Source organism: Xanthomonas sp. LMG 12460 (genome assembly GCF_009192895.1).
GTDB lineage: Bacteria > Pseudomonadota > Gammaproteobacteria > Xanthomonadales > Xanthomonadaceae > Xanthomonas_A > Xanthomonas_A sontii.
Window position 1 is genome coordinate 55,561 of the sequence record NZ_NKUH01000073.1, and the last position, 43,987, is coordinate 99,547.

Consider the following 43,987-nt stretch of genomic DNA (forward strand, 5'->3'; position numbering starts at 1 on the left):
GATTCGTTGTCCAGCGCCGCGGTGGCTTCGTCGAGGATCAGGATCGGTGCGTCCTTGAGCATGGCGCGGGCGATCGCCAGGCGCTGGCGCTGACCGCCGGACAGGCGTCCGCCCTTGGCCCCGACCTGCGATTGCAGTCCGTCCGGCAGGTGCTCGACGAACTCCATCGCGTTGGCATCGGCGATCGCCTGCTGCAATTGCGCAGGGCTGGCCTCTCGCATCTCGCCGTAGGCGACGTTCTCGGCGATGCTGCCGTCGAACAGCATCACCTGCTGGCCAACCAGGGCGATCTGTCGGCGCAGATCCTCCAGCCGATAGTCCTGCAGCGGGTGGCCATCGAGCAGGATCTGCCCGGACTGCGGGTCGTAGAAGCGCGGGATCAGCTTGACCAGGCTCGACTTGCCGCTGCCGGAGCGGCCGACGATGGCGGTGACGGTGCCGGGCTCGGCGACGAAGCTGACCTCGGCCAGCGCCGGCCGCGCCTGCCCCGGATAGGCGGCGGTCACCTCGCGGAACTCGATCCGGCCCTGCGCGCGCTCGATGTGGCGGGTACCGCTGTCCTGTTCCTCCGGCGCATCCAGCACCACGAACAGCCGCTGCGCCGAGGCGACGCCCCGCTGCAGCATGTTCTGCACGTTGGTGAGGTTCTTCAGCGCCGGGATGATCGCCATCATCGCGGTCATCAGCGAGACGAACTCGCCGGCGGTCAGGCGCCCGGCCAGCGCCTCGTGGCCGGCGATCAGCAGCAGCGCGGCCAGGCCGATCGCACCCAGCAACTGCACCGCGGCCGAGGAGATGCCGCGGGTGGACTCGACCTTCATCGCCAGGTGCAGGTTGGTGTCGGCCAGGTGCTGGTAGCGCTCCATCTCGCTGGCGCGCGCGCCGTAGACCTTGACCTCCTGGTTGCCGGACAGGGCCTGCTCGGCGGACTGCATCAGCTCGGCGTTGCTCTCCTGGATGCGATGACTGACCCGCCGGTAGCGCTTGGCCACGCGGTCCATCACCCAGGCCAGCGGCGGCGCCACCAGCAGGATGGTCACGGTCACCGTCCAGCTGTACCACAGCATCACCGCCAGCGCGCCGACGATCTGCAGGGTCTGCTGCACCATCACCTTCATCGCGTCGACCGCGGCCTGCGCCACCTGCTCGCTGTCCGAACCCAGCCGTACCAGCATCGACGCCACCGGCTCGGCATCGAAGCGGCTGCCCGGCAGGCGCAGGTACTTGTCCAGCACGTTGACCCGGAAATCGCGGGAAATGCTCCGCGCCGCGCGCCCCATCGACATGTCGGTGACGTAGCCGGCGATACCGCGCAGCACGAACAGGCCGACGATCTGCAACGGCAGCCACATCGCCACCTCGCGGTTGCGGGCGATGAAGGTCTCGTCGGTGATCGGCTTCATCAGCGCCAGGAAGCCCGAGCCGGCCAGCGCCTCCAGCAGCGCGCCGACGGCGGCGATCAGCAGCAGACCGCGGTAGCCGCCGGCATAGGACAACAGGCGGCGATAGGTCCGCCAGGGGGAATCCTGGACGGGCACGTCGGTGGGTACATTCACTTGGAGCTTCCGTCCCTGTTGACTTCGGGGGCAGTGGCGATGGCGATGCGGCGGAATCCGAGCTGGCCCAGCGCGTCCTGCGCGGTGACCACCGCCTGGTACGGCGTGCGCGCGTCGGCGCGCAGCAGCACCGGCTGCTCGCGGTCGTCGCCGGCGACCTGGGCGATGCTGCGCTTGACCGACTCCACGTCGGTGCGCAGCACTTCCTGGTCGTTGATGAAGTAATGCCCGTCGGCGTTGATCAGCACACTCAGCGCGCGCGCCGGCGGCGGCGCGTTGCGGTCGCTGGCGTTGGGCAACTGCAGTTGCAGCGTCGAACGTGCATCGAAGGTGGTGGTCACGACGAAGAAGATGATCAGCACCAGGATGACGTCGATCAACGGCACCAGGTCGATGTGCGGCTCGTCCTGGCCACGGTCGTCGCGGATCCGCACCGGCTCAGCCCTTGGCCGACGCGGCGTTCGACGCGGCGCCGCGTGCCGGCGCAACCGCACGGCCATGGCCGTCGAGCGCGTCGGTCAGGGCGGTGGCTTCCTGCTCCATCTCGATCACGTAACCGGCGATGCGGCCCTTGAAATGGCGATGGAAGATCAGCGCCGGCACCGCGATGATCATGCCGGTGGCGGTGCACACCAGCGCCTTGCCGATGCCGCCGGCGAGCTGGTTCACGTCGCCCAGGCCATGGTCGAGGATGCCGAGGAACATCTGGATCATGCCGACCACGGTGCCGAGCAGGCCGAGCAGCGGCCCGGCCGAGGCGATCGTGCCCAACGCGTTCAGGTAACGCTCCATGCGGTGCACGACGTGCCGGCCGGTGTCCTCGATGCGCTCGCGCACGATCTCGCGCGGACGGTTGCGCACATCCAGGCCGGCCGCGAGCAGCGCGCCCAGCGGCGAATTGCGCCGCAGCGATTCGATGTGGGTGGGGTCGAGCTTGCCGCGCGTGGCCCAGTTGCGCACTTCCTGGCCCAGTCCCGGCGGCAACACCTCGCTACGGCGCAGGCTCCAGAACCGCTCCAGGACGATCGCCAGCGCGACCACGCCCAACAGCAGCAATGGCACCATCGGCCAGCCACCGGCCTTGACCAGTTCCCACACGTCGCAACCCTCCGGCACGCTCGGCCGTTCGTTCACTGGCCGATAGGATAGCAGCCGCCCGCGCCCGCTCCGCCGCATCCCACAGCCGCGCCCGCCAGGGCCGCCGCTCACGCAATTGCAGGCCCGTGCGCCCCAGCCACACGCGCAGCGCACCGCCCTGCGGCGTGCCGGCGACCTCGGCGCCGGCCGCCTGCCAGCGCGCCACCACGCCCGGATGCGGATGACCGAAGCGGTTGCCGTAGGCCGCCGACACCAGCACCAGCCGCGCGCCGGTGGCGGCGACGAAGGCCGGCTGCGAGGAATGCGCGCTGCCATGGTGCGGCGCCACCACGACGTCGGCGCGCAGCGCCTGCGGCGCCTCGCGCAGCAGCGTGCGCTCGACCACGTCGCCGATATCGCCGGCCAGCAACAGCGCGCCATGCACGGTTTCCACCCGCAACACGCAGCTGGATTCGTTGCGCAGATAGGGAAAGTGCGGCGCCGGATGCAGGAACCGGAACCGCACGCCATCCCATTCCCAGGCATCGCCGGTCACGCAGGCCCGGTCCACCGGCAACGGCGCACCAGCCGGGGCCTGGACCAGGCCGATCGGCAGCGCCGCGCGCACCGCGCCCAGGCCGCCGGCGTGGTCGTTGTCGCCATGACTGATCACCGCGCGATCCAGCCGCGCCACGCCAAGCGCATGCAGCGCCGGGACCACCACCCGTTCGCCGGCGTCGTAGCCGTCCTCGACCGCCGGCCCGGTGTCGTACAGCAACTGGTGATGCGCGGTGCGCACCAGCAACGACAGGCCCTGCCCCACGTCGAACATCACCAGATCGACCTCGCCCGGTCGCGGTCGCTCCAGCGGCGGCCACAGCAAGGGCAACCACAGCAGCGCCGCCAGCGGTTTGCCCGGCACCGCGCGCGGCAGCAGCAGCCAGAACGCGCCCAGCAGGGCCAGCGGCAACGCCCAATCGCGCGCCTCCGGCAGCCAGCGCAGGGCGAAGCGGCTCTCGCCCAAGGCGACGAACAACGGCCAGGTCAGGTCGAAGCAGGCCGCGGCCAGGCGCCACAGCCAGGCGCCGGCACCGGCGTGCAACGCCTCCAGCGCGGTGCCGAGCAAGGCCAGCGGGACCACCACCAGGCTCCACCAGGGGATCGCCAGCAGGTTGGCCAGCGGCCCGACCACGGAGGCCTGCCCGAACAGCATCGTGCTCACCGGCAGCAGGCCGACCGTGGCCACGCCCTGCGCGGTCAGGAAGCTGCGCAGCGTCTCGCGCCAGCCGCGGCCGGCGTCGGGCATGCACCAGGCCAGCCAGGCGACGCCGAGGAAGCTCAGCCAGAAGCCGGCCGAGAGCACTGCCAGCGGGTCGCAGAGCAGCATGGCGATCGCCGCCAGCGCCAATGCGTCGACCACCCGCACCGGCCGCCGCCACAGCCGTGCCGCCACCACCACCGCGATCATCAGCGCGGTGCGCACGGTCGGCAGGGCCATGCCCGACACCAGGGTGTAGCCGCCGGCGCCGAGCAGCGCCAGCGCCGCCGCGGCCTGGCGGCGCGGCCAGTAGCGGCCCAGCTGCGGCCACAGCCGCCACAGGCCGCCGCCGAGCAGTGCGAAGGCGCCGGCGACCAGGCCGACATGGAAGCCGGAAATGGCGATGAGATGGGTCAGGCCGGCGGCACGCAGGATGCGCCAGTCGCGATCGTCCAGGCGCCGCGTGTCGCCCAGCGCCAGTGCCTGCACGTAGCGCGCCGAGGCCTGCGGCACGGCCGCGGCGATGCGTGCGGACATATCCGCACGCCACGCGTCGATGCCCTGCCCCGGCGTCAGTTGCGCTGCCGCATGCGGCGCCACCACGTAGCCGCTGGCGCTGATCCGCTGCGCCAGCGCATAGGCCTCGGCATCGAAGCCGCCCGGATTGCTCAAGCCGCGCGGCGCGCGCAGGCGCACCTGCAACTGCCAACGCGCGCCGGCGCGCAGGACGCTGCGCGGCCCGGCCTGGTGCGTGCCGAAGTCGTCGTACCACGCCAATTGCAGCAGGCGCCCGCGCAACGGCGCCGGCTGCGCCGCGTCGCTGTCCACCCGGAACAGGAAGCGGGTGCGGCGGGTCTCCGCCTGCGGCAGTTCCACCACCTGGCCGCGGACGTCGACCACGCGTTTTTCCCAGTCGGCCGGCAACTGCCGCGCCAGCACCATGCCGGCGATCAGCGCCAGCCAGCCGGCGCCGATCGCGAACGCGCCCAGCCAGCGCCAGCGCGGCGCCGCCACGTACAGCGACGCCCCGGCGAGCAGGATCGCCACGGCCAGCGGCCAGGGCAGCAGGCGCGGCAGCCACAGCGCGGCCAGCACGCCGGCGGCGAGGCTGGCCGCGACCGCAGCGCCGAACGGCACCGGTGCCGGCCAGCGGGCAGCGCGAGTCGCGACGGGGCCCTGGCACGGCACGGCGTCTGCCGACGGTTGCATGTGCTTGCCCTCCTTGGCATCGATGGATCGGAAGCAGCGAGACGAAGCGGCGCGACGTGCGCATCGCGCGACACCGTCTTTATCGCGATGCCAGCGTCGCATCCCGCCTGGACGCGAGCCATCGGTCCATGCCGCGACACCGCGTCAGAATTCGCCTAACGCGCGAGCGCGCGCCGCGTCACAGTCCCGACGCAGTTCTCCGCAGCTTCATTGCCCCGCGCCTAAGGTGCGATACCCCACGTCGTAAGGAGTTCGCGCATGCGCAAGGGCATCGCATTGATCGTCGGAGTCACTGGCATCTCCGGCTACAACCTCGCCAACGTGCTGGTCGCCGAGGGCTGGACCGTCTATGGGCTGGCACGCCGTCCGGTGCCGCAGGAAGGCGTGATTCCGGTGGCGGTCGATCTGCTCGACCGCGACGCCACCATCGCGGCGCTGCGCGGGCTGCCGATCACCCACGTGTTCTTCTGCACCTGGACGCGGCGCGACACCGAGAAGGAGAACGTCGCCGCCAACGGCGCGATGTTGCAGCACCTGTGCGAGGGCCTGGACGGCGCGACGCTGCAGCACATGGCGCTGGTCACCGGCACCAAGCATTACCTCGGCTCGTTCGAGCACTACGGCAGCGGCAAGGCGGAGACGCCGTTCCGCGAGAGCGAACCGCGGCAGCCGGGCGAGAATTTCTACTACACGCTGGAAGACCTGTTGTTCGACGCCGCCGCGCGCCATGGCTTCGGCTGGAGCGTGCACCGCTCGCACACCATGATCGGTCAGGCCAACGGCAGCAATGCGATGAACATGGGCGTGACCCTGGCGGTGTATGCGACGCTGTGCAAGCACACCGGGCAGCCCTTCGTGTTCCCTGGCTCGCGCGCGCAGTGGGACAGCCTCACCGACCTCACCGACGCCGGCCTGCTCGGCCGCCAACTGGCCTGGGCCGCGACCAATCCGGCCGCACGCAACCAGGCCTTCAACACGGTCAATGGCGACGTGTTCCGCTGGCGCTGGATGTGGGGCGAGATCGCCGCGTTCTTCGGCCTGGAGCCTGCCCCTTATCCGGAGGCGCCGATGCCGCTGCAGCCGCGCCTGCAGGACACTGCGCCTGCGCTGTGGCGCGAGATCGCCGAGCAGCATGGGCTGGTGCAGGCGGATGTGAACCAACTGGCGTCGTGGTGGCATACCGATGCCGATCTGGGCCGCGAGATCGAGTGCGTCAACGACATGACCAAGAGCCGCGATCTCGGCTTCCTCGGCTACTACGACAGCCGCGCCTCGTTCCTGGAGCTGTTCACGCGACTGCGCGCGCAGCGGGTGATTCCCTGAGGGACGAGGCTGGGTGAAGAGTCGCCGATGCAATGGGAAAGCGGCAATCCGGAAGGTTGCCGCCTATGGGGCACGCGGTGCGCTCCAGGACGGTCGCCGTTGTAGGGAGTTGTCTGGACATGCGAGGCATCGCCGCGGCGACGCGTTTGCTGGGCATGCTGTACGAAGTTTTTCGGCGCCGACAGCAACCAACACCGGCGACATGCCCGGCTTCGTTGGTCGCGGCTGAAGCCGCTTCTACGGCGCGCTTGCGCTAGAAGTGCTTTCGCCTGTCCGAGGATCTCCGGCGTCGGCAGATGCACTGAAGCCACTGCGGCTCGCTGCCTCGTTCGTCGCGCGTGACGTCGCTCCAACGCGCGGCGAAGCGGCGATGTGCACTGTGGGAGGGACTTCAGTCCCGACGCGCACTGCATCAGTGAGCAGGACACTGCTTTTGTCGTGACCGCGGGCGCTGCACAGCAAGCGAGGCTGTCACGCCCGACCCCGCACGCAACAGGCTTCAGCGGCGCACGCCCCTCAGACCGCGACCATGTCCCCTCACCGTGCAATGCGGCGGCACATCGCGCCCGCCACCACGCTCGTTCAAACGTCCGCAGGCGCCAGTTCGCGCAGCTTGCCCTGGTGCAGTTCCAGCACCCGGTCCAACTTGCGCGCCAGGCTGCGGTCGTGGGTGACCAGGGCCAGGCTGGTGCCCTGCGCGCGGTTGAGTTCGAGCATCAGCGCGAACACGTTGGCCGCGGTCTTGTCGTCGAGGTTGCCGGTCGGCTCGTCGCCGAGCACGCAGGCCGGGCGATTGACCAGCGCACGCGCCACCGCGGCGCGCTGGCGCTCGCCGCCGGACAGTTCGCCCGGCTTGTGCTCCAGGCGATGGCCCAGGCCCACCGATTCCAGCAGCGCCCGCGCGCGCGCATCGGCGTCCTGGATCGGCGCGCCGCCCAGCAGCACCGGCATCATCACGTTCTCCAGCGCGGTGAACTCTGGCAGCAGGTGATGGAACTGGTAGACGAAGCCCAGCGAACGGTTGCGCAACTGCCCGCGCGCCGCGTCGGTCAGCGCCGACATGCGCTGGCCGGCCACGTAGACCTCGCCGGAGGTCGGCACGTCGAGGCCGCCGAGCAGGTGCAGCAAGGTGCTCTTGCCGGCACCGGAGGCGCCGACGATGGCCACGGTCTCGCCCGCCGCCACGCTCAGCTCCAGGCCGTCGAACACCGGCGTGCGCATCTTGCCTTCGGCATAGGTCTTGGCCAGGCCTTCGGCGCGGATCGCCGCGTCCGCGTGTCGCTTCTGCATTCCCGATTCCCGATTCCCCATTCCCGATTCCCGGCTCTCATTCATAGCGCAGCGCCTCCGCCGGCTGCGTGCGCGCCGCGCGCCAGGCCGGGTACAGCGTGGCCAGGAAGCTCATCAGCAAGGCGACGATGGTGATCACCATGACGTCGTGCGGCTGCATGTCGGTAGGCAGGCCGGTGATGTAGTAGACGTCCTCCGGCAGCAGCTTGATGTTGAACACCGCCTCGATGCCGGCCAGGATCCGCTCCAGGTTGAGCGTCAGCACGATGCCGCCGATCACGCCGGCGACGGTGCCGATCACGCCGATCAGCGTGCCCTGCACCATGAACACCTGCATCACCCCGCCCGGGCTCAGTCCCAGCGTGCGCAGGATCGCGATGTCGGCCTGCTTGTCGGTCACCAGCATCACCTGCGAGGACACCAGGTTGAACGCACCCATCGCGATGATCAGCGACAGCAGGATGCCCATCACCGTCTTTTCCATCTTCAGCGACTGGTAGAGGTTGGCGTTCTCGCGGGTCCAGTCGCTGACCATGTACGGGCCGTGCAGGTTCAGCGCCAGGTCGCGCGCCACGTTCCAGGCCTGGTCCATGTCGTACAGCTTCAGGCGCACGCCGGTGACGCCGTCGCCCATGCGCAGCACCCGCTGCAGGTCGGGCATGCTGGTCACCGCCAGGCCGCGGTCGATCTCGTTGTAGCCGGCCTCGAAAATGCCGCTGACGGTGAAGCGCTTGTAGCGCGGCACCATGCCCATCGGGCTGGCCTGCGGCTCGCCCAGCATCACCACCACCTTGTCGCCGACGCCCACGCCCAGCCACAGCGCCAGCTCCTGGCCGAGCAGGATGTTGTACGAACCCGGGGTCAGGCTGTCGACCGAGCCCTGCTTCATCTTCTGCGCCAGCACCGAGACCTTGGCCTCTTCCTTGGGCAGGATGCCGCGGACGATCGCCGGCTGGTTGCGCTGGCCGGTGAGCAGCGCCTCTTCCTCGACGTAGGGCGCGGCGCCGGCGACGCGCTTGTCGCGCATGGCCACGTCCACCGCGTGCTGCCAGTCCTCCATCGGCGCGCCCTGCGCGCTGACCGTGGCATGCGCGGCCATCTGCAGCAGGCGGTCGCGGATCTCCTTCTGGAAGCCGCTCATCACCGCCAGGGTGGTGATCAGCACGGTCACGCCCAAGGCGATGCCGAGGATCGAGGCCATGGAGATGAAGGAGATGAAATTGTTGCGGCGCTTGGCGCGCAGATAGCGCAGGCCGATGGCCACGGGTAAGGGTTTGAACATGCGCAGCCACCATCCAGGGAGCGCTATGGTGCCATTTGCGGCGGCGCAGACGAAGCGGCATGGGCGGCAGCGGCCAGACGCAGTTCACGTCGTGCCGCCGGTGGCAGCGTGTCCGGCCACCACGCCAGGCGCTGGGTGCGCCCCTGCGCATCGCGCCAGCGCACGAACGCCAGCGGTCCGCGCCAGGCGACCTGCAGCGCGCTCACCGCCACGCCATCGATGCTGGGCGTACCGGCACCGGCGGGAACCAACAGCATGCGCGGCGCCCGCCTGGCCTCACGGCGCAGCAGCCACGCCGCGTACAGCAGCGCCAGCACGGCCGCCGGCCAGGCCAGGCGTGGCGGCAGGTCGGAACCGAGCAGCGACAGCGGCGCCAGCGCGCCGAGCAGGGTCAGCGCGGCCAGCAGCCAGCGCGAGGGGCGCCAGTCAAGCCGGCATGGCGCGGATGGAAGCGATGAGATCGGCGGCGCGTGCATCGGGACAGGCCTCGTAGCCCATGAACCAGCGCCACAACTTATCGTCCTCGCAATCGAGCAGGTATAGGAAAACCCCGCGCTCGTCCTCGGAAGCCTCCCCCCAGCGCCGGTCCAGGTAGCGGCCGAACAGCTGGTCCAGTTCGCGCATGCCGCGCCGGCAGCGCCAGCGCAGCTTCTTCAGTTCGGTGCTCTCGTCCATCGCATGCGCCCTTGCCTGGAGGCGGCGCCGCACGGCAGCCGCCGAAAACGAACGCGGCACCGAACCCGAAAGCCGGTGCCGCGCGGTCGGCGGGCAGGCCCGCCGCATGGAACGTGTGCCGCTGCGATCAGGCGCGGCGCGCCATCATCAACTTCTTGATCTCGGCGATCGCCAGCGCCGGGTTCAGCCCCTTCGGGCAGGTCCGCGCGCAGTTCATGATGGTGTGGCAGCGGTACAGCTTGAACGGATCTTCCAGATCGTCCAGGCGCGCACCGGTGTCCTCGTCGCGCGAGTCGATGATCCAGCGGTAGGCCTGCAGCAGGATCGCCGGGCCCAGGTAACGCTCGCCGTTCCACCAGTAGCTCGGGCAGCTGGTCGAGCAGCACGCGCACAGGATGCACTCGTACAGGCCGTCGAGCTTCTTGCGGTCCTCCGGCGACTGCAGCCGCTCGCGGTCCGGCGGCGGCGGGGTCTGGGTACGGATCCACGGCTTGATCGAGGCGTACTGCGCGTAGAAGTGGGTCAGGTCCGGCACCAGATCCTTGACCACGCTCATGTGCGGCAGCGGGTAGATCGGCACTTCCTTCTTGCCGCAGTCGGCGATCGCCTTGGTGCAGGCCAGCGTGTTGGTGCCGTCGATGTTCATCGCGCACGATCCGCAGATGCCCTCGCGGCACGAGCGGCGGAAGGTCAGGGTCGGGTCGATCTCGTTCTTGATCTTGATCAGCGCGTCCAGCACCATCGGGCCGCACGCATCCAGATCCACCTCGTAGGTGTCGGTCCGCGGGTTGCTGTCGTCGTCCGGATTCCACCGGTAGACCTTGAAGGTCCGCACGTTCTTCGCGCCCTTGGCGGGAAAGTGCTTGCCCTTGCCGATCTTGGAATTCTTGGGGAGGGTGAACTCTGCCATGGCTTTAAAATCCGGGAATGGGGATTGGGGAATGGGGAATGGGAAGCGGGAGCGAAGAGCGCATGCGCTGTTCTCGATTCCCGATTCCCTACTCCCGTTTCCCGGCTGTGGTCAGTAAACGCGCGGCTTCGGCGGCACCACGTCCACGTCCTTGCTGAGCGTGTACATGTGCACCGGGCGGTAGTCGAAGCTGCACTGGCCCTTGTCGTCGACGGTGACCAGCGTGTGCTTCTGCCAGTTGACGTCGTCGCGGTCGGGGAAATCCTCGTGGGCGTGCGCGCCGCGGCTTTCCTTGCGCTGTTCGGCCGAGTTGATCGTCGCCACCGCGTTGAGCAGCAGGTTGTTCAGCTCGTAGGTCTCGATCAGGTCGGAATTCCAGACCAGCGAGCGGTCGGACACCTTGACGTCCTCGAAGCTGGCGAAGATGTCGGCCATCTTGTCCACGCCTTCCTTCAGCGTCTTGCTGGTGCGGAACACCGCCGCGTCGGACTGCATGGTGCGCTGCATCTTGTCGCGGATCACCGAGGTCGGGGTGCTGCCGTTGGCGTTGCGCAGCTTGTCCAGCAGGCCCAGCGCCTTGTCGCAGGCGTCGCCCGGCAGGCCCTTGTGCGGGGCGCCGGTCTTGATCGTCTCGGCGCAGCGGTTGGCCACCGCGCGGCCGAACACCACCAAGTCCAGCAGCGAGTTGGAGCCCAGGCGGTTGGCGCCGTGTACCGACACGCAGGCGGCCTCGCCGATGGCGTACAGGCCCGGCACCACCGCATCGGGGTTGTCGCCGTCCTTGCGCACCACTTCGCCGTGGTAGTTGGTCGGGATGCCGCCCATGTTGTAGTGGACGGTCGGGATCACCGGGATCGGCTGCTTGTGCACGTCGACGCCGGCGAAGATGCGCGCGCTCTCGGCGATGCCGGGCAGCTTCTCGTCGATCACGCCCGGGCCGAGGTGGGTCAGGTCGAGCAGGATGTGGTCCTTGTGCTCGCCGACGCCGCGGCCTTCGCGGATCTCGATGGTCATCGAACGCGACACCACGTCGCGCGAGGCCAGATCCTTGTAGTGCGGCGCGTAGCGCTCCATGAAGCGCTCGCCGCTGCTGTTGCGCAGGATGCCGCCTTCGCCGCGCACGCCTTCGGTGATCAGGCAGCCGGCGCCGTAGATGCCGGTCGGGTGGAACTGCACGAACTCCATGTCCTGCATCGGCAGGCCGGCGCGCATCACCAGGCCACCGCCGTCGCCGGTGCAGGTGTGCGCCGAGGTGGCGCTGAAGTAGGCGCGGCCGTAGCCGCCGGTGGCCAGCACCACGCCGTGGGCGCGGAACAGGTGCAGCGAGCCTTCGGCCATGTCCAGGGCGAGCACGCCGCGGCAGGCGCCTTCCTCGTCGAAGATCAGGTCGAGCGCGAAGTACTCGATCATGAAGCGCGCGTTGTGCGCCAGCGACTGCTGGTACAGCGTGTGCAGCATGGCGTGGCCGGTGCGGTCGGCGGCGGCGCATGTGCGCTGCGCGGACGGGCCTTCGCCGTACTTGGTGGTCATGCCGCCGAACGGACGCTGGTAGATCTTGCCGTCCTCGGTGCGGCTGAACGGCACGCCGTAGTGCTCCAGCTCGATGATCGCCGGGATCGCCTCGCGGCACATGTACTCGATCGCGTCCTGGTCGCCCAGCCAGTCCGAGCCCTTGATGGTGTCGTAGAAGTGATAGCGCCAGTCGTCCTCGCCCATGTTGCCGAGCGCGGCGGAGATGCCGCCCTGCGCGGCCACGGTGTGCGAACGGGTCGGGAAGACCTTGGTCAGGCAGACGGTCTGCAGGCCCTTCTGAGCCAGGCCGAAGGTGGCGCGCAGGCCGGCGCCGCCGGCGCCGACCACGACCATGTCGTACTTGTGTTCGGTGATCTTGTAAGCGGACATCGAATCTGAATTCCTGTTCCGGGCGCCGATCAGGCGCTGCCCAGCGCGATGCGGGCGACCGCGAATACACCGACGATCGCGCCGAGCACGGCGACGAACTTCACCGTGGTCTGCAGCGCCAGGGCCAGCAGCGAGTTATGCACGTAATCTTCGAGAATGACCTGCAGGCCGATCTGCGCATGCCAGAACATCGCGATCAGGAAACCGACCAGCAGCACCGCGTTCCACGGCTTGGCGACCGCTTCGGTGGCGGTGACGTAGTCGGCGCCGAGCAGGCTCAATACGAACACCAGGAACCACACGGTCAGGCCGACCAGCGCGGTGGCGGTCAGCCGCTGCAACACGAAATGCTCGGTGCCGGACTTGGCCGCGCCCAGGCCGCGGACGTTCTTCAGAGGGGTGCGATAGCGGCTCATGCGGCGGCTCCGTGGAGGACGTAGGCCCAGATCAGCGCCACGATCACCAGGCTGCCGACCACCGACATCCAGCTGCTGCGCACGAACGCGGGGATGCTGAAGCCATGGCCGAAGTCCTGCACGATGTGGCGCAGGCCGTTGCACAGGTGGTAGGCGAAGGCCCAGCTCCAGGCGAACAGGAATACCTGGCCGTACCAGGCGCCGGCCATGCCGCGGAAGCAGTTCCAGGACGCCGGGCCGAGCATCAGCACCAGCAGCGCGGCGGCGATGATCAGGGCACCGACCGACAGCACGATGCCGGTGGCACGGTGCAGGATGGAGGTGACCATCTGGATCTGCCAGCGATAGACCTGCAGATGCGGGGAAAGGGGACGTTCGCGCGTAGCCATTCGCTGGGCTCGTTGTCTCGGCTGGGCGGCGTGCTTAAGGCCGCGTTGGCTCAAAGCTGCTCAAAAATCGATGCAGCGTCCGTTTTTCTCCCAGTCGCCGTAGCGCGTCGGCTCGAGGCCGCCGCGCCCGCCGATCTCCCGCGGCGCAGGCTCGGTCTGCGGAGGGGTGTCCTCGGCAGGCCGCTGCGTTTCGGGATCGGACTCGGGTGTGGGGGTTGGTTGGCCTATCATGCGGGTCTCACAACTCGTCAATTTTAGTCCTCCCCTCTCGTGCCTGACAACCTGAATCTGGAATCCGGCGGTTTTTCCGCCTTGCCACACCTGCAATACGTCGCATTGCGCGGTCCGGATGCAGCGGCCTTCGCCCATGCGCAATTCGCCAACGACGTGCAGGCGCTGGCGGTGGGCCAGTGGCAGTGGAACGCCTGGCTCACCGCCAAGGGCCGGGTGATCGCGGTGTTCGCGCTGCTGCGCCAGGCCGACGACGCCTTGCTGATGCTGCTGGCCGACGGCGGCGCCGAGGAACTGGCAACGGCACTGGGCCGCTTCGTGTTCCGGCGCAAACTGCGCGTGTCGGTCGAGGACACGCTTGTTGCTTTCGGTCGCCTGAGCCTACCCGAGCAGGCCCGCGGCGCGACGTCAGCGCACGATGAGGCTGGCGTGATCGAACTGGACATGGGCGGCGACGGCCTGCCGCGCACCCTGCGCCTGGTGCCGGCGCCGGCCGCGGATGCGCCGGCCGCCGACCCGGCGCTGGCCGAGGCCTGGCGCGCGGCCGACCTGCGCCTGGGCCTGGCCCGGCTTGCGCCGAGCCAGCGCGAACAATGGACGCCGCAGCAGTTGGGCCTGGACCGGCTGCACGCCTTCAGCGTCAAGAAAGGCTGCTACCCCGGCCAGGAAATCGTCGCCCGCACCCACTTCCTGGGCAAGGCCAAGCGCGCCGCGCAGTTGCTGGAAGTGGATGCGCCCGTCGCGATCGACGCAGAGGTGCTGCGCGACGGTCAGCCGTTCGGCAGCGTGGTCAGCGTCGCCAGCACCCTGGCCTTGGCGGTGCTGCCGCTCGAGGAGGCGCCGCCGGCGGGACTGGACGTCGACGGACACCCCGCACGGTGGCAGCCACTGGTAGACGGCCTGGCGCGCTGAGCGCGCCGGCGCTTTCGCTGTCGCTTTTGCTATTCCCGATTCCCGATTCCCGATTCCCGCGCCTCCAGGCGCCCCCCACTCTCGGCATCGAAGAAGTGCAGCGCGTCGCCGCGCACCGCCACCCGCAGGCGTTCGCCCAGGCCCGGCAGCGCGCGCGGCGCCACCCGCATCACCAGCGGCTGCGCGCCGTGGCTGAGATTGACGAAGATCTCGTTGCCGACCGGCTCGATCACCTCGATGGTGACCTCGAAGCCGCCCTGCGCGTCGTCGCTGGGCTGCAGGTGCTCCGGCCGCACGCCGATCGCCAGTTCCCGGCCCAGCCATTGCGGCGCGACCTGCGCACCCGGCAGCGGCACCCGCCCGCCGTCCTGCAACTGCAGCTGCAGACCGCCCTCTTCCACCAGCAGCCCGCGCAGCACGTTCATCGCCGGGCTGCCGAGGAAACCGGCCACGAACAGGTTGGCCGGGCGGTCGTACAGCGCCATCGGCGTGTCGATCTGCTGGATCAGCCCGTCCTTGAGCACGACGATGCGCTGGCCCAGGGTCATCGCCTCGACCTGGTCGTGGGTGACGTAGATCATGGTGGTGCCGAGCTTGCGGTGCAGTTGCGCGATCTCGGTGCGCACCGAGTGGCGCAGCTTGGCGTCCAGGTTGGACAGCGGCTCGTCGAGCAGAAACACCGCCGGCTCGCGCACCAGTGCGCGACCCAGCGCCACGCGCTGGCGCTGGCCGCCGGACATGGCGCGCGGCAGCTTGTCCAGCATCGGGGTCAGGCCCAGGGTGTCGGCGGCGGCGGCCACGCGCTGGCGGATGACCTCCTTGCTCTCGCCGCGCAGCTTGAGCCCGAACGCCAGGTTCTCGGCCACGGTCATGTGCGGGTACAGCGCATAGCTCTGGAACACCATGGCGATGTCGCGGTCCTTCGGCGCCACCTCGTTGACCACGCGCTCGCCGATGCGCAGCTCGCCGCCGCTGATCTCTTCCAGGCCGGCGATCATGCGCAGCAGCGTGGACTTGCCGCAGCCCGAGGGCCCGACCAGCACCATCAGTTCGCCGTCGGCCACTTCGAAGCTGGCCCCGTGCACGGCGACCTGGCCGTTGTCGTAGACCTTGCGGATGTTGTCCAGTTGTACTTTCGCCATGTATCCGGTTTCCGGCAGTGAGGAACGGGCTGCCGCCGGTCCCTCCCGAGGGCAGTGCATACGAATTCGGGTCGCATCATGCCCGCGCGCAGGCAACAATGGATCGCGATGCGGTATTCTGCCATGTAACCGTTTTCACGGGGCAACATCGAGCCTGGGAGGGCATGCAATGCGATCCGCCAGCCGCCGATCCGGCGCGCGCCCGTCATCCTGCGGGATGACAGCCGACCTGCAGCATGAGGCATTGGAGAGGTATGCTCAGAGGTCTGGCAGTCGTATTCATCTCCTGGATCGTGCGTTCCCGCCTGGCGGCCCTCCCGCGTCACGCCCTCGCCCGAACCGGCCGGATACAGGCCGTCGCCGCCGTTCGCTTTCCCACGCCACGTCACTCCTAGCCCCCAGGTGATCGACACCATGTCACCCGAAACCGAAACCCGGTCGATGCACGATACCTTCCTGTTGTTCGGCGCCACCGGCGATCTGGCCCAGCGCTACCTGTTCCCCTCGCTGCTGCGCATGCTCGACGACGGCTTCCTGCCGGAAGACTTCCGCATCCGCGCACTGGCGCTGTCGCCGCACGACACCGCCAAGTTCCACGAGATCCTCAAGCCGCGCCTGCAGGCGGCGATGCCGCAGATCGGCGAATCGATCGTGCAGGCGCTGCTGGCGCGCATCGACTACCGCTCGGTGGACCTGCGCGATGCCGAATCGGTGGCCGCCGCGGTGCGCGACCTGACCGCGCGCCGCTGCGTGAGCTACCTGGCGATCCCGCCGGGGCTGTACATCAGCACCTGCCAGGGCCTGGCCCTGGGCGGCGCCCTGGCCGCACCGCACCGGCTGATGCTGGAGAAGCCGATCGGCCACGATTCGGACAGCGCCCGCGAGATCGTGCAGGCGATCGGCGCGCTGATCGACGAGGACCGCGTGTTCCGCCTGGACCACTACCTGGGCAAGGCCGCGGTGCAGAACCTGATCGCGCTGCGCTTCGGCAACACCCTGCTGGAAGCGGTGTGGAACCGCAACTACATCGAATCGGTGGACATCCTGGTCGCCGAGAGCGAGGGCGTGGACGGCCGCGACGCCTACTACGCGCGCTCCGGCGCGCTGCGCGACATGGTGCAGAGCCATATCCTGCAGTTGCTGTGCCTGGTGGCGATGGAGCCGCCGGCGTCGCTGGAAGCCGACCGCATCCGCGACGAGAAGGTCAAGGTGCTGCGCGCGCTGCGTCCGCTCAGCGCAGAGCATGCCGCCCGCGACAGCGTGCGCGGGCGCTACACCGCCGGCACCATAAACGGCCAGCCGGCGCAGGCCTACCAGCCGCCGGAAGGCAGCGACGTGGAGACCTTCGCCGCGGTCACCGCCTACATCGACAACTGGCGCTGGGCCGGGGTGCCGTTCCGGCTGTGCACCGGCAAGCGCCTGGCCGAGCGCTCCACCCGTGTGGTGGTCACGCTCAAGCCGGTCACCCACTGGCTGTTCGAGCGCCCGGCCGCGCAGCAGGTGGCGCCGAACCGGCTGACCTTCCAGCTGCAGCCGCAGGAGAACATCGAACTGGGGCTGATGAGCAGCCTGGCCGGCCCGGAATGGGGCGCGCTGGAACTGCAGCCGCTGGAACTGGAACTGTCGGTGCCCACCGGCCTGCACCGGCGCATCGCCTACGAGCGGCTGATGCTCGACGCGCTCAACGGCAACCACGCGCTGTTCGTGCGCGACGACGAAGTGCGCGCCGCCTGGGCCTGGATCGACAGCGTCAGCGCCGCCTGGGCGCAGGCGCACCTGCCGCTGCTGCCCTACCCGGCCGGCAGCTGGGGCCCGCAGGAAGCGCAGGCCTACGTGTCCTGCGACCAGTCCGGCGCCGCGCCGAAGGCCGCGCAATGAGCGCGCCGCAGCGCCCGGTGCTGGTCGCCGACATCGGCGGCACCAATGCCCGTTTCGCCCTCGCCGATCTCGACGCCTCGGTGCCGCTGCTCGACGACAGCACCCAGACCTACTCGGTGGTGGAATTCCCGTCGCTGGGCGACGCCGCCCGCCACTACCTAGAACAGACCGGGGTGGATGCGCGCAGCGGCACCTTCGCCGTCGCCGGCCGCGTCGACGGCGACGAGGCGCGCATCACCAACCATCCGTGGGTGATCTCGCGGGCGCGCACCCGCGCCATGCTCGGCTTCGACGAACTGCACCTGATCAACGACTTCGCCGCGCAGGCGATGGCGATCAGCCTGCTGCGGCCGCAGGACGTGGTCCAGGTCGGCGGCGCCAGCTGGACGCCGTCGCCGATCGAGGTGCCGCGCAACTACGGGGTGATCGGCCCCGGCACCGGCCTGGGCGTGGGCGGCCTGCTGATGCGCGGCGGGCGCTGCTTCCCGCTGGAAACCGAGGGCGGCCATGTCAGCTTCCCGCCGGGCACGCCGGAGGAGATCCGCATCCTGGAACTGCTCTCGCAGCAGTTCGGCCGCGTCTCCAACGAGCGCCTGATCTGCGGCCCCGGCCTGGTCAACATCCATCGCGCGCTCAGCGAGATCGCCGGCGACGATCCCGGCCCGCTGCAGCCGGAGGACATCACCGCGCGCGCCGCGCAGGGCGACTACCGGGCGATGCGCACGGTGGACGTGTTCTGCGCCGTGTTCGGCGCCATCGCCGGCGACCTGGTGCTGATGCAGGGCGCCTGGGACGGCGTGTTCCTGACCGGCGGGCTGGTGCCGAAGATGCTCGACGCGATCCAGCATTCCGGATTCCGCCAGCGCTTCGAGCACAAGGGCCGGTTTTCGTCGATCATGGCGCGGGTGCCGTCGCTGGCGGTGATCCACCCCCGTCCCGGCCTGCTCGGCGCCGCCGCCTACGCGGTGGACGCCGCGCGGCAACCCCCAGGAGCCATCGCATGAGCCCCACGCTGTCCGACCGCATCACGCTGATCCGCTACGACGATCCGGACGAATGGATCGACGCGGCGGCGGCCGAGATCGGCACCGCGCTGCGCGAGGAGATCCAGCGCCGCGGCGGCGCGCGCCTGCTGCTGTCCGGCGGCACCACCCCGGCGCCGGTGTACCAGGCGCTGGCCGAGCTGCCGCTGGACTGGTCGAAGCTGGAGGTCGGCCTGGTCGACGAGCGCTGGCTGTCGCCGCAGGACAGCGACAGCAATGCCTACCTGGTCCGGCACAGTCTGCTGGACCGCGCCGAAGAGGCGCGCTTCGAACCGCTGGTGCGGGTCGGCAAGCCGCTGCAGGACTGCGTGCACGCGGCCAACCTGCACGCGCAGCACGCCCCGGCCCCGTGCATGGCGGTGCTGGGCATGGGCGGCGACGGCCACACCGCCTCGCTGTTCCCGGGCGCCACCGACCTGAACAAGGCCCTGGCCAACCCGCTGCCCTACGCCACGCTCGACGCCACCGGCTGCCCCGGCGCCAACACCTGGCCGCTGCGCATCACCCTGACCCCGGCCGGCCTGGCGCCGATCGGCCAGCGCATGCTGCTGTTGCGCGGCAAGCAGAAGCTGGAAGTGCTGGAGCGCGCGCTGGCCGGCACCGATCCGCACGAGTACCCGATCCGCGTCGCCTTCGATACGCCGGGTGCGCGCCTGCGCGTGCATTGGTGCGAGTGAGGCCGGGATTGGGGATTGGGGATTGGGGATTCGCAACGGCTGCGCGCTGACGCTTTTCCGCTCTTCCGATTCCCGCTTCCCGCTCTTCCGATTCCCGATTCCCGTTTCCCGACTCCCCCTTCATAGCCACTTCCGCCAATGAGCCTGCATCCGACCCTCCACGCGATCACCGAACGCATCCGCCAGCGCAGTGCGCCGTCGCGGCGCGCCTACCTGGCCGGCATCGACGCCGCGCTGCGCGACGGTCCGTTCCGCAGCCGCCTGAGCTGCGGCAACCTCGCCCACGGCTTCGCCGCCTGCGGCCCCACCGACAAGAGCCGGCTGGAAGGCGGGATCACCCCCAACCTCGGCATCATCACCGCCTACAACGACATGCTCTCGGCGCACCAGCCGTTCGAGCACTACCCGGAGATCATCCGCAGCACCGCGCGCGCGCTCGGCGCCACCGCGCAGGTCGCCGGCGGCGTGCCGGCGATGTGCGACGGCGTGACCCAGGGCCGGCCGGGCATGGAGCTGTCGCTGTTCTCGCGCGACGTGATCGCCCAGGCCACCGCGATCGGCCTCAGCCACGACATGTTCGACACCAGCCTGTACCTGGGCGTGTGCGACAAGATCGTGCCGGGCCTGCTGATCGGCGCGCTGGCCTTCGGCCACCTGCCGGCAGTGTTCGTGCCGGCCGGGCCGATGACCCCGGGCATCCCCAACAAGCAGAAGGCCGAGGTGCGCGAACGCTACGCCGCCGGCCAGGCCACCCGCGAGGAGCTGCTGGCCGCCGAATCGGCGTCCTACCACGCCCCCGGCACCTGCACCTTCTACGGCACCGCCAACTCCAACCAGGTGCTGCTGGAAGCGATGGGCGTGCAGTTGCCCGGCGCCTCCTTCGTCAATCCCGGCACCCCGCTGCGCGAGGCGCTGACCCAGCAGGCGACCGAGCGCGCGCTGCGCATCACCGCCCTGGGCAACGACTTCCGCCCGCTGGGCCGCTTGATCGACGAGCGCGCCATCGTCAACGCGGTGGTCGCGCTGATGGCCACCGGCGGTTCCACCAACCACACCATCCACTGGCTGGCGGTGGCGCGCGCGGCCGGCATCGTGCTGACCTGGGACGACCTGGACGCGCTGTCGCAGCTGGTGCCGCTGCTGGCGCGGGTGTACCCGAACGGCGAGGCCGACGTGAACCACTTCGCCGCTGCCGGCGGCATCGGCTTCGTGTTCCGCGAGCTGATGGACGCCGGGCTGATGCACGACGACCTGGCCACCATCGTGCCCGGCGGCATGCGCGCCTACGGCGACGAGCCCTGCGTGCAGGACGGCAAGCTGGCCTACGTGCCGAGCCCGGCCAAGAGCGCCGACGAGGCCGTGGTACGCCCGGCGTCCAACCCGTTCGAGGCGCAGGGCGGCCTGCGCCTGCTGCGCGGCAACCTCGGCCGCTCGCTGATCAAGCTGTCGGCAGTGAAGCCGCAGTTCCGCACCATCGAAGCGCCGGCCGTGGTGATCGACGCGCCGCAGGCGCTGAACAAGCTGCACGCCGCCGGCGCGCTGCCGCACGACTTCGTGGTGGTGCTGCGCTACCAGGGCCCGCAGGCCAACGGCATGCCGGAACTGCATTCGCTGGCGCCGCTGCTGGGCCTGCTGCAGAACCAGGGCCGGCGCGTGGCGCTAGTCACCGACGGACGCCTGTCCGGCGCCTCCGGCAAGTTCCCCGCGGCCATCCACGTGACCCCGGAAGCGGCGCGCGGCGGCCCCCTGGCACGCGTGCGCGAAGGCGACATCGTGCGCCTGGACGGCGAGGCCGGCACCCTGGAAGTGCTGGTGGACGCCGCCGAGTGGGCCGCACGCCCGCTGGCGCCGAACACCGCGCCGGCCGCGCACGACCTGGGTCGCAACCTGTTCGGGCTCAACCGCCGCATGGTCGGTCCGGCCGACCAGGGTGCGCTGTCGATCTCCTGCGGCCCGCCGGCCGCCGACGGCGACCTGTGGAACTACGACGCCGAGTACGACCTGGGCCGCGATGCCGAGGCCGCCGCCGCGCCGCACGAAGCCAAGGACGCCTGACCGGCGCCGCCGTTCGCCCTACCCCGCCCTGGCCGTGCGCGGCCAGGGCCTCGCCCCCATCGCAACCGAGACGCCCATGACCATCGCCGAACACCAGACCAAGGCCGAACAGCTGCTGCGCGCGGCCGGCATCCTGCCCGTCGTCACCGTCCACACCCTGGAAGAAGCGCGCCGCGTGTCGGCTGCGCTGCTCGAAGGCGGCCTGCCGGCGATCGAACTGACCCTGCGCACGCCGGTGGCGATGGACGCCCTGGCGATGCTCAAGCGCGAACTGCCGGACATCGTGATCGGCGCCGGCACCGTGCTCAACGCCACCCAGCTGCAGCAATCGATCGACGCCGGTGCCGATTTCATCGTCACTCCGGGCACCACCCCGACCCTGGCCGACGCGCTGGCGCAGGCGCCGCTGCCGGTGGTGCCGGGCGCGGCCACCCCGAGCGAACTGCTGGCGCTGATGGAGCGCGGCTTCCGCGTGTGCAAGCTGTTCCCCGCCTCCGCCGTCGGCGGCCTGGCGATGCTCAAGGGCCTGGCCGGCCCCCTGGCCGAGCTCAAGCTGTGCCCCACCGGCGGCATCGGCGAAAGCACCGCCGCCGAGTACCTGGCCCAGCCCAACGTGGTCTGCATCGGCGGCTCGTGGATGGTGCCCAAGGACTGGCTGGCCGACGGCGCCTGGGACAAGGTGCGCGAGAGCTCGGCGAAGGCGGCGGCGATCGTGCGTGAAGCCGGGAATCGGGATTCGGGAATCGGGAATCGGTAAAAACCCGAACCTCGGCTCTCACAACTCCATACTCCAGAAAGCAAAAGCGCCGGCATGCCGGCGCTTTTGCTTTTGCGATTCCCGATTCCCCACTCCCCATTCCCGGCCTCACCGCACCTCGATCTGCACATCCGCCGGCAACGCGTGGATGCGCAGTTCACCGTGCTCCCACTGCGCAGCCTCGCCGTTGACCAGGGTGCGGCCCGGTTCGCCCGGGTACGGCCACGGCAGCACCAGGCCGCCGCTGGGCATGCGCAGGCCCTCGGGGATGTTCAGTAGCAGCCGGTTCTTCTGCCGGCGCAGCTGGTAGCTCAGCGGGCCCTGCGGGGTGCGCAGCTGTTCGATCGCCACGCCCTTGCCGTCGAGCCAGTCGGCGGGGATGCCGGCGGCCAGCACCAGGCTGTCGTCGACGTCGCGGGCGTAGGCGAACATGTCCAGCACCGAGCGCACGAAGTCCGAGGCCACCCAGGCATGCGGCAGGTCGCCGAGGAAGAACGGCTTGCGCGGCGTGCGCGAGACCACTTCGGCCCACTGGTTCCACGCCTGCGGCGTGCGGTCCTTGAAGAAGAACTGCGTGGCCTCCCACGCGCGCTCGCGCCAGCCCAGGCGCACGAACGCGGACACGTTGCGCCACTCGTAGGGGGTGTAGTCCTTCCACTCGCGGGTGCCGTCGCGGCGGCCGACGAACTCGCTCCAGTAACGCTCGAAGGTGTTGTCGAGCAGCGCCTGCGGCAACCGGCCCTGCTCGCCGCCCGGCGCCAGCGCGATGGTGGTCGAGGTCGGGTCGAAATCGCCCAGCTCCGCCGAGCCCGGCAGGAAGTCGATGTGGTGCTGCCGGGTGGCCGCGTCCAGCGAGGCGTACAGGTCCTGGCGGAACTGGTCGCGCGAGGCCGCGAAGCGCGCGGCATCGTCGATGCGGCCGAGTTCGGCGGCGATGCTCACCGCATCCTTGTAGCCGCGCAGCGCCCAGAAGTTGTCCCAGTACGAGTGCATCGGCTTGGCCGAATAGCCCTCGTGGCTGATCGACACCGGCATCATCCCGTAGAAGGCCGCGTTGCGCGCGCGGTTCTCGTCGGTGCGCTCGCTCAGCCGCAGCTGTTCCATGTAGGTGTACGCGCCGAGCACGTGCGGCCACATCTGTTCCAGGAAGGCGCGGTCGCCGCTGTAGCGGTAGTAGTCGGCGACGCTGTAGATCAGTTCGCCGTGGCTGTCGTTCTCCGGCACCGGATCGCTGCCGCGGTCGTCCACGCAGCACGGCACCATGCCGTTGGCGAACTGGTACGGCGCATACCACTCCACGTACTCGCGCACCACGTCGGCGCGGCCCAGCCGCAGCAGGCCTTCGGAGATCATCGCGCCGTCGCGGATCCAGCTGCGCGAATACGAACGCGTGCCCGGCTGCAGGCGCGGCCCGATCCGCGAGATCAGCATGTGCGCCAGCGCGGTGCGCAGCGTGTCGGTCACCGCCTTGCCCTGCGCAGGCACGTGCAATTGCACGCGGTCCAGCTTCTCGTGCCACTGCGCGGCGACCTGCTGCTGCGCGCGCGCCGCGTCGAAGCCTGCCGGCACGCCGGCGTTGCCGGTCTGCGGGATCACCAACGCCACCTCGCGCACCTCGCCCGGGGCCAGGCGCCCGCGGTACAGCAAGGCGCCGGAGGCCAGTCCGTCCGGATCCTGCGCCTGCTGCGGCAGGCCGCTGGCGTCGGTGCTCAGCCGTTCGACGTCCATGCCGGCGTCGAACGCGCTTGCGTAGGCGGCGTCCGGCTTCTGCACCGCGAACACCCGCGGCTGGCCGTTGACCTGCACCTGCGTCCCGGCGAAGGCCAGCGAGCGGATCGGGCTGACCCCGCCGACCGTGTTGAGGAACTGGCTGGGCGGATTGACCTGGAACGGACGCACCGCCAGCGCCAGGGTGTAGTCGTGCGGCTGCTTGCCCGGGTTGCTGAGCCGGTAGCGCGCCACCAGTTGCGCCTGCTCCGGCTCGCCCTGCACGAACGCGGTCACGCGCAGCGCGGCGTTGTCGTGGCTCCAGTCCACGCTGGGAATCGGCAGGTAGTCGTCCTGCAGGCTCTGCGCGGTCTTGACGTCGGCCCAGCTCAGACGCTTGCCGTCCAGCAGCAGGAACGGCTCGATGCTGAAGCCGCCCTTGCCCACCTCGATCGCGCCATCCTCGCCGACCAGGCCCTGCTCGCGGCCGCCATCCAGGCCGACGATGGTCCAGTACGGCTGCTCGCCGCTGAAGCCGCGCGGGAACCAGCCGCGGGTCGATTGCGCCGCCACCGACTTGATGAAGTCGTTCTGGGTGGCGGCGAAGGCCAGCGGCTGCAGCGTGATGTCGGCGATGCCGTAACGGAAGCTGGGGCCGTCCTGCAGGTCGAAGCGCACGTAGCGCGCCTCGGTTTCCGGCAGCGCCAGCCAGTCGGTGCCGCCGTTGCCGGCGGTCACGCTGCGCAACTCGCGCCAGCTGCGCCCGTCGGCCGAGCCTTGCACGGTGTAGCGCGAGGCATAGACGCCCGGCGCCCACTGCACCTTGGCGCCGCCGAACTCGCGCACCTTGCCCAGGTCCAGCATCACCGTCTGGGTCTTGGCGTTGCCGCTGTACCAGACGGTGTCGGGCTTGCCGTCGGCGATGCGCTGCTCCAGCGCCGGCGCGGTATCGGTGTTGACCTTGACCGTCAGCGGCGAGGTGTCCTGCGGCGGCAACGGGGTCAGGGTCAGCTGATCGAAGCACACCGTGCCGGCGCCGCCGACCTGGTTGTAGATGGTGAACTCGATCTGTGCGCTGCGGGTCAGTTCCTTCTCCGGGCTCGGTCCCCAGGCCTTGTCGATCTGCCGCTTCTTGTAGGTGACCGTGCTCCACTGCGTGGGGAAGTCGTAGCGCGGCCGGTTGACCCACCACACGTTGTCGCCGCTGGCGTCGACCAGCTTGAACTGCAGGTCGTTGCTCGGCGACTCGCCGCGCAGCTGGAACGAAAACTGGTAGTTGTCCGGGTACTCGATCGGCACGCTGCGGCGGATCCCGGCATAGCCGGACACGCCGTTGAAGTCGTAGTCCAGGCACAGCGCCTTGGCGCGGCCGCCGCTGGGCGCCTGCACCAGCCGGGTCGAGGCGGTGACCTGGTTGGAGACGACGATCTGCCACTTGTCCAGATCGTTGAAGCTGTCCAGCGTCACCGTGGAGGTCGGCGGCGCGGCGACGGCATGGGTGGCCGCCAGTCCCAGCATCGCCAGCATCGCGCGTGCGCACGTCATCGCCATCCCGTCCCTCATCGCCTTCCCCGTCGCTGTCGTTTCGTTGCGTGTCTGCTTGTATGTGTCTGTGCATCCCAGCGGGCATCGCACCCATCGGCGCGCCACGGCATCGCCTTGCATGTTGTCGCGGCTGAAGCCGCTCCTACACGTCAGGCCTGGCCATCCATGGCCGGGCGTTCGGCGCAACGCGCGCCAGTGGCGCTCGATGTTCCGCTTCACCGCTGCCATCCATGGCGTGACAATCCCACACCAGATCGTCCGGCCTGGCCATCCATGGCCAGGCGTTCACGAACGCGCGAGCCAATGGCTCGCAAGCGCGTTCGCTCACCCCTTCACGCTGCCGAGCAGCAGGCCCTGGATGTAGTAGCGCTGCAGCGCCAGGAACAGCGCCAGCACCGGGACCACCGTGACCACCGCGCCGGCCATCATCATCTCCACGTCCATGATGTGCTCGCGCGACAGCGCCGCCAGCGCCACCGGCAAGGTGTAGTGCTCCTGGTCGGTCAGCACGATCAGCGGCCACATGAAGTCGTTCCACGCGGCCATGAAGGTGAAGATGGTCAGCGTCACCAGCACCGGCTTGAGCATCGGCAGCACGATCTGGAAGAAGATCCGCAGCTCGCCGGCACCGTCGATACGGGCGGCCTCCAGCAGCTCGTCCGGGATCGAGCGCGCGTACTGGCGCACCAGGAAGATGCCGAACACCGTCGCCAGCGCCGGCACGACCACGCCGCCGAAGTTGTTGACCAGGTGCAGCTGCTTCATCAGCAGGAACAGCGGCAGCATCGCCACCTGCGCCGGGATCACCAGCGCCGCCAGCAGGATCTGGAAGATCCGCTCCTTGCCGACGAAGCGCAGCTTGGCGAAGGCATAGCCGGCCATGGTGTTGATCAGCAGCGAACCGAAGGTGATGGCGCACGACACCAGCAGGCTGTTGGCGAAGTTGCGGGCCATGCCGGTGCGCGAGAACAGCTCGCCGTAGTTGGCCAGGGTGGCGCCGGTGGGCAGCATCGGCGGCGGGAAGCGACTCGCTTGCCCGGCCGGCATGAACGACACCGACACCATCCACAACAGCGGCGCCAGGCTGATCACGGCGAGCAGCAGCAGCCCGCCGTTGACCAGCAGCGTGTTCCAGCGCGAGGCGCCGATCTCCCGGCTCATACCAGGTCCCTCTTGCGGCCGAAGCGCAGCATCACCGTCGTCACTCCCAGGATGATCAGGAACAGCAGGAACGCCACCGCCGAGGCACGGCCGAGGTTCCACCACTTGAAGCCTTCCTCGAACATGTAATACAGCACGCTGACCGTGCTCTGCAGGGGATCGCCGCGGGTCATCACGTAGGGTTCGGCGAACAGTTGGAAGTAGCCGGACACGGTAATCACCCCGACCACCAGCAGCACCGGCCCCAGCATCGGCAGGGTGATGTGCAGGAACTGCCGCCACTTGGAGGCGCCGTCGATGCGCGCGGCCTCGTACAGGTCCTGCGGGATCGCCTGCAGGCCGGCGAGGAAGATCACCATGTTGTAGCCGAAGTTCTTCCACACCGCGAACAGCATGATCGTCGGCATCGCCCAGTGCGGATCGCCGAGCCAGTCGATCGGGCCGATGCCCAGGTGCGCCAGGCCGTAGTTGACCAGGCCGTAGCTGGTGTGGAACAGGTAGCGCCAGATCACCGCCACCGCCACCAGCGTGGTCACCACCGGCGCGAACAGCGCGGTGCGGAACAGCGCCTTGAAGCGCGCCACCGGCGCGTTCAGCAGCAGCGCCGCGCCCAGCGAGGCGCCGATGGACAGCGGCACGCCGACGATCACGAAGTACGTGGTGTTCCACAGCGACTTCCAGAACATCGGCGTCTGCAGCAACTCGATGTAGTTGCCGAAGCCGACGAAGCGCAGGTTGTGGCGGTCGGCCAGCGAATACAGGTCGAAGTCGGTGACGCTCAGCGCCAGCGCCGACAGCACCGGCAGGCCGAAGAACACGCCGATCACGATCAGCGCCGGGCCGGCGAACAGCCAGCCGATCAGGGAACCGCGCTTCATGGCGCCGCTCCCGCGGCCGGCGCCGCCGTGCCTTCGCGGTGCTGCTGGTGGATCCAGCGGCGTTTCTCCAGGATCTCGTCGACCCGCTTGTCCAGTTCCCGCATCGCCTTCTCCTGCGGCTCGCCGCCGCGCACCACGCGCTCGGTGGCCAGCCGCATCTCCTGCACGATGCGCTCCCACTCCAGCACCTTCGGTGCCGGCTTGACCCGCTCCAGCTGATCGCGGAAGGCGTGCGCCAGCGGATCGTCGGCCAGCGACGGATACGCCCAGGTGCTGCGCCGCGGCGGCATGTCGCCGATCAACGCGTGGAAGCGCGCCTGGATCTGCGGCCGCGACAGGAACTCGATCAGCTTCCACGCCGCGTCCTTGTGCTCGGACTTGCGGAAGATCACCAGGCTGGTGCCGCCGGCGATGCCGGCGCCGGGGCCGTCCGGGCCCGGCAGCGGCATGGTGCCCCACTGGTCCTTGAGCGCAGCCGGCTGCACCTTGCGGAACTCGCGGATGTTCCACGGGCCGGAGATGTAGAACGCGTAGAAACCGTTGAAGAACTCGTCCCAGACGTTGGAGATCTGCGTCTCCGACATCTTCGGCGCCCAGCCCTGGTCGAACATGTTGGCGTAGAACGCCAGCGCCTTGCGGAAGCCGGGGCTTTCGAAGTTGCCGTAGTTGTTGTGGTCGCGCAGCAGCGGATCGGGCAGTTGCAGGCCCAGCGACAGTTGCTGCTCGAACTCGTTGAGCGGCATCAGGATGGCGTAGCGCTTCGGCCCGACATGCTTCTTCACCGCCGCCATCGCCTGCTCCCACTCGGCCCAGGTCTGCGGCAGCTTGGTCACCCCGGCGTCGCGCAGCATGTCCTTGCGATAGAACAGCAGGCGCGTGTCCACGTACCAGGGGATGCCGTAGAGCTGGCCATCGATGACGCTGGTGTCCCAGATGCCGGGGAAGTAGTCCTTCGGGTCGACCACCTTGGAGCGCTCGACATAGGGCTGCAGCGGCTGCAGCGTGCCCAGTTCGGCGAATTCCGGGATCCAGGTGTTGCCCAGCTGGCACACGTCCGGCAGGCCGTCGGCGGCGAAGGCGGTCAGCAGCTTCTCGTGCGCGGCGGTCCACGGGATGTTCTGGATGTCCACGTGGATGCCGGGATTCTCCTTCTCGAACTCCGGGATCAGCTCGGCCACCACCTCGGCCTCGCGGCCCATCGCCCAGAACCGCACCACCTCGCCCTGCGGCGCGCGCGCGCACCCGCACACGGCCACCATCAGCAAGCCCAGCGACACCCAACGACCGATCATGCGTGCTGCGCTCATTCGGGCTTCTGCGGCTGGCGCTGGTCGGGGTTCTGTTGCGCCTGCGCGGCGGCGGCGCGCGATTCGGCGATGCCGATCGCCCGCGCCGCGGCGGCCTGCTCGTCCTTCTTCGGCACCGGCTGCGCCTCGCCCTCCGGAGTCAGCCAGCCGCCGCTGAAGCCGGCGCGCTCCAGTCCGGTGCGGATGTACTTGTTCTTCTTCATCACGTTCCAGACGAACTCGTTGCGGTAGTTGGCGATCATGGTCAGGATCGGGCCCTGGTCGATGCCGATGTAGTCGCTGGAGACCCAGCCGCGTCCGGGCACGACGCGCCCGGTCTTGAGCGGGATATCGTAGTTGAAGCTGGGGTTGAACGAATCCAGGAAGCCGTAGCTGGAGTAGATGAAGTCGCCGTAGCGCTTGTGCATCTCCTCGGTGGCCGGAATCACCACTTCCGGCGCGAACACCAGCGAGGCCACCGCCGCGGTCGGCGCGATGGTGCCGTCGTCGAAGTTCTCGCGCAGGCCGGCGCCGCGCGAGGAATAGTGGCGGAACTGGCGTTGTTCGCCGCGATACTCCTGCTCGGTGTTCTGCGGCCCGTCACTGGCGGTCAGGCCCCACACGTTCTCGCCGTAGTCCTTCCACTTCATCGGATTGGCGATGGCGTACTCGCGCTGCGCGAGCACCGCGCGGCGGCTGTTGAGGAAGTAGTCGATGCCGCGCTCGCGCATGTACTGGTCCTGGATGTCGCGGAAGTCGATCCAGACATGGCTGTACTGGTGCGCGAACATCGGCCCGAACGACAGGTATTCCTGGCCGTAGTACACGCCCCAGTCGTTGTTGTAGGTGCGGGTCCACACCGTCCACGCATCCGGGCTCACCGCATGGGTGGGCGATCCCAAGGCCAGCACGTACAGCATCATCGCTTCGTTGTAGCCCATCCAGTCGTGGCTGATGAAGCCGCTTTCGGGGAACCAGCCCATCGAGATCAGCGGATCGCGCTGCTGCAGCCAGGTCCAGTCCACGCGCCGGTACAGCGTGTCGGCGATCTCGCGGATCTCCTTCTCGCGCGGGTCGTCGCCGTCGTAGTACGACTGCGCGAACAGCACGCCCATCATCAGCAGCGCGGTATCCACGCTCGACAGCTCCACCCAGCTGTCGTAACGGTGGCCGTTCTGCATGTCCAGAAAGTGGTAATAGAAGCCCTTGTAGCCGGCCTTGCCGGTGCGCTGCGGGCCGACCGGCGCATCGCGGAAGAACTTCAGCGTGGTCAGGGTGCGATCCACCGCCTGGGTCCGGCTGATCCAGCCGTTCTCGATGCCGATGGGATACGCCGTCAGCGAGAACCCCACCGACGCGATGCTGGCGAACGGACGCGACGGGAAGCGGTCGGGGGTCAGGCCATTGGTGTCGTTGGTGGTGTCCCAGAAGAACTGGAAAGTGCGCCGCTCGATGTCGCTGAACAGCTGCGGCAGCTCGGGCTTCAGCGGTTTGGGCGGCAGTTCCGCCTCGACCAGGATTACCTGCACCGGCTTCTTCTCCACCGCCTTCGGCTCCTCGACCTTCTTACACGCCGTCAGCAGCACCCCTGCTGCCATCACCATCAACGAAAACCTGATGAACCTGCGCTGCTTCTTCATCGTGCCCCCCGTGAAATCGTTTACATGCACGCAAAAAATACCCCACTTCCGCATCGCCGCGGCCCCCGGTGCACGGGAGCCGCGGCGACCTTGCTTACCAGTTCAAGCCGAACGACAGCTTGAACGTCCGCATCGGCGAGGCGAGCACGCCGTTCGGCGTACCGAACGCCGTATTCAGATCGGCGTACGTTCCGGTTGCGGTGTTGTAGTCCGCGTAGTTGGTCCAGTTGAACAGATTGATGACATCGGCGCGCACGTTGAACTTGATGGCCGACCCGGTATCCCATTCCTTGTTCGCCGCCAGGCTGAATTCCTTGTAGCCCAGCGTGGCGTCCGGCTTGTACTGAATGATATAGCACTGGTCGTTGCCCGCCAGGCAGTTGGTGCCGTAGCGCGGGGTCTGGCTGGCCAACGACAGCTTGGCCGACAGGGTGACGTCGTACGGCAGATCGTAGATGCCGGTGACCACCAGGCGGTTCTTCGGGATGCCGCCGGCCTCACGCCAGCCGTAGCCGGCCATCGACGGCTGGTCCAGCGCATAGTGCTCGCCGTACTGGCGGTTTTCCTTCGCGTCGGAGAAGGTGTAGGCCACGGTCAGGCCCCAGCCGGACTCCTTGTCGTAGGGCTTGTCCAGCTTCAGCGCCAGTTGGTTGTTGCGCGTCTTCAGGCCGTTGGTGCCGAGCACGATCGCGCTGTAGCCGTTGGGCGAATCGGTGGGCACGCCGGAGGTGGTGCCGGGCAGGAAGAACGACCCGTCGGCACGGCGGTTGCCGCGCAGGAACACGAAGCCGTCCTCGCTGACGATGCGGCTCAGGGTCACGTCCGTGTACCAGTCGTTGCCCCAGAAATGCACCATGTTGCGCATGCCCAGGCTGAACTGGTCGGAGTACGGCACCTTGATGTTGTTGTCGATCAGGTAGACCTCGCGACCGCCGCCGGCGCCGCCGGTGTTGGAGGCGGCCAGCCCAGCCAGGCCGGCCTCGGTCGCGTAGCTTTCGTTCCACTGCACACACGGGCTACCTAGACACTCGGCCGGATTGCCTGTCCTGCTGAAGTAGTAGCTGTAGGAGCGGAAGTTGTTGTTGAGCTGCTCCAGCGCCAGGTAGTCGAACAGGTTGCGGTCGTACGCACGGCCGGCACCGCCGTAGATCACGTGCGCCTGGTCGCCGAACAGGTCGTAGGAGAAGCCCAGGCGCGGCTGCCAGGCATCCTTGAACGCCTTGCGGTTGTTGCCGGTGCTGATGTAGTTGGCGATGTCGTAGTTGGCGTTGTCCAGATTGCGCCAGTTCAACAGCGCGCTGGCGACGTCGGCCGGGGTGACGAAGTCGAGGAACGACGGGGTCTTCTCGTAGTCGTAGCGCACGCCCAGGTTCAGGGTCAGGTGCTCGTTGACCTCCCAGTCGTCCTGCAGGTAGATGCCGTACTGCTTGTTCTGCGACTGCACCGAGCCGCCGTCGCCGGTGTCGCCGAAGCGCACCCGGTACGGGGTGCCGACATCGCTGAGGATGTTGTAGTAGTACTGCGGATTGGCCGGATTGATCTGGGTCGAATCGAGCTGGATGTCCTTGTACTTCAGACCCATCTTGATGGTGTGGCTGCCGTGCCAGTCGAGGCTGTTGAGGGTCAGGTCGTCCTGCAGGGTCCAGCCCTTCTGGCCCTTGTTCTGGAAGCTGCTGCCGGCGCCGGCGCTGAGGATGGTGGTCTCGTTGCCGGCCTGCGGCACATAGGACAACACGTAGCCGCTGCCGTCGGTGAGCGGGGTCTGGGTCCAGAACGCGCTCTCGTAGCTCAGGTTCAGATCGTTGAGGAAGGCCTCGCCGCTGTACTGCCAGCGCAGGTTGGCGCGCTTTTCCTTCTGCCCGTTGCTGCTGCCGTGCTGGTAGGTGGTGGTGTTGCCGATGTCCGACAGCTCGTCTTCCTTGCGGTACTTGCCGGTCAGCTCGAACAGGTTGTTGTCGCCCAGGGTCCAGTCGATCTTGCCGAAGTACAGGTCTTCCTTGAACGGCGTGCTGTAGGTGGCGACCAGCGGCTGCAGCTGCGCCGGCAGCTGGTCGACGCGGTCGGCGTAGATGCCGCCCGGAATCACCGTGTTAGGCGTGGTGTATTCCTTGGCCTCGTAGGCCACGAAGAAGTGCGCGCGGTCCTTGAGGATCGGGCCGCTGAAGGTGGCGCCGTACTGGGTCTCGGAGAAGTCGTCGCGCTGGCCGGCCTTGCGCTCCAGCGGGCTTTCGGCACGCCAGTCGTCGTTGGTCGTATCCCAGAAGAAGCTGCCGTGGAAATCGTTGGTGCCGGACTTGGTCGAGGCGACGATCGCCGCACTGCTGACCTGGTCGAACTCGGCCTTGTAGTTGGAGGTGATGACCTTGTACTCGCCGATCGCCGACTGCGGGAACGGGTTGCCGCGGCTGGAATCCTGGCCGCTGACGCCGCCGGTCAGCACGTAGTTCTTCTGGCTGATGCCGTCGATGTAGACGTTGGTGCCGTTGGCCGAGGTCGCGCCGGAGCGCACCGTGGTGTTGCCCTTGGCGTCGCGCTGGAACTGCACGCTCGGCACGCTGTCGGCCAGCTCAAGGAAGTTGCGCGTGGCCTGCGGCAGCTTCTCGATCTGCGCGTTGGAAATGTAGGTGGCGTTCTCCGAGGTACGGGTTTCCACCAGCACCGGCGGCGCCTGTACCTGCACCGCGTCGAGCGTGGTCGCGCCCTGCCCGTTGGCGGTGGCCGCTTCGCCGCCCACGCCCAGATCCAGGGTGGCGGTCTGTCCGACCTGCACGGTGACGTTCTGCGAGGTGGTCTTGCCGTCGGCGGTGACGTCGATGCGGTAGGAACCCGGCGGCAGGCCGCCGACCGAATAGGTGCCGTTGTTGGCCTGCACGCTGCGGCTCAGACCGGTGGCCAGGTTGGTGGCGGTGACCTGCGCGGACGCGGCCGGCGCCGAATCGACCTTGACCTGGCCGCGGATGGTGGCACCGGTGCTTTGCGCGAATGCCGGCGCGGCGCCCAGCAGCAGACAACTGGCGAGGGCGCAGCTCAACAGCTTGCGCGTGGGCCGGGCGGAGTGCGGGGTGTGTTGCATGTGGGGTTTTCCCTCCAGGAAGACGTGATGCTCGTTATGGGTGGTGCGTGGTGCTTCGATGGAACGAAGTGGAACAAGCGATGCGGCGCAGAAGAGTGCGTCGCATCAGGAACGGGCCGTGCTGGAATCGCGCACGACCAACGTAGGAACCAGGGTCTGCCGCTGCCGGTCGTCCGCGTCGGGCCGATCGATCAATTGCAGGAGGCGGTGCATCGCCTGCTCACCAAGCCCGGCGATGCTGACGCGCATGGTGGTGAGGGATGGGTGAACGAAACGCGCCAGCGGAATGTCGTCGAAGCCGGCCAACGCGATGTCGTTGGGCACGCGCACGCCGCTCTGGGTGAAGGCGTAGAGGCAGCCGAGCGCGGTCATGTCGTTGGCGGCGAACACCGCATCGGGCAGCGTGCCGGCCTGCAGCATCGCCTGTCCGGCGCGATAGCCGGAGGCTTCGTCGAAGTCGCCCGGGAACTCCTGGCCATGCGCTTCGCCGGCATGGCGTGCGATGGCGTCGCGGAAGCCGCGCAGGCGTTCGCGCGCGTCGAAGTTCAGTTCCGGACCGCCGATGAAGGCGATGCGGCGATGCCCCATCGCCAGCAGGTGCTCGGTCATCGCCACCGCGCCGGCGTGGTCGTCGATGCTCAGCACCGGATATTCGGTGCCCGGCAGGTGGGTGTTGATCAACACCGTCGGCAACGCCTGCGGCAGGTTGTCGGTGAGAAAGCCCGGGCGCTCGGCGTACGGCGACAGCACCAGCAGGCCGTCGACGCGGCCGCGCATCGCCCGCAGCGCCCGCCCCTGCTCTTCCGGGTCGCCGTGGTAGCTGGACACCAGCAGGTGCTGGCGGCGCGCGCGGGCGGCGCCGTCGATGCCGCGGATCAGTTCGGAGAAGAATTCGCCGTACAGGTCGGGCAGCACCACGCCCAGGGTCTGGGTACGGCGGCTGCTGAGGCTGCGCGCGGCCGCATGCGGGCTGTAGCGCAGGCGCTCGGCCACTTCCAGCACCAGGGTGCGCACCGGTGCGGCCACGTTTTCGTGGCCATTGAGCGCACGCGACACGGTGGCCACGGAAACCCGGGCCTCGCGTGCGACGTCTTTGATGGTAACCGCGCTCTTCGCCATCGTGCCGCCCTCCGCGGCAGAGACCTTGAGAAACTGGCGCGGACTGTAATCGTTTTCAGCGCGAGGCAGAAGCCCTTTGTTATTTTTACAATAAACGCCTTATTTTTCAGTCACTTGAATAATGAGAAACCGGTCGGAATCGTGCCGCAATGCAGCATAATCCAGGTGCAGATTCCGCTTTTTCCCGGGGTGCACACCCCTGTTTGGACCGGTAGCAGCCGTCGCCAGCGGGTGTCAGCCGCCCGTGCCCGGCACCTCGGCGCGGATCGACAGCGCGTGGATGTCGGTCTGCATCATCTCGCCCAGCGCCGCGTAGACGGCGCGGTGGCGGGCCAGCGGCCCCATGCCGGCAAAGGCCGCACTGACCACGCGGACATTGAAATGTCCCCGGCCGTCGCGCGCGCCGGCGTGGCCGGCATGGCGCTGGCTGTCGTCCTCCACCTCCAGCGCCTGCGGCGCGAACGCCGCCTCCAGCGCGGCGCGGATCCGCGCCACCCGCTCGGCGCCGACCTGGCTCATGGCAGCACCTTGCGGAACGGCCGCACCTCGACCCGCGCATAGACGCCGGCATCGACATACGGATCGGCCTCGGCCCAGGCCCGCGCCTCGGCCAGCGAGTCGAACGCGGCCACCACCAGGCTGCCGCTGAAGCCGGCCGGACCCGGATCCTCGGCGTCGATCGCCGGGCACGGCCCGGCCAACAACAGCCGCCCGGCTTCCTGCAATGCGGTCAGCCGCTGCAGATGCGCCGGCCGCGCCGCCGCCCGCCGCGGCAGCGCATCGGCCACGTCGTACCCCTCGATCACGTACCACATCGCGTCTCCGCCCTCGTTGCCTATCCAAAGACCTGTCATTGTAGAACCTGCCCCGGCACGGCGGCGCTGGACACCGACCCCGCCGGCGCATTACCCTTGGTCGTATTGCACGCGGCCGGATGCAGCGGCCCGTCGGTGATCGGCGACCCCAAGCCCCTTCCGACGACCGATTCGCTGCCTGACACCGCCCGCGCAGACGTCCTCCTCTGCAGTTCCCGCCGCCACGACACGCGTGGCGTGCGTCGTGTGTCTTGTTGAAGTACCGAGCGCGTTGCGGGGACGACGCGCCATTGAACCGCAGCACTGCCGGCAAGGAGCCGCGCCGGGTCGCGCCTGCCCGGCCCTTCGCTACCGCAACACCGATGTCCAACCGATGACTTCCGAACTCGCGCTCGACGCGAACCCGCCAACCCAGACGACCCCGCCACAGCAGCAGGAAATGCCGCTGGCGGTCGTGCATGGGCAGCCGGTCCTGCAGATCCCGCAGGATCTTTACATCCCGCCGGATGCGCTGGAAGTGATCCTGGATGCGTTCGAAGGCCCGCTGGACCTGCTGCTGTACCTGATCCGCCGGCAGAACCTGGACATCCTGGACATCCCCGTCGCCGAGATCACCCGGCAGTACGTGGACTACATCAACGTGATGCAGGAGCTGCGCTTCGAACTGGCGGCCGAATACCTGGTGATGGCCGCGATCCTGGCCGAGATCAAGTCGCGGATGCTGCTGCCGCGGCCGCCGGCCGAAGACGGCGAGGAAACGGACCCGCGCGCCGAACTGGTCCGCCGCTTGCAGGAGTACGAACGCTTCAAGCAGGCGGCCGAGGACATCGACGCGCTGCCGCGGCAGGACCGCGACACCACCCCGGTGCACGCCCATGTGCCGGACCGTGCCGCGGTCAAGCTGCCGCCGCCGGTGGAGTTGAAGGAAATGCTGCTGGCGCTGTACGACGTGCTCAAGCGCGCCGAGCTGTTCAGCGGCCACGCCATCAAGCGCGAGGCGCTGAGCGTGCGCCAGCGCATGGGCGATGTGCTGGGCCGTCTGGACGACGGCAAGTTCCACCGTTTCGAATCGCTGTTCAGTGCCGAGGAAGGCAAGCTGGGCGTGCTGGTCACCTTCCTGGCGCTGCTGGAACTGGCCAAGGAGCAGTTGCTGGACATCGTCCAGGAACCGCTGGCGCACGTCCCCGCCGAGGCCGCCGAGCGGCCGCCGATGCCGCCGATCTACGTCAAGTCGCTGGCACTGGGCAACACCAACGCGCCGCTGCAGTTCAACAGCGAGTTCGACGACAGCGACGCCGCCGACGCCACCACCTGAGCCACCGAGAACCCGCCCCCGCATGGATCAAGCGCTGATCAACCGCATCGTCGAGGCCGCCCTGCTCGCCGCCAACCAGCCGTTGCCGCTGGCGCAGTTGCACGGCCTGTTCCCGGAGGAGGAACCCGCGCCGCCAGGCAGCATCGAGCGCGCGCTGGAACTGCTGCGCGAGGCCTGCGAGGGCCGCGGTGTGGAACTGGTCGAAGTGGCCTCCGGGTTCCGCTACCAGGTGCGCAGCGACGTGCACGCCTGGGTGGCGCGGCTGTGGACCGAGCGCAAGACCCGCTACACCCGCGCCACGCTGGAGACCCTGGCGCTGATCGCCTACCGGCAGCCGATCACCCGCGGCGAGATCGAGCAGGTGCGTGGCGTGGCGGTCAGCAGCAACATCATCCAGGCGCTGGAAGAGCGCGAGTGGATCCGCGTGGTCGGGCACCGCGACGTGCCGGGCAAGCCGGCGCTGTTCGGCACCACCAAGACCTTCCTGGACTATTTCGGGCTCAAGCGCCTGGACGAACTGCCGCCGCTGTCCGAACTCAAGGACATCGGCGAACTGGAGCCGCAGTTGCCGCTGGACCGCGACGCGCTGCCGGTCGGCGACATGGCCCAGGCCGACGCCGCACCGGGCGACGCCGCCGATCAGGGCAACCAGGGCGACACCACGGCGCAGGCCGCAGCCGCCGGCGAACCCGCCGAGCCTGCCGCGACGGCGCAGGCAGACGCGGCCGATGCCGACGCTGCCGCCGACGCAGAAGCACGCGACACCGCAGCACCGCACACCCCCGTGACCGACGACGCCCACGCGCCGGCGGCCACGGATTCCACGACCGCCCCGACGGGCGAACCCGAAGCCGCGCCGGGAGAGCGCGCGGCGGATGCGAACGAAGCCGAAGACAACGCCGTCGCGACGACGACCGTGGCTGTTGACGATGCCGATTCCGAACCACAGGCCGACGCGCAACGCGCCGGCCGGAGCCAAGTAAATGAGTGACACCTCCCGCAAGCTGTCGTTGAACAAGCTCTCGCTCAAGCGCGACGCCGCTGCCGCCGAGCAGCCGAAACTGGAAGAACGCCTGCACAAGGTCCTGGCCCAGGCCGGACTGGGCTCGCGCCGGGCGCTGGAACAGCGCATCGCCGACGGCCTGGTCAAGGTCAACGGCGAGGTCGCGCAGACCGGCATGTCGATCCGCAGCGGCGACAAGATCGAGCTGGACGGCCGCAGCTTCGTCGCCAGCGCGCTGACCGAGCCCTCGCGCGTGCTGATCTACAACAAGCCCGAAGGCGAAGTGACCACGCGCGAAGATCCCGAAGGCCGCCCGACCATCTTCGAGGCGCTGCCGGCGCTGAAGGGCGCGCGCTGGATCGCGATCGGCCGCCTGGACATCAACACCACCGGCCTGCTGCTGCTCACCACCGACGGCGAGCTGGCCAACGCGATGATGCACCCCTCCTACGAGATCGAGCGCGAGTACGTGGTGCGCGTGCGCGCCCCGGAAGGCGAAGAGACCGTGCCCGACAGCATGATCGAGCGGCTCTCGCGCGGCGTGCTGCTGGAGGACGGCGGCGCCAAGTTCGACGAGATCGAACGCATCGGCGGCACCGACTCGCACGACTGGTTCCGGGTGGTGGTCAAGGAAGGCCGCAACCGCGAAGTACGGCGCCTGTGGGAATCGCAGGGCTGCCAGGTCAGCCGGCTCAAGCGCACCCGCTACGGCAAGATCGCGCTGCCGCGCGAACTGCTGCGCGGGCATTCGATGGAACTGGCGCAGGACAAGGTCGAGGCGCTGCGCGCCGAGCTGAAGCTGGAGGAAGGCACCCCGTCGGCGCTGACCCTGCAGCCGGTGATCGGCCAGCGCAAGGCGGCCAAGGCCACCGTGCAGGTCGGCCGCGGCGGCAACGCCTACGTCAACGGCCACAACACCGCCGACGAAGGCCGCGAGCTGCGCCGCTTCGACACCTTCCGCGAGGACCGCGGCCGCGGCCGCGGCGGCAAGAAGCCGCACGGCGGCCTGACCGTGAGCGGCGAAATGGCCGCCAAGCAATCGCAGAAGCCGTTCAAGCAGCGCACGCCGAAGGGCCCCAAGCCGCTGCCGGACGGCAACCCCGCCGCGTTCCGCACCTGGTACGTGCCCGATGGCGTCAGCACCGGCCCGACCGGCCACCGCAATGCCGGTCCCGGCGGTCGTGGCCAGGGTCAAGGTCAGGGGCGTCCCTACGCCAAGCCGCGTCCGGCTGGTGCCGGCGCTGGTGCGGGCGCCGGCCAGGGCCGCGGTCCGAGCCAGGGCCAGCAGCGCAAGGCGCACCCCTACGGGCATCCGGGCAACGCGCCGAGCTTCCCGTCCGACCACGCCACCCCCGGCTTCAACCCCTACGGCGCCGCGCCGCGCGCAGCGCGCCCGGCCGGCGGCCAGAAGCGCGGCCCGGGTCCGGGCGGACGCCCCGGCGGCGGCAACCGCCCGGCCGGCGGGCGTCCTCCGGGTGGCGGCGGCCGTCCCGGCGGCGGCGGCAACCGCGGTCCGCGCGGCGGCTGAGGACGACGCCGGCGCCGTGCGTGCCGGCCCGCTCCGCACCCGACAGGGCGCCTGCGCAAGCGGCGCCCTGTTTTTTTATGGGGACGTTATCGATCACGGGGACGGCGCGCGCCGTCGCGCCGCGGCAGCCCCCTCACCCAGGTGATGCGACGGCCCGCAGCGCGGCCGCCCGTGCACTCACGCGCCGGCAGGCGCGTTCTCGCAGTCCGCAAACCCCGCCGGGATCTGCCTGGCGGTCCACTTGCCCTGAGACGCTGTCGAAACGAGCAACGCCGAGGTTGCGTCGTAGCTGGGGGCCTGTGTCGCGCCGGGCCTGGCCAATCCCGTGTCATGGAAGCACAGACGTACGGACGTGGCATCGGCCGACAGCACCTCGAAGCGCATCATCCAGCCCTTGTCGGCCTCGAGCAGGCGCGCGCCATGGGCGGTTTTGGTGACATCCACGAAACCATAGTCCGCGAACGTCGTCTTCCCCGGCAGTCGGCGGGGGCCGACCGAGTTGGGGAACGATGTGAGATCAAGCTGCTGGATGACCGCGTCGACGACTCCCGTCTGCTGCGATACGGCCGGAGACGACGCGCCGACGCCAAGCGCGAGAAGGCCAACAAGCATTCCGGAGGTCATGCGGACGATCTCGCGCGCGGAGGGAGGCGTGGATGATAAGCACCGGGGACGCCGGCGCCCAATGGAGATTGCCGCATGCGGTGGCCGCCGACCAGGCGGCACCCGACCGCGTCTCGCAGGCTCGAACGACAGGGACGTGGCGACACCAGCCCACCCGCTGTTGCGCCGTTCGCCCTGCGCGGACGAAGCCGATATCCTGGCGCATCTGGCGGCCGCCGCGGGTGGCCGCCCTCACCGACCAGGAATTCCCGATGACACGGAAGATGAAGATCGCCCTGCCGCTGCTGATCGCCGGCGTACTGAGCCTCGGCGCCTGCCAGAAGGCGCAGCAGAAGGCCCAGGAAGAGATCGCCGCAGCGCAGAACCCCTACCCGGCCAGTTCGCCGCTGCACGCGCCGTTCGACCGCATGCTGCGCAAGCTGGCCAACGACCCGCGCTACGTGGCGTTGCTCAAGCAGAGCGGCCCGCAGGCGCAGCAGGCCGGCTTCCAACTGGCGCAGAACGGCATCGCGCGACTGGACCACGCCACGCTGGAACAGCGCCTGCAGATCCTGTCGCAGGTCAGCGACAAGGTCGACGTACCGCAGTGCGCCGTGCTGGCGCGCGGCGGCAACCCCAACGATGCGCAGGCGCTGAGCGCGGCGATGCTGTCGGGCCTGGAAAAGCTGCCGCAGGCGCAGATCGACCGCTGGTTCGACGTCTCGCTGAAGGCCACCGACGCGGAGTTGAACAAGACCCCGGCGCAGCCGGTGAGCCAGGAGCAGATCCAGGCGGCGATGGGCACCCTGGTCAAGTCGCTGCCCGCCGACCAGCAGCAGCGCCTGATGCGGGTGCTGCCGGAGATCGCCAAGGCCAGCGACGAGGACGCCTGCTGGACGGCGCGGACCCTGTACCGCCAGGCCCTGGCGACGCCCGAGCCGGTACGCGGCCAGTTGGCCTGGGTGTTCGCGCAGCAGTGATGGGCTTGCTGCACGGCGCAGCGGCCGCGCTGGCCGCTGCCTGTGCGGCAACACGTACATGCCGCGCAACCGAACGGCGACCGCGCTGCTATCTCTCGCCTGCCAGCTCCACACGAGCATGACCGCCTGGCCGCATCACGTTCGAGTACCAGGATGCGGGAAAACTGCGCGTACCTGCGGTCGCGCAATCGTCGTCCTGCAGCACGCGCGCCGCTCCCAGGTTCGCGCCCCGGCCCAGCAAGGTGCGCGGCAGCGCCAGCAACACGAACCGGCCGTCCTGCAGCACGGTCAGGGCCAGCCCGTAGCGTTCCAGGTTGCCGCTGGCACCGGGCAACTCCTCGGCCACGCGCAGGAACGGGCTGCGCATTGCCAGTTCCGCCTCGCTCAGCGTCCGCAGGTAGTAGCGACGGCCCTTTAGCCAATATCCGTTCCAGTGTGCATCCCAATACGGGCCTGCCACCGCCAACTGCTCACGGATGTCCGCGCGCAGACAGGCGATGTGCAGGTGCAACTGGTTCTGCGAAGGCAGCGTCTGCGCATCCACCACGACGGCCACCGCAGTATCCGGAACCGGCGCACCCAGCAAATCCGACAGCACGCCACGGGCCCGCCATGCCAGCCAGAAGTAGTTCGGCGTGTCCTGGCGCTGCAACGCGAGATTGGCGGCTCCGATGATGCGGCGGGTCGGCACCAGCCAGGCATGCGCTCGGCCGCGCTCGTCCTGCAGGAGAGCATAGCCCTGCGCAGGGTCCAGGGTCCGGCACGGCGCCGGCACCCCGGAGCCCCGCGCACTGACCTCGCAGCGCCGGTGGACGAGATGCCACAAGGCATTGGCATGATGGCGATATATCGCCAGTGCGGTCCCTAGCCACATCAAAGCGAGCGCCACGATGCCGAAGGCGCGATATCCGGATCTGCTCATCTACGACTTCTCTTCCACAGCCGCGTACGCAGCCGACAAAAAGAAACGCGTCCTCGGACGCGCTTGTGACCAGGAACATGAAAGGAAGCGCCGGCCGACACAGAGGCGTCCGGCCGGCGCCAGCGGTGCTTGTTACCAGACCACACCCGCGCCGACGGCCACGCCGGCATCGCCGCGCGTGGTGGCGCTGGCGTTGACCTTGAACAGGTAGCGGCCGCTTCCGCTGATCGTGGAAACGCCGAACGCGATCGCCTGTTCGCCACGGAACGAGCTCAACGAGACGCCCGCCGCGCTCTGGTCCGGTTGATACGCCTGGGGCAGGCTGGCCATCGCCATCGCCGCGGCCACGCCGGCGCTGGCGCGCCGATCCACCTGATCCACGCGGGAGTCGGTGTAGGCGCGCGACCAGTCCTCTACGCTGTCCAAGCCATCCTGCAACTGTCCCAGGTTGACCGCATCGGTGCGTTCGGTGCCGGCGGCGACGTTGGTGATCTGGCGCTGATTGCTCGCCGAACCGACCGAGACGGTGTCGGCACGGTCGGCGACCGAGCCCTGCCCCATGGCAACACTGTTGGACTCCGTGGCAGTGGCGCCTTTGCCTACGGCAACGCTACCCGCACCTGATGCGACCGCATCCGCCCCCACCGCCGTCGCGTTCGTGCCACTGGCCGTGGTGTTGCTGCCCATCGCCGTGGTGCTGGCGCTCTTGGCCGACGCAGTAGGCCCAACCGCGACCGAGGTGCCGTCATTGCCCACGACGACCAACCCATCGTTCGTCGCCGATGAGGCGCTCGAACCGTTGCTGCCATTGCTGCCATTGCTGCCATCGCTGGCGGGGCTGACGCTGCCGCTGCCGCTTTTGCTGGGATTTCCGGAGATGCCGCCAATGGACTGCTCGAGCGTGGTCAGCGAACTCTGTAGCGTGGAGAGCGAATTGGAGTTGTCCTGCACCTTCTGATTCGTGGCATACAGCTGCGAACCGTTCACCGCATCGGTGCTGCTGGCGCTCAGACGGCCTGCGGCCACATTCTGAATCTGCCGCTCCGCCCCCACCGCGCCGACACTGAACGCACCGACCGGCGCGCTGCCGGCGAAGTTGTAGCTGGAGCCACCGAGCGTTGTGGAACTCACCGCCGTGGTCTCCACGGTACGAGTACCCGAGCCGATCGCCACGTCCTTCGCATTGCTGGCGACCGCATCGGGGCCGATCGCGACGCTGTCGGTGCCGGTCGCGACGCTATCGCTGCCCGTCGAATTGACCCGCAGGTACTTCACACCGTCGCCGCCCTGGATACCCTTGACTGCACCGTCGAGCTTGCTTAGCTCGGTGTTGGTGGCATACAGCTGCGAGCCGTTGACCGCATCGGTGCTGGTCTCGGACACGCGGCCGGCGGCCACGTTGGTCACCGTCCGCTCGTGGCCGGCGCTGCCCACGCTCACCGTGCTGGTCGGCGCGGCGCCGGCGTAGGTGTAGGCGGTGCCGTTGAGGGTCCCGCCGGTGGTCGCCACCGCCGCGGCCGTGCTGCTGCCGCTGCCCAGCGCCACCGCGCCGGCCTGCGCCGCCGCTGCGCCTGCGCCCAGCGCCAGGCTGTCGCCGCCGCTGGCCGTGGCCGCCTTGCCCAGCGCCACGGCGTTGGCCACGGCCGCATCGTTCGCATCGCCCGCCACCGCGCCATCGCCCAGTGCCACCGCGCTGTCGCCGTACGCGTTCGCCGCCGCTCCCACCGCGGTGCTGTCGGCACCAGTGGCGGCGCTGTCCGCACCGGTGGAATTGGTATGGACGTATCTCACCGTGTTGCCGTTCTGGAACTGCTGCACCGTGTTGTCGAGCTCGTCCACCTTGGTGCCGACCTTGCCCAGTTCGGTATTGGTGGCATACAGCTGCGAGCCGTTGACCGCATCGGTGCTGGTCCCGGACACGCGGCCGGCGGCCACGTTGGTCACCGTCCGCTCGTGGCCGGCGCTGCCCACGCTCACCGTGCTGCCCGGCGCGGCGCCGGCGTAGGTGTAGGCGGTGCCGTTGAGGGTCCCGCCGGTGGTCGCCACCGCCGCGGCCGTGCTGCTGCCGCTGCCCAGCGCCACCGCGCCGGCCTGCGCCGCCGCTGCGCCTGCACCCAGCGCCAGGCTGTTGTCGCCGCTGGCCGTGGCCGCCTTGCCGAGTGCCACGGCGTTGGCCACGGCCGAATCGTTCGCATCGCCCGCCACCGCGCCATTGCCCAGTGCCACCGCGCTGTCGCCGTACGCACTCGCCGCCGGCCCCATCGCGGCGCTTTGGGCGCAAATAGCACTAGCGAAGGCCCCTATCGCCATACCATCCTTGCCGCGTGCAAGGGCAGAGACACCCATAGCCATGCCATCTTTGGCGATATCATGGGCGCTGTTGCCGCAATCGCTGCTGTAGCCGCCACTGCAGTCGGCGCCGGTGCCGAA

Annotated in this window: 37 protein-coding genes (1 of these 37 cut by a window edge); 11 read left to right on the top strand and 26 right to left on the bottom strand. The window is 69.1% G+C overall.

Features of this window, described 5'->3' with window-relative positions:
• The 4 genes in view from msbA to CEK66_RS14795 are tightly spaced (at most 4 nt apart) and all read right to left on the bottom strand, a layout consistent with a single transcriptional unit that may run on beyond the window.
• A protein-coding gene (gene msbA / locus CEK66_RS14780; RefSeq protein ID WP_152237411.1) for a lipid A export permease/ATP-binding protein MsbA crosses the window boundary here: on the bottom strand, window positions 1-1,556 show its 5' portion. Its footprint begins 217 nt before the window's first position; only the first 1,556 of its 1,773 coding nucleotides appear in the window; the start codon lies at window positions 1,554-1,556; its stop codon lies beyond the left edge, outside the window.
• On the bottom strand, window positions 1,553-1,990 hold the full coding sequence (locus CEK66_RS14785) for a biopolymer transporter ExbD (RefSeq protein WP_010342642.1): 438 nt from the start codon (window positions 1,988-1,990) through the stop codon (window positions 1,553-1,555). The genes msbA and CEK66_RS14785 overlap by 4 nt, the downstream gene beginning before the upstream one ends.
• A 4-nt stretch (window positions 1,991-1,994) precedes the next feature.
• Window positions 1,995-2,654: a MotA/TolQ/ExbB proton channel family protein gene (locus CEK66_RS14790; RefSeq protein ID WP_026143405.1), complete on the bottom strand. Its 660-nt coding sequence runs from the start codon at window positions 2,652-2,654 to the stop codon at window positions 1,995-1,997.
• Window positions 2,548-5,100, bottom strand: coding sequence for a DNA internalization-related competence protein ComEC/Rec2 (locus CEK66_RS14795; protein WP_152237412.1), 2,553 nt, complete (start codon window positions 5,098-5,100; stop codon window positions 2,548-2,550). Before CEK66_RS14795 ends, CEK66_RS14790 begins: the two co-directional genes overlap by 107 nt.
• Before the next feature lie 258 nt (window positions 5,101-5,358).
• Between CEK66_RS14795 and CEK66_RS14800 the strand changes: the two genes are divergently transcribed.
• Window positions 5,359-6,423, top strand: a complete 1,065-nt coding sequence (locus CEK66_RS14800; RefSeq protein ID WP_152237413.1) for an SDR family oxidoreductase — start codon at window positions 5,359-5,361, stop codon at window positions 6,421-6,423.
• Between the two features lie 582 nt (window positions 6,424-7,005).
• Here CEK66_RS14800 and lolD read toward each other — a convergent pair.
• The 9 genes from lolD to CEK66_RS20820 all read right to left on the bottom strand — a co-directional run bounded on the left by lolD (window position 7,006) and on the right by CEK66_RS20820 (window position 13,656).
• A complete protein-coding gene (lolD, locus tag CEK66_RS14805; protein ID WP_152237414.1) occupies window positions 7,006-7,713 on the bottom strand; it encodes a lipoprotein-releasing ABC transporter ATP-binding protein LolD in 708 nt (235 codons plus the stop codon).
• A gap of 37 nt (window positions 7,714-7,750) precedes the next feature.
• A complete protein-coding gene (locus tag CEK66_RS14810) occupies window positions 7,751-8,995 on the bottom strand; it encodes a lipoprotein-releasing ABC transporter permease subunit (protein WP_010342649.1) in 1,245 nt (414 codons plus the stop codon).
• Window positions 8,996-9,018: 23 nt separating this feature from the next.
• Entirely contained in the window at window positions 9,019-9,471 is a 453-nt protein-coding gene (locus tag CEK66_RS14815; protein WP_152237415.1) for a hypothetical protein, read from the bottom strand.
• Window positions 9,422-9,670 (bottom strand): succinate dehydrogenase assembly factor 2, encoded by a 249-nt coding sequence (locus CEK66_RS14820; RefSeq protein ID WP_017912578.1) that lies wholly within the window; start codon window positions 9,668-9,670, stop codon window positions 9,422-9,424. The genes CEK66_RS14815 and CEK66_RS14820 overlap by 50 nt, the downstream gene beginning before the upstream one ends.
• 127 nt (window positions 9,671-9,797) lie before the next feature.
• The gene (locus CEK66_RS14825; protein WP_010342653.1) at window positions 9,798-10,580 is read right to left on the bottom strand and encodes a succinate dehydrogenase iron-sulfur subunit; all 783 of its coding nucleotides are present in this window, start codon (window positions 10,578-10,580) and stop codon (window positions 9,798-9,800) included.
• A gap of 111 nt (window positions 10,581-10,691) precedes the next feature.
• Window positions 10,692-12,482 carry a succinate dehydrogenase flavoprotein subunit gene (sdhA, locus tag CEK66_RS14830; RefSeq protein WP_017908441.1) on the bottom strand — a complete coding sequence of 597 codons (1,791 nt, stop codon included), beginning with the start codon at window positions 12,480-12,482 and terminating at the stop codon, window positions 10,692-10,694.
• Between the two features lie 29 nt (window positions 12,483-12,511).
• Window positions 12,512-12,898 (bottom strand): succinate dehydrogenase, hydrophobic membrane anchor protein, encoded by a 387-nt coding sequence (gene sdhD, locus CEK66_RS14835; RefSeq protein WP_017908440.1) that lies wholly within the window; start codon window positions 12,896-12,898, stop codon window positions 12,512-12,514.
• Window positions 12,895-13,287, bottom strand: coding sequence for a succinate dehydrogenase, cytochrome b556 subunit (gene sdhC / locus CEK66_RS14840; RefSeq protein WP_152237416.1), 393 nt, complete (start codon window positions 13,285-13,287; stop codon window positions 12,895-12,897). Before sdhC ends, sdhD begins: the two co-directional genes overlap by 4 nt.
• A gap of 60 nt (window positions 13,288-13,347) precedes the next feature.
• Window positions 13,348-13,656: a DUF1674 domain-containing protein gene (locus CEK66_RS20820; RefSeq protein ID WP_309252725.1), complete on the bottom strand. Its 309-nt coding sequence runs from the start codon at window positions 13,654-13,656 to the stop codon at window positions 13,348-13,350.
• Here CEK66_RS20820 and CEK66_RS14850 point away from each other — a divergent pair.
• Window positions 13,558-14,430, top strand: a complete 873-nt coding sequence (locus CEK66_RS14850; protein ID WP_193312669.1) for a folate-binding protein YgfZ — start codon at window positions 13,558-13,560, stop codon at window positions 14,428-14,430. The genes CEK66_RS20820 and CEK66_RS14850 overlap by 99 nt on opposite strands.
• A gap of 29 nt (window positions 14,431-14,459) precedes the next feature.
• Here CEK66_RS14850 and ugpC read toward each other — a convergent pair whose 3' ends face one another.
• The gene (gene ugpC / locus CEK66_RS14855) at window positions 14,460-15,572 is read right to left on the bottom strand and encodes a sn-glycerol-3-phosphate ABC transporter ATP-binding protein UgpC (protein ID WP_152237418.1); all 1,113 of its coding nucleotides are present in this window, start codon (window positions 15,570-15,572) and stop codon (window positions 14,460-14,462) included.
• A 414-nt stretch (window positions 15,573-15,986) separates the two neighbouring features.
• On the opposite strand from ugpC, the gene zwf reads away from it, so the two are divergent.
• The 5 genes from zwf to CEK66_RS14880 all read left to right on the top strand — a co-directional run bounded on the left by zwf (window position 15,987) and on the right by CEK66_RS14880 (window position 21,982).
• Window positions 15,987-17,450 (top strand): glucose-6-phosphate dehydrogenase, encoded by a 1,464-nt coding sequence (zwf, locus tag CEK66_RS14860; protein ID WP_152237419.1) that lies wholly within the window; start codon window positions 15,987-15,989, stop codon window positions 17,448-17,450.
• Window positions 17,447-18,454 (top strand): glucokinase, encoded by a 1,008-nt coding sequence (glk, locus tag CEK66_RS14865; RefSeq protein WP_152237420.1) that lies wholly within the window; start codon window positions 17,447-17,449, stop codon window positions 18,452-18,454. The genes zwf and glk overlap by 4 nt, the downstream gene beginning before the upstream one ends.
• Entirely contained in the window at window positions 18,451-19,170 is a 720-nt protein-coding gene (pgl, locus tag CEK66_RS14870; RefSeq protein WP_017917731.1) for a 6-phosphogluconolactonase, read from the top strand. Before glk ends, pgl begins: the two co-directional genes overlap by 4 nt.
• Window positions 19,171-19,308: 138 nt before the next feature.
• Window positions 19,309-21,225, top strand: a complete 1,917-nt coding sequence (gene edd, locus CEK66_RS14875) for a phosphogluconate dehydratase (protein WP_017917732.1) — start codon at window positions 19,309-19,311, stop codon at window positions 21,223-21,225.
• A 76-nt stretch (window positions 21,226-21,301) separates the two neighbouring features.
• Window positions 21,302-21,982, top strand: a complete 681-nt coding sequence (locus tag CEK66_RS14880) for a bifunctional 4-hydroxy-2-oxoglutarate aldolase/2-dehydro-3-deoxy-phosphogluconate aldolase (RefSeq protein WP_152237421.1) — start codon at window positions 21,302-21,304, stop codon at window positions 21,980-21,982.
• Between the two features lie 108 nt (window positions 21,983-22,090).
• Here the strand turns inward: CEK66_RS14880 and CEK66_RS14885 are convergent, their stop codons facing one another.
• The 9 genes from CEK66_RS14885 to CEK66_RS14925 form a co-directional block, all read right to left on the bottom strand.
• The gene (locus CEK66_RS14885) at window positions 22,091-25,207 is read right to left on the bottom strand and encodes a discoidin domain-containing protein (RefSeq protein WP_193312672.1); all 3,117 of its coding nucleotides are present in this window, start codon (window positions 25,205-25,207) and stop codon (window positions 22,091-22,093) included.
• Between the two features lie 351 nt (window positions 25,208-25,558).
• Window positions 25,559-26,395: a carbohydrate ABC transporter permease gene (locus CEK66_RS14890; RefSeq protein ID WP_017909683.1), complete on the bottom strand. Its 837-nt coding sequence runs from the start codon at window positions 26,393-26,395 to the stop codon at window positions 25,559-25,561.
• On the bottom strand, window positions 26,392-27,273 hold the full coding sequence (locus CEK66_RS14895; RefSeq protein WP_010342668.1) for a sugar ABC transporter permease: 882 nt from the start codon (window positions 27,271-27,273) through the stop codon (window positions 26,392-26,394). The genes CEK66_RS14890 and CEK66_RS14895 overlap by 4 nt, the downstream gene beginning before the upstream one ends.
• Window positions 27,270-28,532 (bottom strand): sugar ABC transporter substrate-binding protein, encoded by a 1,263-nt coding sequence (locus CEK66_RS14900; RefSeq protein ID WP_223875798.1) that lies wholly within the window; start codon window positions 28,530-28,532, stop codon window positions 27,270-27,272. The genes CEK66_RS14895 and CEK66_RS14900 overlap by 4 nt, the downstream gene beginning before the upstream one ends.
• Before the next feature lie 44 nt (window positions 28,533-28,576).
• Window positions 28,577-30,157, bottom strand: a complete 1,581-nt coding sequence (locus CEK66_RS14905) for a glucoamylase family protein (protein ID WP_173003417.1) — start codon at window positions 30,155-30,157, stop codon at window positions 28,577-28,579.
• 136 nt (window positions 30,158-30,293) lie between these two features.
• Window positions 30,294-33,272 carry a TonB-dependent receptor gene (locus CEK66_RS14910; RefSeq protein ID WP_152237422.1) on the bottom strand — a complete coding sequence of 993 codons (2,979 nt, stop codon included), beginning with the start codon at window positions 33,270-33,272 and terminating at the stop codon, window positions 30,294-30,296.
• Window positions 33,273-33,377: 105 nt separating this feature from the next.
• On the bottom strand, window positions 33,378-34,391 hold the full coding sequence (locus tag CEK66_RS14915) for a LacI family DNA-binding transcriptional regulator (RefSeq protein ID WP_152237423.1): 1,014 nt from the start codon (window positions 34,389-34,391) through the stop codon (window positions 33,378-33,380).
• Between the two features lie 234 nt (window positions 34,392-34,625).
• Complete coding sequence (locus tag CEK66_RS14920; protein WP_152237424.1) at window positions 34,626-34,910, bottom strand: BolA family protein; 285 nt, start codon at window positions 34,908-34,910, stop codon at window positions 34,626-34,628.
• Window positions 34,907-35,206: a YciI family protein gene (locus tag CEK66_RS14925; RefSeq protein ID WP_017909689.1), complete on the bottom strand. Its 300-nt coding sequence runs from the start codon at window positions 35,204-35,206 to the stop codon at window positions 34,907-34,909. Before CEK66_RS14925 ends, CEK66_RS14920 begins: the two co-directional genes overlap by 4 nt.
• 373 nt (window positions 35,207-35,579) lie before the next feature.
• Between CEK66_RS14925 and CEK66_RS14930 the strand changes: the two genes are divergently transcribed.
• From CEK66_RS14930 to CEK66_RS14940, 3 genes are read left to right on the top strand one after another with little or no spacing between them, the layout of a single operon-like run.
• Window positions 35,580-36,521 carry a ScpA family protein gene (locus CEK66_RS14930; RefSeq protein WP_017909690.1) on the top strand — a complete coding sequence of 314 codons (942 nt, stop codon included), beginning with the start codon at window positions 35,580-35,582 and terminating at the stop codon, window positions 36,519-36,521.
• 22 nt (window positions 36,522-36,543) lie between these two features.
• A complete protein-coding gene (gene scpB, locus CEK66_RS14935) occupies window positions 36,544-37,512 on the top strand; it encodes an SMC-Scp complex subunit ScpB (RefSeq protein WP_152237425.1) in 969 nt (322 codons plus the stop codon).
• The gene (locus tag CEK66_RS14940) at window positions 37,505-39,052 is read left to right on the top strand and encodes a pseudouridine synthase (protein WP_152237426.1); all 1,548 of its coding nucleotides are present in this window, start codon (window positions 37,505-37,507) and stop codon (window positions 39,050-39,052) included. Before scpB ends, CEK66_RS14940 begins: the two co-directional genes overlap by 8 nt.
• A 177-nt stretch (window positions 39,053-39,229) precedes the next feature.
• On the opposite strand, the gene CEK66_RS14945 is transcribed toward CEK66_RS14940, so the two are convergent.
• Window positions 39,230-39,676, bottom strand: coding sequence for a pesticin immunity protein (locus CEK66_RS14945; RefSeq protein WP_152237427.1), 447 nt, complete (start codon window positions 39,674-39,676; stop codon window positions 39,230-39,232).
• 263 nt (window positions 39,677-39,939) lie between these two features.
• On the opposite strand from CEK66_RS14945, the gene CEK66_RS14950 reads away from it, so the two are divergent.
• The gene (locus tag CEK66_RS14950) at window positions 39,940-40,635 is read left to right on the top strand and encodes a hypothetical protein (protein ID WP_043095602.1); all 696 of its coding nucleotides are present in this window, start codon (window positions 39,940-39,942) and stop codon (window positions 40,633-40,635) included.
• 88 nt (window positions 40,636-40,723) lie between these two features.
• Here the strand turns inward: CEK66_RS14950 and CEK66_RS14955 are convergent, their stop codons facing one another.
• Both CEK66_RS14955 and CEK66_RS14960 read right to left on the bottom strand, forming a co-directional pair.
• The gene (locus tag CEK66_RS14955) at window positions 40,724-41,557 is read right to left on the bottom strand and encodes a CDP-diacylglycerol diphosphatase (RefSeq protein WP_226978622.1); all 834 of its coding nucleotides are present in this window, start codon (window positions 41,555-41,557) and stop codon (window positions 40,724-40,726) included.
• A gap of 132 nt (window positions 41,558-41,689) precedes the next feature.
• On the bottom strand, window positions 41,690-43,987 hold a 2,298-nt coding region (locus CEK66_RS14960; RefSeq protein WP_193312670.1), incomplete at its 5' end, for a YadA-like family protein.

Excerpts from the sequence above, each read along its gene's own strand:
- scpB (WP_152237425.1), top strand. The coding sequence starts at position 36,544 with ATGGATCAAGCGCTGATCAACCGCATCGTCGAGGCCGCCCTGCTCGCC.
- sdhC (WP_152237416.1), bottom strand. The coding sequence starts at position 13,287 with ATGGCTACGCGCGAACGTCCCCTTTCCCCGCATCTGCAGGTCTATCGC.
- CEK66_RS14880 (WP_152237421.1), top strand. The coding sequence starts at position 21,302 with ATGACCATCGCCGAACACCAGACCAAGGCCGAACAGCTGCTGCGCGCG.
- CEK66_RS14800 (WP_152237413.1), top strand. The coding sequence starts at position 5,359 with ATGCGCAAGGGCATCGCATTGATCGTCGGAGTCACTGGCATCTCCGGC.
- sdhD (WP_017908440.1), bottom strand. The coding sequence starts at position 12,898 with ATGAGCCGCTATCGCACCCCTCTGAAGAACGTCCGCGGCCTGGGCGCG.
- CEK66_RS14810 (WP_010342649.1), bottom strand. The coding sequence starts at position 8,995 with ATGTTCAAACCCTTACCCGTGGCCATCGGCCTGCGCTATCTGCGCGCC.
- glk (WP_152237420.1), top strand. The coding sequence starts at position 17,447 with ATGAGCGCGCCGCAGCGCCCGGTGCTGGTCGCCGACATCGGCGGCACC.
- CEK66_RS14795 (WP_152237412.1), bottom strand. The coding sequence starts at position 5,100 with ATGCAACCGTCGGCAGACGCCGTGCCGTGCCAGGGCCCCGTCGCGACT.
- CEK66_RS14820 (WP_017912578.1), bottom strand. The coding sequence starts at position 9,670 with ATGGACGAGAGCACCGAACTGAAGAAGCTGCGCTGGCGCTGCCGGCGC.
- CEK66_RS14905 (WP_173003417.1), bottom strand. The coding sequence starts at position 30,157 with ATGGCAGCAGGGGTGCTGCTGACGGCGTGTAAGAAGGTCGAGGAGCCG.
- CEK66_RS14825 (WP_010342653.1), bottom strand. The coding sequence starts at position 10,580 with ATGGCAGAGTTCACCCTCCCCAAGAATTCCAAGATCGGCAAGGGCAAG.
- CEK66_RS20820 (WP_309252725.1), bottom strand. The coding sequence starts at position 13,656 with ATGGGCGAAGGCCGCTGCATCCGGACCGCGCAATGCGACGTATTGCAG.
- CEK66_RS14930 (WP_017909690.1), top strand. The coding sequence starts at position 35,580 with ATGACTTCCGAACTCGCGCTCGACGCGAACCCGCCAACCCAGACGACC.
- CEK66_RS14940 (WP_152237426.1), top strand. The coding sequence starts at position 37,505 with ATGAGTGACACCTCCCGCAAGCTGTCGTTGAACAAGCTCTCGCTCAAG.
- CEK66_RS14885 (WP_193312672.1), bottom strand. The coding sequence starts at position 25,207 with ATGCTGGGACTGGCGGCCACCCATGCCGTCGCCGCGCCGCCGACCTCC.
- zwf (WP_152237419.1), top strand. The coding sequence starts at position 15,987 with ATGTCACCCGAAACCGAAACCCGGTCGATGCACGATACCTTCCTGTTG.
- CEK66_RS14910 (WP_152237422.1), bottom strand. The coding sequence starts at position 33,272 with ATGCAACACACCCCGCACTCCGCCCGGCCCACGCGCAAGCTGTTGAGC.
- CEK66_RS14915 (WP_152237423.1), bottom strand. The coding sequence starts at position 34,391 with ATGGCGAAGAGCGCGGTTACCATCAAAGACGTCGCACGCGAGGCCCGG.
- edd (WP_017917732.1), top strand. The coding sequence starts at position 19,309 with ATGAGCCTGCATCCGACCCTCCACGCGATCACCGAACGCATCCGCCAG.
- CEK66_RS14815 (WP_152237415.1), bottom strand. The coding sequence starts at position 9,471 with ATGCACGCGCCGCCGATCTCATCGCTTCCATCCGCGCCATGCCGGCTT.
- CEK66_RS14920 (WP_152237424.1), bottom strand. The coding sequence starts at position 34,910 with ATGAGCCAGGTCGGCGCCGAGCGGGTGGCGCGGATCCGCGCCGCGCTG.
- lolD (WP_152237414.1), bottom strand. The coding sequence starts at position 7,713 with ATGCAGAAGCGACACGCGGACGCGGCGATCCGCGCCGAAGGCCTGGCC.
- CEK66_RS14890 (WP_017909683.1), bottom strand. The coding sequence starts at position 26,395 with ATGAGCCGGGAGATCGGCGCCTCGCGCTGGAACACGCTGCTGGTCAAC.
- CEK66_RS14900 (WP_223875798.1), bottom strand. The coding sequence starts at position 28,532 with ATGGTGGCCGTGTGCGGGTGCGCGCGCGCGCCGCAGGGCGAGGTGGTG.
- CEK66_RS14895 (WP_010342668.1), bottom strand. The coding sequence starts at position 27,273 with ATGAAGCGCGGTTCCCTGATCGGCTGGCTGTTCGCCGGCCCGGCGCTG.
- CEK66_RS14945 (WP_152237427.1), bottom strand. The coding sequence starts at position 39,676 with ATGACCTCCGGAATGCTTGTTGGCCTTCTCGCGCTTGGCGTCGGCGCG.
- CEK66_RS14950 (WP_043095602.1), top strand. The coding sequence starts at position 39,940 with ATGAAGATCGCCCTGCCGCTGCTGATCGCCGGCGTACTGAGCCTCGGC.
- sdhA (WP_017908441.1), bottom strand. The coding sequence starts at position 12,482 with ATGTCCGCTTACAAGATCACCGAACACAAGTACGACATGGTCGTGGTC.
- ugpC (WP_152237418.1), bottom strand. The coding sequence starts at position 15,572 with ATGGCGAAAGTACAACTGGACAACATCCGCAAGGTCTACGACAACGGC.
- CEK66_RS14925 (WP_017909689.1), bottom strand. The coding sequence starts at position 35,206 with ATGTGGTACGTGATCGAGGGGTACGACGTGGCCGATGCGCTGCCGCGG.
- CEK66_RS14955 (WP_226978622.1), bottom strand. The coding sequence starts at position 41,557 with ATGAGCAGATCCGGATATCGCGCCTTCGGCATCGTGGCGCTCGCTTTG.
- pgl (WP_017917731.1), top strand. The coding sequence starts at position 18,451 with ATGAGCCCCACGCTGTCCGACCGCATCACGCTGATCCGCTACGACGAT.